At 62.5% G+C, this 57,671-nt stretch carries 44 protein-coding genes (1 of these 44 running past the window's edge); 19 read left to right on the top strand and 25 right to left on the bottom strand.

Annotated elements, in window-relative coordinates; all coding sequences use genetic code 11:
• Nucleotides 1–39: 39 nt before the first annotated feature.
• Complete coding sequence (locus C8K61_RS01450) at nt 40–1,791, top strand: BRCT domain-containing protein (RefSeq protein ID WP_108094402.1); 1,752 nt, start codon at nt 40–42, stop codon at nt 1,789–1,791.
• A gap of 96 nt (nt 1,792–1,887) precedes the next feature.
• On the opposite strand, the gene nfuA is transcribed toward C8K61_RS01450, so the two are convergent.
• The 17 genes from nfuA to C8K61_RS01360 all read right to left on the bottom strand — a co-directional run bounded on the left by nfuA (nt 1,888) and on the right by C8K61_RS01360 (nt 30,322).
• Entirely contained in the window at nt 1,888–2,472 is a 585-nt protein-coding gene (gene nfuA / locus C8K61_RS01445) for a Fe-S biogenesis protein NfuA (RefSeq protein ID WP_108094401.1), read from the bottom strand.
• 65 nt (nt 2,473–2,537) lie between these two features.
• Nucleotides 2,538–3,563, bottom strand: coding sequence for an acyltransferase (locus C8K61_RS01440; protein ID WP_108094400.1), 1,026 nt, complete (start codon nt 3,561–3,563; stop codon nt 2,538–2,540).
• 244 nt (nt 3,564–3,807) lie between these two features.
• A complete protein-coding gene (locus C8K61_RS01435; protein WP_108094399.1) occupies nt 3,808–6,087 on the bottom strand; it encodes a fatty acid cis/trans isomerase in 2,280 nt (759 codons plus the stop codon).
• A gap of 78 nt (nt 6,088–6,165) precedes the next feature.
• Entirely contained in the window at nt 6,166–6,489 is a 324-nt protein-coding gene (locus C8K61_RS01430) for a hypothetical protein (RefSeq protein WP_108094398.1), read from the bottom strand.
• Nucleotides 6,486–8,108: a hypothetical protein gene (locus C8K61_RS01425; protein ID WP_108094397.1), complete on the bottom strand. Its 1,623-nt coding sequence runs from the start codon at nt 8,106–8,108 to the stop codon at nt 6,486–6,488. The genes C8K61_RS01430 and C8K61_RS01425 overlap by 4 nt, the downstream gene beginning before the upstream one ends.
• Nucleotides 8,105–9,232 carry a VWA domain-containing protein gene (locus C8K61_RS01420; protein WP_158272490.1) on the bottom strand — a complete coding sequence of 376 codons (1,128 nt, stop codon included), beginning with the start codon at nt 9,230–9,232 and terminating at the stop codon, nt 8,105–8,107. The genes C8K61_RS01425 and C8K61_RS01420 overlap by 4 nt, the downstream gene beginning before the upstream one ends.
• Nucleotides 9,225–11,591 (bottom strand): DUF5682 family protein, encoded by a 2,367-nt coding sequence (locus C8K61_RS26605; RefSeq protein ID WP_146174262.1) that lies wholly within the window; start codon nt 11,589–11,591, stop codon nt 9,225–9,227. Before C8K61_RS26605 ends, C8K61_RS01420 begins: the two co-directional genes overlap by 8 nt.
• The gene (locus C8K61_RS01405) at nt 11,584–12,696 is read right to left on the bottom strand and encodes an AAA family ATPase (RefSeq protein ID WP_108094393.1); all 1,113 of its coding nucleotides are present in this window, start codon (nt 12,694–12,696) and stop codon (nt 11,584–11,586) included. Before C8K61_RS01405 ends, C8K61_RS26605 begins: the two co-directional genes overlap by 8 nt.
• A complete protein-coding gene (locus tag C8K61_RS01400) occupies nt 12,693–16,334 on the bottom strand; it encodes a DUF4132 domain-containing protein (protein WP_108094392.1) in 3,642 nt (1,213 codons plus the stop codon). Before C8K61_RS01400 ends, C8K61_RS01405 begins: the two co-directional genes overlap by 4 nt.
• A gap of 52 nt (nt 16,335–16,386) precedes the next feature.
• The gene (locus tag C8K61_RS01395) at nt 16,387–20,073 is read right to left on the bottom strand and encodes a DUF4132 domain-containing protein (RefSeq protein ID WP_108094391.1); all 3,687 of its coding nucleotides are present in this window, start codon (nt 20,071–20,073) and stop codon (nt 16,387–16,389) included.
• A gap of 48 nt (nt 20,074–20,121) precedes the next feature.
• A complete protein-coding gene (locus C8K61_RS01390; RefSeq protein WP_108094390.1) occupies nt 20,122–23,781 on the bottom strand; it encodes a DUF4132 domain-containing protein in 3,660 nt (1,219 codons plus the stop codon).
• Between the two features lie 45 nt (nt 23,782–23,826).
• Nucleotides 23,827–25,983, bottom strand: a complete 2,157-nt coding sequence (locus tag C8K61_RS01385; RefSeq protein ID WP_108094389.1) for an ATP-binding protein — start codon at nt 25,981–25,983, stop codon at nt 23,827–23,829.
• Complete coding sequence (locus tag C8K61_RS01380; protein WP_108094388.1) at nt 25,980–27,197, bottom strand: hypothetical protein; 1,218 nt, start codon at nt 27,195–27,197, stop codon at nt 25,980–25,982. Before C8K61_RS01380 ends, C8K61_RS01385 begins: the two co-directional genes overlap by 4 nt.
• A 71-nt stretch (nt 27,198–27,268) precedes the next feature.
• The gene (locus tag C8K61_RS01375) at nt 27,269–27,706 is read right to left on the bottom strand and encodes a hypothetical protein (protein WP_108094387.1); all 438 of its coding nucleotides are present in this window, start codon (nt 27,704–27,706) and stop codon (nt 27,269–27,271) included.
• On the bottom strand, nt 27,700–28,524 hold the full coding sequence (locus C8K61_RS01370; RefSeq protein ID WP_108094386.1) for a hypothetical protein: 825 nt from the start codon (nt 28,522–28,524) through the stop codon (nt 27,700–27,702). The genes C8K61_RS01375 and C8K61_RS01370 overlap by 7 nt, the downstream gene beginning before the upstream one ends.
• 146 nt (nt 28,525–28,670) lie before the next feature.
• Nucleotides 28,671–29,606, bottom strand: a complete 936-nt coding sequence (locus C8K61_RS01365) for a hypothetical protein (protein WP_108094385.1) — start codon at nt 29,604–29,606, stop codon at nt 28,671–28,673.
• A 41-nt stretch (nt 29,607–29,647) separates the two neighbouring features.
• Complete coding sequence (locus tag C8K61_RS01360) at nt 29,648–30,322, bottom strand: hypothetical protein (protein ID WP_108094384.1); 675 nt, start codon at nt 30,320–30,322, stop codon at nt 29,648–29,650.
• 320 nt (nt 30,323–30,642) lie between these two features.
• On the opposite strand from C8K61_RS01360, the gene metH reads away from it, so the two are divergent.
• Together metH and C8K61_RS01350 are read left to right on the top strand one after the other, a co-directional pair.
• The gene (gene metH / locus C8K61_RS01355; protein WP_108094383.1) at nt 30,643–34,353 is read left to right on the top strand and encodes a methionine synthase; all 3,711 of its coding nucleotides are present in this window, start codon (nt 30,643–30,645) and stop codon (nt 34,351–34,353) included.
• A 126-nt stretch (nt 34,354–34,479) separates the two neighbouring features.
• Nucleotides 34,480–35,748 carry a leucine-rich repeat-containing protein kinase family protein gene (locus C8K61_RS01350; RefSeq protein WP_108094382.1) on the top strand — a complete coding sequence of 423 codons (1,269 nt, stop codon included), beginning with the start codon at nt 34,480–34,482 and terminating at the stop codon, nt 35,746–35,748.
• An 86-nt stretch (nt 35,749–35,834) separates the two neighbouring features.
• Here C8K61_RS01350 and C8K61_RS01345 read toward each other — a convergent pair whose 3' ends face one another.
• Nucleotides 35,835–36,137, bottom strand: coding sequence for a DUF1883 domain-containing protein (locus C8K61_RS01345; protein WP_108094381.1), 303 nt, complete (start codon nt 36,135–36,137; stop codon nt 35,835–35,837).
• A gap of 139 nt (nt 36,138–36,276) precedes the next feature.
• Here C8K61_RS01345 and C8K61_RS01340 point away from each other — a divergent pair, with 139 nt between their 5' ends.
• Entirely contained in the window at nt 36,277–36,498 is a 222-nt protein-coding gene (locus C8K61_RS01340) for a DUF2970 domain-containing protein (protein WP_108094380.1), read from the top strand.
• Between the two features lie 9 nt (nt 36,499–36,507).
• Here C8K61_RS01340 and C8K61_RS01335 read toward each other — a convergent pair whose 3' ends face one another.
• Complete coding sequence (locus C8K61_RS01335) at nt 36,508–37,602, bottom strand: ABC transporter substrate-binding protein (protein ID WP_108094379.1); 1,095 nt, start codon at nt 37,600–37,602, stop codon at nt 36,508–36,510.
• Nucleotides 37,603–37,723: 121 nt separating this feature from the next.
• Complete coding sequence (locus C8K61_RS26900; protein WP_256589340.1) at nt 37,724–37,852, bottom strand: hypothetical protein; 129 nt, start codon at nt 37,850–37,852, stop codon at nt 37,724–37,726.
• 340 nt (nt 37,853–38,192) lie between these two features.
• On the opposite strand from C8K61_RS26900, the gene C8K61_RS01330 reads away from it, so the two are divergent.
• Both C8K61_RS01330 and C8K61_RS01325 read left to right on the top strand, forming a co-directional pair.
• The gene (locus tag C8K61_RS01330) at nt 38,193–39,851 is read left to right on the top strand and encodes a nitrite/sulfite reductase (protein ID WP_108094378.1); all 1,659 of its coding nucleotides are present in this window, start codon (nt 38,193–38,195) and stop codon (nt 39,849–39,851) included.
• Entirely contained in the window at nt 39,835–40,332 is a 498-nt protein-coding gene (locus tag C8K61_RS01325) for a DUF934 domain-containing protein (RefSeq protein ID WP_108094377.1), read from the top strand. The genes C8K61_RS01330 and C8K61_RS01325 overlap by 17 nt, the downstream gene beginning before the upstream one ends.
• 140 nt (nt 40,333–40,472) lie before the next feature.
• Here the strand turns inward: C8K61_RS01325 and C8K61_RS01320 are convergent, their stop codons facing one another.
• A complete protein-coding gene (locus tag C8K61_RS01320) occupies nt 40,473–41,051 on the bottom strand; it encodes a TetR/AcrR family transcriptional regulator (protein WP_108094376.1) in 579 nt (192 codons plus the stop codon).
• Between the two features lie 126 nt (nt 41,052–41,177).
• Between C8K61_RS01320 and C8K61_RS01315 the strand changes: the two genes are divergently transcribed.
• Entirely contained in the window at nt 41,178–41,615 is a 438-nt protein-coding gene (locus C8K61_RS01315; protein ID WP_108094375.1) for a hotdog fold domain-containing protein, read from the top strand.
• Nucleotides 41,616–41,685: 70 nt separating this feature from the next.
• On the opposite strand, the gene C8K61_RS01310 is transcribed toward C8K61_RS01315, so the two are convergent.
• Both C8K61_RS01310 and sohB read right to left on the bottom strand, forming a co-directional pair.
• Nucleotides 41,686–42,672 carry a YhdH/YhfP family quinone oxidoreductase gene (locus C8K61_RS01310; protein ID WP_108094374.1) on the bottom strand — a complete coding sequence of 329 codons (987 nt, stop codon included), beginning with the start codon at nt 42,670–42,672 and terminating at the stop codon, nt 41,686–41,688.
• A gap of 45 nt (nt 42,673–42,717) precedes the next feature.
• Nucleotides 42,718–43,737 (bottom strand): protease SohB, encoded by a 1,020-nt coding sequence (gene sohB, locus C8K61_RS01305; protein WP_108094373.1) that lies wholly within the window; start codon nt 43,735–43,737, stop codon nt 42,718–42,720.
• Between the two features lie 243 nt (nt 43,738–43,980).
• On the opposite strand from sohB, the gene C8K61_RS01300 reads away from it, so the two are divergent.
• The 10 genes from C8K61_RS01300 (at nt 43,981) to C8K61_RS01250 (ending at nt 54,495) form a co-directional block, all read left to right on the top strand.
• The gene (locus C8K61_RS01300; RefSeq protein ID WP_108094372.1) at nt 43,981–44,691 is read left to right on the top strand and encodes a histidine phosphatase family protein; all 711 of its coding nucleotides are present in this window, start codon (nt 43,981–43,983) and stop codon (nt 44,689–44,691) included.
• A gap of 63 nt (nt 44,692–44,754) precedes the next feature.
• Nucleotides 44,755–45,069 (top strand): SCP2 sterol-binding domain-containing protein, encoded by a 315-nt coding sequence (locus C8K61_RS01295; protein ID WP_108094371.1) that lies wholly within the window; start codon nt 44,755–44,757, stop codon nt 45,067–45,069.
• A gap of 208 nt (nt 45,070–45,277) precedes the next feature.
• Nucleotides 45,278–46,345: a phosphotransferase family protein gene (locus C8K61_RS01290; protein ID WP_108094370.1), complete on the top strand. Its 1,068-nt coding sequence runs from the start codon at nt 45,278–45,280 to the stop codon at nt 46,343–46,345.
• 91 nt (nt 46,346–46,436) lie between these two features.
• A complete protein-coding gene (locus C8K61_RS01285) occupies nt 46,437–47,204 on the top strand; it encodes an SDR family oxidoreductase (RefSeq protein WP_108094369.1) in 768 nt (255 codons plus the stop codon).
• Between the two features lie 564 nt (nt 47,205–47,768).
• Nucleotides 47,769–48,683, top strand: a complete 915-nt coding sequence (locus C8K61_RS01275; protein WP_108094367.1) for a glutamate/aspartate ABC transporter substrate-binding protein — start codon at nt 47,769–47,771, stop codon at nt 48,681–48,683.
• A gap of 138 nt (nt 48,684–48,821) precedes the next feature.
• Complete coding sequence (locus tag C8K61_RS01270; RefSeq protein WP_108094366.1) at nt 48,822–49,568, top strand: amino acid ABC transporter permease; 747 nt, start codon at nt 48,822–48,824, stop codon at nt 49,566–49,568.
• Nucleotides 49,568–50,239 (top strand): amino acid ABC transporter permease, encoded by a 672-nt coding sequence (locus C8K61_RS01265; protein WP_108094365.1) that lies wholly within the window; start codon nt 49,568–49,570, stop codon nt 50,237–50,239. Before C8K61_RS01270 ends, C8K61_RS01265 begins: the two co-directional genes overlap by 1 nt.
• The gene (locus tag C8K61_RS01260; RefSeq protein ID WP_108094364.1) at nt 50,236–50,970 is read left to right on the top strand and encodes an amino acid ABC transporter ATP-binding protein; all 735 of its coding nucleotides are present in this window, start codon (nt 50,236–50,238) and stop codon (nt 50,968–50,970) included. The genes C8K61_RS01265 and C8K61_RS01260 overlap by 4 nt, the downstream gene beginning before the upstream one ends.
• Before the next feature lie 298 nt (nt 50,971–51,268).
• Entirely contained in the window at nt 51,269–53,170 is a 1,902-nt protein-coding gene (locus C8K61_RS01255; protein ID WP_108094363.1) for a sensor histidine kinase, read from the top strand.
• Nucleotides 53,167–54,495, top strand: a complete 1,329-nt coding sequence (locus tag C8K61_RS01250) for a sigma-54 dependent transcriptional regulator (protein WP_108094362.1) — start codon at nt 53,167–53,169, stop codon at nt 54,493–54,495. Before C8K61_RS01255 ends, C8K61_RS01250 begins: the two co-directional genes overlap by 4 nt.
• Here C8K61_RS01250 and C8K61_RS01245 read toward each other — a convergent pair.
• Nucleotides 54,485–56,092, bottom strand: coding sequence for an EAL domain-containing protein (locus C8K61_RS01245; protein WP_108094361.1), 1,608 nt, complete (start codon nt 56,090–56,092; stop codon nt 54,485–54,487). The genes C8K61_RS01250 and C8K61_RS01245 overlap by 11 nt on opposite strands.
• Before the next feature lie 232 nt (nt 56,093–56,324).
• Here C8K61_RS01245 and C8K61_RS01240 point away from each other — a divergent pair, with 232 nt between their 5' ends.
• Nucleotides 56,325–56,822 carry a hypothetical protein gene (locus C8K61_RS01240; RefSeq protein WP_108094360.1) on the top strand — a complete coding sequence of 166 codons (498 nt, stop codon included), beginning with the start codon at nt 56,325–56,327 and terminating at the stop codon, nt 56,820–56,822.
• A 60-nt stretch (nt 56,823–56,882) separates the two neighbouring features.
• On the opposite strand, the gene C8K61_RS01235 is transcribed toward C8K61_RS01240, so the two are convergent.
• Nucleotides 56,883–57,143 carry a DUF3077 domain-containing protein gene (locus C8K61_RS01235; RefSeq protein ID WP_108094359.1) on the bottom strand — a complete coding sequence of 87 codons (261 nt, stop codon included), beginning with the start codon at nt 57,141–57,143 and terminating at the stop codon, nt 56,883–56,885.
• 406 nt (nt 57,144–57,549) lie between these two features.
• Here C8K61_RS01235 and C8K61_RS01225 point away from each other — a divergent pair, with 406 nt between their 5' ends.
• On the top strand, nt 57,550–57,671 hold the start of the coding sequence (locus C8K61_RS01225; protein WP_108094357.1) for a GFA family protein. The gene runs 265 nt beyond the window's last position; the window shows 122 of its 387 coding nt (coding positions 1–122); it begins with the start codon at nt 57,550–57,552; the stop codon falls past the right edge of the window.

Genomic DNA, 57,671 nt, shown 5'->3' with positions numbered 1-57,671 from the left:
GCGCTATGATCCCCGCTCTTTCTTCAAGGATGAATCGTTATGCCTACGGATCGGTCTTCGGGTTTTGTTGATCAGTATGTGGTGGTGACCGGCACGTTCAACGGCTACACCCGCCCGCAGTTGGAAGAGCTGATCAGCGAGCAAGGCGGCACAATTCAGAAATCCGTAAACGGTAAAACCACCTTGCTGGTATCGGGCAGCAAGCCTGGCGCCGACAAGACCAGCAAGGCCGCCGCCCTTGGCGTTCAGGTGATGGAAGAGGCCGAAGCACTCGCACGTTTGGCCGGTGGCGAGGCCGTGGCAGATGCCACAGTTGCCGTCGACGCCGAAGCGGCGCCCGATGCCGGCACCGAGTTAGCCAAGACCAACCGCGCCATGCTCAAGCGCGCAGCAGCGTTGGCCGAGCAATATCAGTTGCCCATCGATGGCCAATGGCTCGCCACGCCGGACCTTGAGCAAACCGCGTCGCACCATGTTCACCAGCTATTTGGCCCGCGCAGTTGCAACCACAACATGGAGCAAGGCAGTTCGCCGTCGTGGTACTACCCGCACTTGCTGATGGGATATGCGGCCGCCAGTGGCGGTGATCTTCAGATCAGCGACGTTGAGTCCGACTCCGACGACGGTTGGGATTCGGCGCTGCTGCTGTTCAAGCTCGGCGGCAAAAAGCAGCGTATCCGCGTCAAGGGCGTAGAGGACTCGGACTGGTTTTCGCCGGAGTTCGTCAAAGCCCTGAATCGCGCCGCCAAGCGCTGGGAGTTGCCGGGTCGCTGGGTGGATTTCTACGACCGCGACGATGGCTGCACCTCGGTGTATGTGCCGGTCGAAGCCGAGGCGGCTTTTATAAAGCTGCGCAAGGCGTGGTTAGCCCATTCCGGCGCTGAAGAAGAGAAGAAAATGTCGGCCGCAGAAGAGAAGGCGTTTATGGCGCCTCATCTGGCCGAGATCCAGAAAATGGACCGCATACCGCCACTGCCCAGCTATGTGCAAACCGCCGCCGGCCTGGCCGCGCGTAAAGCCAGTTGGCCTTCGCGGGTGCAGCGCATCCAGTACATGGGGTTCTACACCAAACGCGAGATGAAGGCGTTCGAGCAGTACTACCTGAGCGCCAAAGAGCCCAAATGGGATAACGATCAGCTGGATGACCCGATCCCGCTCGTGCTGCGCCTGTGGCTGCACCCCGACAACAGCGATGAAAACTGGTGTGCCATCACCGAGCATCTGCTTTCGTATCCGGGGCGCAATGTGCCGATGTACAGCCTGAGCGACTCCAGCAAATTGATGTACCACGCCGAACGCTCGACCTTTACCTATTTTTCGGACGATGCCGCGATTGACGCGTTTGATGGCGACGAAAAACGCCTGTACCAGTTTTTGACCGGGCAAACCGAATGCAGCCGCAGGTTCCGTTTCGACGACAAGCCGCTTTACAGCGCCAGCGGTTCGCACAACGGCTACATGTACAACGAACTGACCAAGTGGCTCGACCACGAACCGCAGATCAATCCCCACTCCGTTCTGTATTACGCCCTGGATGCGTGGGCCGTGTATCTGGACTCCCCGAAGCGGGAGCGCACGTTTGCGGAAATGGACAAAGAAGATTCGCAATGGCTGCGCAAGTACCTGCTCAAGGTGGCGCATTACGCGGCTCCAATACCCGGAGGTAACGATCTTGAGCGGCAACAGTATTGCCAGCAGGTGCGCGAGATTCTGGATAGCCGTGAGTTGGTGCCGCGATTGGCTGAGTGGTGGTTGCAGGCGAAACAGGGGGATGTGGTGCTGGAAGACTGAGATCAACCGGTTCAGCCTCGATTCCTGGAAAAGGTATTCCTGCGCAGGCACAAAAAAGGCGACCCGAAGGTCGCCTTTTTCCCACCTGGAACGCGCTTAGTAGTAAGCGTTTTCCTTGTTGGTGTGGTCAGTCACGTCACGCACGCCTTTGAGTTCCGGGATGCGCTCGAGCAGGGTTTTCTCGATGCCTTCTTTCAAGGTCAGGTCGACCTGACCACAGCCCTGGCAACCGCCACCGAACTTGAGCACGGCGATGCCGTCTTCCACCACGTCGATCAGGCTCACTTCGCCGCCGTGGCTGGCCAGCCCCGGGTTGATCTCGGTTTGCAGGTAGTAGCTGATGCGTTCGTTGATCGGGCTGTCTTCGTTGACCATCGGCACTTTGGCGTTCGGCGCCTTGATGGTCAGTTGGCCGCCCATGCGGTCGGTGGCGTAGTCGACCACGGCGTCTTCCAGGAAAGCTTCGCTGAAGGCGTCGATGTACGCGGTAAAGCTTTTCAGCCCGACGGCGTGGTCTTCTGGTTTTTCTTCGCCTGGCTTGCAGTAGGCGATGCAGGTTTCGGCGTATTGCGTACCCGGCTGGGTAATGAAGACGCGGATGCCGATGCCGGGGGTGCTCTGCTTGCTCAGCAGGTCGGCTAGATAATCGTGGGCAGCTTCAGTAATGGTGATGGCGCTCATGGCAACTCCTCGCAAACATGGGCGCAGTTTACGCCCATGGGGCTTGTGAATAAAGCCCTAGTAAATCAGTCGGGAATAGCCGATCTGTTCGTGACCGCGTTTGGCGTGTCCAGCCAGACCTTGGCCTGCTGGAAAAAGCGCTTCTCGATCAGTTCGTAGCTGCCCCAAGAGGCGAGCACGATAGCCGGAATACAGGCGCCGATCATCCAATAAATGTTCAGGTCGTAGCGCTGGGTCAGGTACCAGCCGAGCGACAGCACCAGCACATGCACCAGGTACACCGAGTAAGAGCAGTCGCCCAGCGACTTCAGCACCCGGTTACCGCGGAATTGGTCTTCCAGGGAAATGCAGCTGGCCACGATCAGCAAGCTCGGCACGCCCCACTGCAGCACACGCATGGCGCTGTCCAGGTGGTAGATGGTCAGCAGCGACAGCGCGATCACCAGCACCGGCAACCAGCGCCCCGGCTTGATCCAGCCGCGTTGATAGGCCATGCCCAGCATGATGCCAAAGAGGAATTCGTAAACGATGCTGTTGCGGTAGAAGTCGCTCACCCAGTCTTCCCGCGTGGCCACGGTACCGACCAGAAACAGCGCGCCGGCGATCAGCCACAGGCGATAACGCTCCGGCACGCTGAAGCCGAGGGCGAACAGCAGGTAGAAGAACATCTCGTAATTGAGGGTCCAGCCCACCGCCAGGGTCGGGTACAGGCCGTAACCCGCCGGGTTGTCCGCCGGAATGAACAGCAGCGACAGGAGGAAGTGTTGCAGCTCGAAACTCTGCCCCGGCATCACCGGTTGGGCGTAGACGATCAGCAGCGCCGCCAGCAGGGAAAACAGCCAGTAGGCCGGCACGATGCGCAGCACCCGGTTCAGCAGAAAACGCCCGGCGGCGATGTCCTTGCCCTGGGTGGACAGGTAGATCACAAAGCCGCTGATGATAAAAAAGATGTCGACGCCGACGGCGCCCTTGTCGATAAAAAATTGCCCCAGGGGGCTCTCTGCCTTGAAGTCAAAAAACACCTGCATGATGTGGTGTCCAACCACCAGCCACGCCGCCAACGCCCTTAGCGCCTGCAGTGAAATCAGCATAGAACCTTGCTCCCAACCGTCGCGCCCAACAGCGCCAAATCCAGCGCACCCGTGGCAAACCGACACCACGGCACGCCACCTCGCGTTACAGGGTTGACCCTGGCGGGGTTGGAAAAGGTCCATAAATCAAACAGGAAGTTGAGCGGAAAACGGCACTCATTGTGGGAGGGGCTTCAGCCGCGAGCCTTTAAAAATCAAAAGCATCGCGGCTGAAGCCCCTCCCACAAAAGCACCGGGCTAGGGATCAGAGGTTTTCGTAGCGGTTCATATCGAGAACACCTGCTTCCACCGGCTCGGTACGTTGGATATAGCGGTCCAGATCATGGAAGTAGCGCCAGAAATCCGGGTGGCTGCGGCGCACACCCCAGCGCTGCACCAGCGCCTCGAAGGCCGGCGCATCCTTGGCTTGTTCCATGGCCGCAACAAACTCGGGCACCTGCGCCACTGGCATGCTGAACATAAAGTTGGGGTAGCTGCTCATCACCCCCGGGTACACGGTCAAGGTGTCCAGCCCTGGTTGGTAACGCAGGCTTTCGCCCATCATGAACGCCACGTTGCTGTGGGCACGGTTACGCAGCAGGCTGTAGACATCCACGCTGCCGTCGCCCTCTTCCACCCGCAGCAGGGTCGCTTCCGGCAATTGCTGAATCACCTTGAGGCCGGCCGCCGGCTTGTTGGTCAGACGGCTTAGGGCCTGCTCGGCATCTTGCTGCGGTTTGGGGAAGTTGCGCCGGTAGCAGTTGCCACTCACGCAGCGGTTGATCGGGTCCGGGCGCATGTTGAAGCCGGCATAGCGCTCCAGCAGTTGCTGGGCAAATACGCTCTTGGCCGCCGCGTCCGGCAGTTTGAGGCCGGTGGGGCTGTCGTCGTCGATGTCCTGGTAGTCCATCCACATCTTCAGCTTGCCGCTGTTCTGGTACCAATCATCAAGGATCGCGGCGCGGGCATCCGGTGGCATCAGGCGCAAAAAGTTCTGCTCGGCGCCGTTACGGATCAAGTCGAAATACAGCCGCGTCTGCGCCTGATGGGAGACGTTGCCGAACACGTCGAAGTTGACCACCAGTTGGTAGTAGGTGCGCTCCAGCAGCGGATAGTCCATCCACCACAGGGTTTGCGGCACCTCACCGATCAGGCCCTTCTTCACCGTGGCGCTGTCGAAGTGGCGGAAGATCGACAGCACCGCGTTGTCGTTGCCGGCCCAGATATGCGACCAGCTCGGCGCTGGCGCATCGGCGTAGGCATCCTGGCGCGCCTCTTCGTATTCGTTGCGCTTGTCGCGGTAGGTGCGCCACAGACCCAGGGTGGCGCCGAGGTCGTCGAGCTGCCCAGGCAACGCCAATTGCTCGGCGACCTGGCCGCGGTAGTTGGGGTCGGTGATGTACAGGTCGTGATCGGGGTCCTGGAACATCACCCAGAAGTTGTCGCGAATCACGTCGGTGGCGATCTGCCCGCGGCACACCGGGCCACGGATAAAGGTCTGCACAAAGTATTCGGCGTTCTCCAGCATGAACTGGTAACGCGCCCGCGCCGGAATCGCCGCGAAGGTTTCAAACGGATTGGCGCGGCGCTGCGGCCCATAACCGGGCGAGGCCGTCACCTGCCAGTCGTTGGCATAAAACAGTTCTTTGACCCGCGCCAGCTTCTGCGCGCTCAGCGGGTAAGTAATGTGGGTCTTGTGCACGATCACGCCCTGCACCGGCAGCAGGCGGTAGTAGAACAGCGTGCCGGGGTCGTCATTCGGGCGGCGGCTGGCGATCGGGTCGACCGCCTGGCCGCTCGGCGAGCGCGAACGCACCACTTGGAAGAAGTGGCGGTTGTCGCCGTTCTGGAAATACAGGTGGGCCAGGAACAGGTGCTCATACAGCCAGCGCGCCACCAGGCTTTCCCGCGCGCCCGGGGCATTGAGCAGGTCTTCCCACTGCTGGATCTGCGCCAGTTCAATGTCATTGGCCTGCAGTGGCTGCTGGTCCAGCGGTGCGCCTGCGGCCAGCCAGCGTTGCAAGGTGCTCAGCTCGGTCGGCGTCAGGCCGGTCACGCCCATCGGCATGCCTTCCAGCGCATGGGCCTTGGCATAGGTATCGAACTCGCCTGGCAGCGGGCAGGAGTTGGGCCGCTCAACCCCGAGCTTGATGCTCTCCGGCAGCTTGGCATTGGGCTGCAGCGGCTGCTGTTGACCCAGCTCGAGCATGCGCGACATCAGCGCGGCCTGGCCGCCCTGGGCATCCAGCACCGAGTAGAAACCCTTTTGCCGCCAGCCCAACGGGTTATGGGCGTCGAGGAACAAACGGGTGGTGTCCACCGCCCCGGTACGTCCGCCGTCATACACCGGGGTCTTGCTCGCCCCGCGAGCCACCCCCTCGGCGCTGCCCAGGTTCAACTGGCACGGTGCGTCGTAGCAGGCATGACAGGCCACGCACTTCTCAGTGAGGATCGGCTGCACATCGCGGGTATAGGAGATGGTTTCAGCGCCGGCACCTGTGAAAACAAACCACAGGACTGCTGCGACGTAAAAGCGGTAGGACATTGGCACTTCCTTGCATCATTAGCGGGCCAGTTTACCGACCTGACCACCGTTACGCAGCCAATGGCGACTGCTCAAGCGTCACTCTGACTGTTGCTCTATAGCAGCAGTTGCAACTGTTTTGCCACTGGCCAACAGGCGGTTGGTGGCATCCAGGCGCACCAGCATGTCCTGCTCCAGCAGCAAGTCAGTGAAGGCCTGGTGGCGCTGCTGCGCGCTCAGGTTGCCCTGCAACAGACACAGCGCCTGGGCCGCCTGGGCGCTGAAGCCGAGCAGCTCGGCGTCGGCGCACCAGGCCTGAATACGTCCACGGGTGTCCTGGCTCAGGCTACCGAGGCCGGTCGCCAATGCTGCGTCCAGCCACTCGCCCCAGGCCTGCAACCAACTGTGCAATGGCTCGCTCATGACACCTCACAGAACAACAGATGTTGGCCATGTTCATCGATAACGGCGACGGCAAACAACGTCGGCTGCTCGCCCTCCAGCGTCCAACGCCCGAGCAGCAACGACGGCCCCGCACTGGCTTGACCCAGACGCTGAGCCGCCTTGGCGTTGGCCGCGCCGCCGGCCAGCACCACCCGCAGCACCTGGCCGCAGGCGTCCAGCGCTGCGCCCAGCCAGCGCTGGGAGAAACGCTCGAACTGCGGCGCTGCAGTCATCTGCGCGGCGATCAGCGCCAACGGCTGCGGGTCGTTACGGTACAGCCAGCGCTGGCGCAGCGCGGCGTACTGCTGCACACGGGCGGCGGCCGATTGGGCATGGCCCTGCAGTTCGGCAAAGGCAAACGCTTCGCCGACCTGCAATTGGCTGCCGTCCCGATCAGACAAGCGCCCTTCGGCACTGGCCCAGCCCTTCAGCAGCAGGCACCGTTTGCCTAACAAACTGGCCAACGGTCGTCCGCAAAAACTGCCTTGAGCGAACGCCTGTTGCGCTCGCCAGCCAGGATTGAGCGCCTGATTGCGACTTTCGCCATGGCTGAAAAACTGGCCGCTTTCCGGTTGCAGAAAGTACAGGCTGTAGCCGGCAAAACCGCTGACGGTCGTCCAAACCTCGGCACCAACACATAACAGCGGCCAGTTCTGAGCAGGCTGGTAGGCACGTCGATGCACCCCGGCCAACTGCCCCAACGGCTGCGGCAAGGGTGTACGCGCCAAGGCCCGGCGGTAAGCCAGCAGCTCGGCCAGCTGCAGCCGCGTCTGGCGCACAGTGCTGCCGGCCAGGCTGCGGCGCTCATCGTCCAGCGCCCGCGCCAGGCGCGCGAGCAGGCGGCCTGGCAGCGGCAGGTCGGCTTGTTGCAAGGCGGTGGCCAGGGCATCGCCACGGGCCACCAGCAGTCCCGAGGCACCGGCCAGGCCGAGCGTGGTCAGCTCCAGCAGCCATTGATCAAGCTCACGCAAGGCTTGCTGCTGGCTGTCGTCCAGGGCGTCGGCTTGCTCCGGCACGGTGTCGGGGTCGGCCAGCCGGGTCAGTTGCAACACCACCAGGGCGCGGTGCGCACAGCGCTGTTCGCCGCACGAGCAGACCGAGCCGGGCAAGCCAACTGCCCGCGGAATGCTCAGGGTTGCCACGCCGTTGATATCCAAGCGGGCCTGCAAGCGTTGCTCATCCACCTCGCACTCGGCATTGAAACCTTGCGCCAGCCAGCGCTGCGCCTTGTTCAGGGACGCCCGGCCCAGCTCGGTTTTGCGCTGTTCGGCATCGCGGATCAACCAGGGTTCTTCCAACACGCCAGTCGCGACCGGCACTGGCTGCTCGGCCAAGCGCGCGCGCAATCCCAGCAGCAGGGCCAACTGGTGATGGCAGGTACCCAGAGCCGAACAGCTGCACAACACCTGGGCAAAGCCGACACCCTCGACGCGCTGGGTGAAACCATCCAACTGCGCCTGCGCACGGTCGCCCTCCAGCAGCCACTCAGCCGCCGTCTGCCCGTCCAACATTTTGTAGGCGCGGCGCAGCAGGCCCTTGTTGGCCCAGGCTTCGAGGCTTTCATCGCTGAGATCCGCCAACCACAGCTGCAGGCTCATGGTTGCCGCCCCGCCATGCAGCCGGCCACCCAGTCGGCGAGGTGGTCCGGGGTCATCGCCGCCACCTGCATGCCACGGGCGCTAAGTTCCAGGGCGGTGTCGCGGTCATAGTCGGGCTGTGCTTCCTGATCCAGCGCCGCCAGGCCGAGCAGGCTGACGCCGGCCTCAGCCAGACGAGTGATAGTGCCGAACAGGTTGACAGGCGGGCCGCCGTCATAGAAGTCGCTGAGCAGCACCAGCATGCTGCGCCGTGGCTGGCTGATCAGGCTTTCCGCGTGCATCAGCGCCTGGCCGATATCGGTACCGCCGCCCAGCTGTACCGCCAGCAGGGTTTCCACCGGGTCGTCGAGCTGGCCGCTGACATCCACCACCTGGGTATCGAACAGCAGCACCCGGGTGTTGAGGCTGCGTAGCTGGCTGAAGATGCTGGCGATCACCGCGGCGTAGATGATCGACGGCGCCATCGAGCCGCTCTGGTCCACCAGCACGATGATGTCCCAGGGCATCTGCCGTTGGCGCGCCGGGTTGTAATACAGACGCTGCAAGGCCAGCACCTCGCCTTCCAGGTCGTAATGCTTGAGGTTGCGGCGAATGCTCAGCTGCCAGTCGAGCGCCGCCAGGCTCGGGCGCCCGCCGCGGGCGTTGCGGTTGCGCCGGCCTTCGACACGGCTATGGATGTTGCGCGCCAGACGCCGCTCCAGCTCCTGGCAGACCGTGCGAATCACCTGGCGCACTTCGGCCATCAGGCTGTCCGGCAAGTGGCTGCGAAAGCTCAACAGGGTTTGCACCAGGGTGAGGGTTGGCTGGCTTTGCCGCAGCACCTGCGGGTCGGTGAGCAAGCTGGTCAGTTGGTAGCGCTCGATGGCCTGGCGTTGCAGCACTTCGACCGTGCTGACTGGGAAAAGCTTGCGCACTTGCGCCAGCCAGCGCGCCGGGGTCAGACGCGAGGCTTCGCTGCCGCCGCTGCGGCTGTTTTCGCTGCGCTGCTGGTACTCACGTTGGTAGAGAAAATCCAGCGCCGCGTCGCGCTCGCCATCGGCACCACTCAGCATCGGCAGCTGCTCGCCCTCGGCATCTCGGCCGAGGGCCAGGCGCCAGCGGCGGCGCAGTTCGGCGTCAGTCATGGCCACCTCCATCCCAGGGTTGGCGTGCCGTGGCCAATTGCGCGCGCAGGCTGGCTGCATATTGCAGATCGGCAACCGACCAGCTCGGCCCGGCCATCACCACGGGCGCCTCGCCCTGCCCCATCAGCTGACCGCCCAACTCGCGCAATTGCCGCGGCGACAGGCGGGTAAAAGCCAAGCGTAAGCCCGGCAGCGCCTGCAAAAAAGTCTCCTCGTCCCAGCGCTGCAACGACGCGCTGACGCACGCCTGCAAGCTCGGCTCTTGGAGGAAACGGTGGCGGGCGACCCGCAGCAGCCCGGCGATAAACTGCCCCGGCGCATTGCCATCGCGCTCGGCATAGCCGGCCGCTTCGCCGTAGGCCAGCGCCACCTCGGCGCAGCTCAGGTGCCCGGCCTCCAACAACACGCCGTTGGCCAGCCCAGCCAACACCGGCGGTGGCTGCGTGGCCAGGAGCAACTGCAGTGCCTCGAAAAACACCTCGGCGTCGCAGCCCGGCGTGTCCAGCGCCAGCAGATTGAGCATGCCGACCAAGGCGTCGGCCAAGGCCTCCTGATTCTCCTCAGCCACCAGGCCGACCCACGGCAGGCACAGGCAGATGCGCTGAAAACACTGCGCCAGCAGCGCATCGAGTGCCTCCAGTCCGTGGCCGCCGAGCACTACCTTGGCGTGCCGCGCCGCGTCCAGGCGCACCAGGCCCAGGCACAGGCTGGCGAGGTCACTTTCCTGCTCCAGCCAGCGCCGCACCTGGCTGAGGATGGTGCCGAGCAAGTCGTGCAGGCCCATGGCCAACGCGTCGATCAGAATCGCCACCGGCGCCGAGCCTTGTTGCCGGCATTGGCGCAGGCGTTCCAGGCAGCGGGCCGTGGCGGCATCCAGCAGACGCGCGCCGTAGTGGCTCTTTTCGGTCAGCATGGCCTCGGTCTCCGGTTGCCAGCGGATCACCCACACCTCGCGCACCCGCGCCAGGTCTTCGCCGTGGGCAAACCTGGGCCCCGCTACACACTGGCCATACGCGGCATCCAGGCTCGCCAGGCGATGGAGAAAACGCGACTGTTCGCGGTGCAACGGGCTGCGGTAGATGTCCAGCGCACGCTCCAGCGCGGGACCTGCGGCACGCGGCAAGCGCATGCGCCGGCAGTGCTGGCGAAAATCTTCCACCAGCGGCGGCACCGGCAAGCCGGCGGGCAGACGGCCGCTCTCGGCACCGGCAAAAAAACCATCAAGCTCGGCGACAAAAGCCCGCTCGCTACCATCCAGGCTGTTTTTGTACAGGCTGCTGAGCAACGCCTCACGCAGCTCCAGGCGGCCCACCCGGTGGCCGCGTAACGCCGCCAGGCGCTGCGCCAGGGTTACCGCTTCGATGGCATCCGGCAGGCTGGCGGCGTACTTGCGCTCGCGCAGGTAATTGACCAATTCCACCACCATGCTGGCCTGGGTTGACGCATGCACCTCGCCGGTGGTTTCCCGCCGCCGCGCCAGGGCGCTCCATACCCGCGCCTGATAAGCGCAATCGGGAATTCCGGCGGCGTAGTGACGGGTGGCATTCAGGCGGTTCAAGGAGTAGCTGATCAGGTGCACGCCAGTGCCTTCGTCGCAGGCCGCAGGTTCCGCCCCGGGCTGACCCAGGAGCTGCAAAATGCCGGCGCAATGAAACGCCCCGCACACCACCAGGCAACGCTGGCCCTGGCGCCGCGCCTGCTCGATGCGGGCGGCCATATGCGCTTCGCGGGCCAGGGTCTGGGCATCCAGTGGGCTGCCAGCACGCAGGTACTCGCCAAAATTCAGCAGACGGGCAAAAAACAGCTCGGCGCTGGCGTATTCCACGCCGCTCTCGAAATGCCGCTCCCACCAGCTGTCGAAATCGGCGCAACCGCTGGCGGCCAATAAAATCGCCATGGGGTTGGCGTGGGCCAGCAACTGGTCATCGTTGAGCGGCGGTTCCAACACCGGGTCATCGACGCCCGCAGCAGGTTGCTGGCGGGCCAGAAACGGCAGGTCGATAAACCGAGCGGCAATGCCCAGGCGCTGAGCTTCGCGCAGCGCGACCCACTCCGGCGACATGGCGGCCAACGGCACAAAACAACGCGGCTGCACGCCATGCTGAGGGGCCTGACCATGAATAAAAAACGCCACTGGCGGGCGCGTTTGCTCATCCAGCAAAAACGGCAGCAGCGCATTGCCCTCTTCCGGGCCTTCGACCAACACCACATCCGGCCGCGTGCGGTCGATCAGCTTGCGCAACTGCCAGGCGCAGTGCGGGCTGTGGTGGCGCACGGGGGCCCAGAGCACGTCCGGAAATTGCCCATAAGCGGCCGGCAGGCGGTCCATGGCCGCCGAGTCGAGAACCTGCTCAGTCATTCTGGCTATCGGCGAAGTCCTGCCACTGCGGGTTGCCGGCACGCACCCGGCGCACCACTCGCAGGTAATCCCGGAAACGCCGGCTGTCCTGCTCGTCGTCCTTGATCACCGTGCCGACCATAAAGCGCGCCAGGTGTTGTGGGCGCACTTGCGGCTCGCCGAAGTAATGGCACTGCACCGCCGCGCTGAAGGCCACGGCAATCGCCTCGGCACTCGACAGCACCGTCGACGGCGGCTCGAACGCCACCCCCTCGGCACTGCCGGCACGCAGTTCCTGAAAGGCGCTGACCAGCAGCTCGGCGACATCCGCCGTCAGCCGGGTGTCGATCTGCTGCTCGGCCAGTTGCCGATTGACCTCACGCAGCAGCAACTCCTTCTGGTCCTGCAAACGGGCCAGCGGGCGCATGGTTTCGAAGTTGAAGCGGCGCTTGAGCGCCGAGGACATATCGTTGACCCCACGATCGCGCAGGTTAGCGGTGGCGATCACGTTGAAGCCCGGCTTGGCCAACAGGCAGTTGCCAGCGTTTTCCTGCATCTCCGGAATATGCAGCAGGCGCTCGGAGAGAATCGGGATCAGGTTGTCCTGCACCTCGATGGCACAGCGGGTAATTTCCTCGAAACGCAGCAACGCGCCACGGCTCATCGCCCGGTGTAACGGCCCCGGCACCAGCGCTTCCGGCCCGGGCCCGGAACGCAGCAGCAGGGCGTAGTTCCAACCGTAGCGAATGCTCTCCTCCAGCACTGCGGCACTGCCCTGCACCGCCAGCGTGCTGTCGGCGCAAATCGCCGCCGCCAGCAGTTCCGACAACAACGATTTCGCCGTACCCGGCTCGCCCACCAGCATCAGCCCGCGCTGGCCGACCAGGGTGACGATGGAGCGCTCGACCACCTCGTCATTGCCAAAGATCTTGCGCAGCACCGGCTCGCCGCCGATGGCCTGACCGTTGCTGCCCAGAATGAAGGTGCGCACCATGGCCGGCGACAAACGCCAGCCCGGCGGCCGCTCGCCTTGGTCGGCGGTACTCAAGCGCGCCAGTTCGGCGACATACAACTGCTCGGCGGGCAGGCGTTGCGCCGGGGGCAGAGCCTGCGTGGTTGCACTCATAAACTTGCCTCGGCCAGCGCCTGCGCCTGGACCAGTACGGTGTTCAACAACGGCGGTGGCAGCTCGCCGAGAACTTGTACTTGCAGCTCCTCGCCAACGCGGCGGTACACCACCAGTTCATCCAGTTCGATCTGCTCATCGGCATTGAAATAGCTCACCGGAATCGGCCCATGGCCCACGCTCACCTGCCAGGTATCGCCATCCAGCGCCCAGTAGTGCGAGGTGAATTCCGACTCGCCATCGGTATCCTTCACATAGCCCCAACGCTCCAGCAGGCCGCTCAGGGTGCCACGGGTCAGCACTTTGCCACGCGCGCGCAGCACCGTGCTGGCCTGCAACTCATCGCTGGAGGGTGGCTGCACCGGGGTGGTCCATTGCTCGATCGGCGAGGTCAGCTCGTAGTCGCTGAAATGCGCCAGCCAGGCCGCACGCTCGCTGGCCTCCACCTCCAGCGGATGGGTAACCCGCACGCTGCTGTCCTCGGGCAAGGCGTAGGCCTCATCGTCGAGGGTAACCACCCCGCCGCTGGCATCCGGGCGCACCCGTTGCAGCGGTTGTTCCTCGGCGTCGATCACCGACCACACCAGGTTCTGCGCAATCAGGTTAAGCAGCGGATGCTCAAGGAACAGCCCCTGCCAGGTGCTGGCTGGCCACAGCTGGCCCAGCTGCATGGCGCGCAACAAACGCTGGGCCTGTTGCTTGAGCACCGGCTTGAGGTTCTTGCTTAGCGCCTTGAACTGGTTGTCGGCCTGGGCGCGCTTTTCCGGGTCTTCTTCGGCGCGCGCCTTGGGCAGGCTTTTGCTGACTTTGCCGGCCGCATCGAGCACCACCAGGCTCAGGTCCGATCGTACCCGCACCGTGTAGCTATAAGGACCAACGTCCAGCACCAGACCCTGCGGGCCCATGCCGAAATCGGGCGCCAGCACTTCGAGAAACTCGTCCAGACTCAAGCCGCGCAACTCGGCCTGCGCGGTCAGCGCGGTGCTGGCACTGGTCTTGATCGAGTTGCCGACCTTGCCGTTTTCCCACTGCTGGCGCGCCAGGTAGCAGCCGTATTTGCCCGGCAATTCACACAGTACGGCAATCGCCAGGGCGGCCTTCTGTGTGCGGTACTTTTTCCACTCCTGCACGGCCTTGGCCAGGGCATTGGCGGCGCGCTCGTCGCCGTACTCACGCATCGGTTGCAGCAGCCACATAAAGTCGTTGCTGCCACCTTCGACAATCCAGCGCTCGACGCACAGCAAGGCAAAATCACTGCGCTGCGCCGGGGTCAGGTTGGCGAGAATCTGCCGAGCACGACGCGGCAGGCGCTCCACCTTAAGCGTCAAAGCCAGCAGCAAACGCCCCAGCGGCTCGCCCAGGGGTTGCAACTGCGCGGCGAACTCCTCATTCCATATCCCCTCAGGCAGCACAGCGGCTGGCGTCTGTGCTTCTTTCTGCAGGGCGGCAAGGTCCAGGCCATGCCAAGGGTCCAGACCGGCCAGCGGATAACCGGCGCGCTCCAGGGCATCCAGGCTCAGGCCACGGCTTTGCTCGTCATGGGCGGCGTCGTGGAAATACTCGGCAATCAGCGGCGCCATGGCCGGATCGCGGGACTGGGCGATGCCAGTCAGCAGATTGCCACGCGCCTTGGCTGGTCCTGGCAGCAGGCCACTGTGCTGGATGATCTCGGCGTTGCATCTGGCGATCAGCTTGATCAGCGGCTCGCGCATGGCCTTGTTGCTGGAAGCCAGCACCTTGCTCAGGGTATCGGCACAGGCCAGCACCCCGGCGCTGTTGAACAATGGCAGCAACAGCGCCTGCTGCTTGCTGTCCAGCGCCGCGTACACCTGCGGGTGGGCGGCAATGGCGTCGGCGGTTTTCAGGCGCTGGAAACGGCGGATATTGCCGCGTCGCGACGCGGGTTCGGCCTCCAGGCTGTGCGCCGCCAGCTTGATCAACAGCGGGCCCATGCTGATCGGGTAACCCAGCAGGGCATCGACATGGTCGTTGAAATAACGGTCAGCCAGTTGCTCTTCCAGCAGCTCTGGCTCATCGGCATACCAGCGCTCCAGATACGGGAACACCTGCGCGCGCAGGCTCGAATAGGTCAGCGCCTCGCAGGCCGAACGCAGCACCCAGCCACGCGCCTCCTGGTCCTCGGTGAGTTCCCACAAGAACTGCCAACGCTCGATCCGGTCGCCACCGCACAACAGATCACCGGCGCGCACCGTGCTGGAAATGATCCGCTCAGGATGATCCACCGACGCCGCCATAACCGCGTCCCAGCCCTGCGGGTCGATTTTCATGTCGCCCGGTGCGGGAAACTGAAAGTGATAACCGGGCTGCGCCACCGCCGTCAGTTGCCAGAGTTGATGGCCGGCCATCGTCGCCAGGCGCTTGGCCTTGCCACCGAGGTAACGGCTTAGCAATTGAAGGTTTTTGCAGGTGTAGAGCGAACCGGGAAACTCGCTGTCGGCATCGTGGAAATAGTGGGCTTCGATCAGCGCATCCACCTCGTCATCGCTGCTTTGTTCGAGCAAGCGACTGAAGCAGGTCTGGAAGGTCAGGCCAGCCTTTTTCTCTTGGCTGAGCAGCTGCCGGTACCACTGCAACGCCACAGGGCTGGACAGGCTGGCATTGATTCCGCGAAGGCGAGCATGTTGCACCTGTTCCAGTTCCAACGCAGCGACTGGGCAGGCGGCGTCCAGCGCTTTGCTCGCCGGCAGCGCCGCCAGCACGCTGTCGGGCACTTGCTCGGCAATGGCGAGGAGGCGCCCCGGCTGCTCGCCCAGTACACAATCGAGCCCCTGCTTTCTGAACAGTTTCACAAAGACGCTGTTGCGGTCAGCCGCTTCGCTGACCAGGCGGGCCAGCACCTCGCTGTCGACCAAGGCGTGCAGCAACGGCTTGGCGATCTGCCGTTGCAGGGTGTCGTGCAGTTGGGTGTCCACGCTGCGCCAGTCGTAGCGGTTGGTGTCGTCATTAAAAAAGCGCAACGCCAGATCAGCCCAGGTCTGCTTCGATTGATCGCTGCGCTGCAATTGCTCGCGCACCACCAACAGCAAGGTATACAAGGCCTGCAACCCCGGCAGCGTGCTCTCCTGGTCAGAACGATCGTTCACGGTTTTTAGCACCGCGCTCAAGGCCTGCAGGTGGGCACCGGCGGCCAGATACCAGCGCTGCACCGGCAACCAGTCGCCCTGGCCCTCGGCAAGCGCGTCGGCGCGCTGTTGCAGAACACGGTACTGCACAGCCAGCCACTGCCGATCGTCACGCAGACGAACCTGCTTATTGTCCCGGAAGATGAAAGTCGGCAGCAGCCAATGCGACAGCTCAACCACCTCCAGCACAGGCGTCAGCAACACCACCGCGCGCTCACTGATATCCAGGTGCTGCTCAGGCGGCACCTGGTCAAACGCCCAACTGTAAAACGCGCTGTTGCTCGGGCCGAAGTGGCGGGAATAGGCGTCACCTTCGCGTACCAGCTTGATGCCCTTGGCCAAGGCCTGACGCCAGGCGTTCGGCAGCGCCGCTTCGCCGCGCCAGTAGGCCAGCACCTGGGCAAAATCCAAGTCATTGCCCACGCCGGCGTCACGGTAGGCCTGTTGCAGGCTGTCGAAAAACGCGGCTTCGCTGTTGGTGTCGATCACGGTCATGCCCTGCTCCTTAATCAAGTCAGTCCCGACGCGTAGCGCCGGGCTCGCTGTCCTATACCGCGTGCTCGGCCAGGGTCTGCGCCTGCACCAGCAACGTATTGAGAAACGCCGGCGGCAAGTCGCCCAGGCGTTGACGTTCGAAGCCTTCGCCGCTGCGTTGGTGCACCTGGATATCCTCCAGCGTCACCTTGGCATCGGCGTCAAAGTACACATCGATATCGCCGTGGTTAAGGGTCACCAGCCAGCGGCCGCCGTCGATCATCCAGGTGTGCTCGCTCACCTGCGCGCCATCGCCGGCACCGCCTTTGATATAGCCCCACTTGTCCACCAGGCTGCCGAACTTGCCGCGGTTGAGCGCCTTGTTTTCCGCCAGTTTCAAGCGCTCGGCCGCCAGCACCTCGGCACTGGGCACCAGCACCGGGGTGCTCCACTGCTCGATGAGCGATTCCAGCTTGTAGTCGGCGAAATGCTCCGCCCAGGCGGTGCATTCGCCCTCCTCCAACTCCAGCGGATGGGTGGCATGCACCACGGCATCGGAAGGCAGGTTGTACGGCTCGTCGTTAAGGTCGATCAACTCGCCGCCTTCGGCCGGGCGGAAGCGTTTTAGCGGCTGGCCGGCGGCATCCTCGGCCGACCACACCACCGACTGGGCCAGCACGGCCATCAGCGGATGCTCGACAAACAACTTCTGCCAGGTAGCGGTCGGCCAGGCATTGCCCAGCTGGAACAGACGGCTCAGGCGTTTGCTCTGCTGCTTGAACACCGGCTTGAGGTTTTTGCTCAGTAGCTTGAACTGGTTTTCCGCCAGGCTGCGTTTGTCCGCGTCTTCGCCGGCCTTGGCTTTGGGCAGGCTTTTGCTGGCTTTGCCCTTTTCATCGAGCACCGTCAGGCTCAGGTCCGGACGCATACGCACGGTGTAGCTGTAGGGGCCAACGTCCAGCAGCAGGCCTTGATGGGTGAGGCCGAAGTCCGGCACCAGTTGCTCAAGGAACTCCGCCAGGCTCATGCCACGCTGCTCGGCAGCCTCGGTCAGTGCGACCTCAGCAGCGGCCTCGATGGACTCGGAAAACTTGCCGCTTTCCCACAAATCGCGGGCCTGCGACACACCCAGGTTGCCCGGCAATTGGCAGAGCAGGCGCATGGCGGCGCTGGCTTTCTGTTTGCGGGCTTTCTTCCAGTCCTTGATCGCCTTGGCCAGCTCGCCGGCGATGCGTTCGTCGCCGTACTGCGGCAAGGTCAGCAGCATCCAGTCGACTTCAACCGCGCCATTGGCGGCCACCCACTGCTGGGCGCCGAGCAAGGCCAGATCGGCGCGGCGGCCGGCCGGCACATGCTGCAGCAACTGACGGGCGCGACGTGGCAGCGCTTCAGTGCCTTCAAAGAGGATATGCAGCAACTGCAGCCCCAGGGCATCGCCCAGTGGCGCCAGCACGGCGGCAAACTCATCGTTCCAGTACTTGCTCACTGCGGCGGGAATCTTCAGCCCCACGGCCTGCTCCTGCAGGGTGGCCAGGCTGATGTCCGCCCATGGGTCCAGGCCCTCAAGCGACTGCCCCTCGCGCTCCAGCGCATCCAGGCTAAGGCCGCGGCTGTAGTCGTCGTGCGCCTTGTCTTTGAAGGCGCCACTGATCAACTCGACAAACGCCGAGTGCGGCGCCAGCGCCAGGCCGATCAACACCAGCTTGCGCGCCTTCGGTACGGCGGCGAGCCAACCTGCGGCCTCGATGGTGGCCGGACTCAGCCGAGCGATCAGCGCCACCACCGGCTCACGGAGCAATTTCGAGCTGCTGGCGAACAGCTTGGCCAGGGCCTCGGCGCAAGCCAGTACGGTGGCGTCATCGAACACTTGCAGCAGCTTGATACGGGCCTTTTCTTCCAGCTCGGCGTAGGCATCGGGGTGGGTTTGCAGGGCCCGGCGCACGCCGGCACTGGCGCTGTCATCCAGCCGCGCCTTGCTGCCACCGCCGCCGATCCAGCCGCTGCTATCGGACAGGTAACGCGCGGCCACCAACGGCAGCAGACGCAGCAGCGGTGTGTCGCGCTCGCCAATGGCCCGAATCGGACCGCTCAGGTAGCGGCCATATTCGCCGTCGATATAGTCCAGCCACGGCTGCGGGTCGCGGGCGTACAAGCGCTCGACCATCTCGAACAGGGGGTCATTATTGAGCTTGCTCCCCATCGATTGCATAAAGGCCTCGGCCACCCGCACACGCTCATCGGCCTCGACGCCATTCCAGATCAGCTCCCAGCGCGCCAGATCATCGCGCAAATGCCCGTACGAGCGCAGCGTGCGGATAAACAGCGACGGGTAGGCCGCCGAGGCCTTGAACAACACCGGCCAATTTTGCGGATGCTTGGCGTAGACCACGGGGTGTTCATCTTCATCCTCATCGTCAACATCGTCCGCCTGGTTGTCGGCCACCTGGCGCACCGTGGCCAGGTCATAAAGGCGGCGGGCGACTTCTTTAGAGAAACTTTCGTTGACGCCACCCAGGTAGCTGTAAAGGTATTCGGCGTTATCCAGCTGCTCGAGCAAATCATCCGGATAGCTTTGACTCTCGCGGCTGCACAGGTGGGTGAGGATCACCTCGTGCAACTGCTGCGCATCACAGCTCAATTGCAGTTGTTTGAGCAGAAACGAGAACTCCCACGTGCGAACGCTGCCGATGATCGACAGGTACCAGTCACGGCTCTGCGGGTTGTTCAACCGCGCCCAGACCGTACCGGTGCGCTGGTACTGCTGCTGTTCGAATTGCAGGGCGTAGTCGGGATACAACGCCGAAAAACTGGCCGATACGCGCAGCTCTTTCAGCACGTCGTCGGCAATACCGTCGAGCAACTGCGTGAACTGGGCCGGTGTGTCGACAAACAGCGCGGCCATGCCCAAATCGTCGAACAGTCTCGCCACGTAATAATTCTGCTCACCGCTGCGCAGCAGGTTGGTAAAACGCCGGTTGCTTTTCAGCACCTTGAGCAGCGGCAAGGCACAGTGATGCACCACGCTCAGTGGCGCCGGCAGGCGGCGCATGTGCCAGCTGTTTTCCAGCTTGTTCAGGTGCACCCAGAGCAGGTCGATCCAAGTACTTTCGCTGGCGGTTCCCAGCAGTAGTTGTTCACGCACCATCAGCAGCAATTGGCGCGCACCACTGAACTCCATCACCGTGTCCGCCGAAAGCGGCCCAGGCCCGGCATCCAGTTCGCGCAGCAGAATATCGGGCTCGCTACCGCCTTCGCGCAGCCATTGCGTCAGGGGCGCCCACTCGCCGCTGCCCTCGGCAATCTGCTGTGCCCACTGGCGCAGGCCGGCACCCAGGGTGCCGTCACAGGCCGCCTCGTGCGCCGCCACCCGCCAGCCATCCGGCAGGCGCAACAACTGATTGAGCTGATGGGCCGGCAACAAGGGCGCAGTGAGCACCAGCAGGCGCTCGCCCCGTGCAATCCACTCGGCGCTGCCCTCGCCCTGGAACAGAGTTTTGTGCAAACGCGTCACGAGCTTGTCGGTGTGCCACGTGTGGTACGGATGCAGGTCAAATGGCGTCTGTTTGGCCAGCTCACGTCGCCACTCCAACGGAAATTCGCCGCCCTGCTGCCAGGTCTGTTCGATGCCGGCGAAATCCAGCCCGGCAGCGATGCCAAGGCTGTCGTACACCGCCTTGAGGCGCGCGAGGAAATCGTGGTCGTCAGTACTCTCGCTGAGCTGGGTAAAGGCCTGATAACGCTGTTCGTCATGCTTGCTCATGGATGCTGCGCTCCTTGCAAAAATCAATTCGGTGTTCGCGCTACCGGCCTATTTGGCCAGCGCCGCCAATTGCTGTGCCTGACTGAGCAACGTATTGAGAAACGCCGCCGGCAACTCGCTCATACGTTGGCGTTTATAGACATCGCCCACGCGCCGGTGCACGTCGATGCTGTCCAGCTCCACCTTGTCGTTGGCGGCGAAGTACACGTCGATATCGCCATGGTTAAGGGTCACCAGCCAGTTGCCGCCGTCCACGCGCCAGGTGTGCTCGATAATCTGCGCACCATCGCCGGCGGCGCCTTTGTTGTAGCCCCACTTCTCCACCAGGCTGCCGAACTTGCCGCGGTTCAGCGTTTTGCCGGTGGCCAGCTTGACGCTGTCGCTGGCCAGAATTTCAGCGCTGGCCGCCACCACCGGGGTGCTCCACTGCTCGATGGGCGACTCCAGTTTGTAGTCCGCAAAGTGGCTGACCCAGGCCGCACGTTCCGCCTTGTCCAGTTCCAGCGGGTGAGTGACATGCAGGCGCGCAGCATCGGGCAGGTTGTACGGTTCATCATTGAGGTCGATCAGTTGCGCGCCATCGGTGGGACGCACGCGGGCCACTGGCTGGCCTTTGGCATCGGTGACCGACCACACCACGGACTGGGCAATCACCGCCATCAGCGGGTGCTCGATAAACAGTTTCTGCCACACCGCCACCGACCAGCTGCTGCCGGTTTGCAGCAGACGGCTCAGGCGTTTGTGCTGCTGGCTGACCACCGGCTTGAGGTTTTTGCTCAGCACCTTGAACTGGTTTTCCGCCAGGCTGCGTTTGTCCGCGTCTTCACCGGGCTTGGCCTTGGGGAGGGTTTTCAGCGCTTTGCCGCTGTCGTCGAACACCGCCAGGCTGAAGTCCGGACGGATGCGCGCCAGGTACTGATATGGGCCCATATCCAGCACCAGGCCCTGCGGGCCGAGACCGAAGTCCGGCACCAGCTGTTCGAGGAACTCGCCAAGGCCGAGGCCACGGCGCGTGGCGGCTTCGGTCAAGGCCTCGCGAGCGGCGATGACGATGGCGGGCGAGAACTTGCCGCTTTCCCACAACTCCCGTGCCTGGGCTACGCCGAAGTTGCCCGGCAACTGGCAGAGCAACTGCAGGGCGGCACTGGCTTTCTGTTTGCGCAACTTGGCCCAGGCCTTGACCGCCGCCACCAGTTCGTTGGCAATACGGTCGTCACCGTATACGGGCAGGGTCAGCAGTAACCAGTCAAGCTCGACCGCACCATTGCCGGCCACCCATTGGCGCACGCCGAGCCAGGCGAAATCGGCGCGACGGCCAGCAGGGACGTACTCCAGCAATTGCTCGGCACGCCGGGGCAATTGCTTACCCGCTTCGAACAGACTGACCAGCAATTGCAACGCCAACGGTTCGCCCAACGGCGCCAGCGCAGCGGCGAACTCGTCATTCCAATACTTCTTCACCGCAGCGGGTATTTTCAGCCCGACGGCCTGGGCTTGCAGCGTGGCGAGGTCGACGCTGGCCACCGGGTCGGCGGCGCTCACTACCACACCGCCCTGCTCCAGGGCATTGCGGCTCAGGCCCCGGCTGTGTTCGTCGTGGGCCTCGTCGTCGAAGTGGCGGCTGACCATCGCCAGCATCGCCGGCTCAGTGGCCATCGCCATGCCGGCGAGCACCAGCTTGCGCGCCTTGGCCGGAGCGGCGAGCAGACCCGAGCCTTCCAGGGTGGCCGGGCTGCTGCGGGCGATCAGTGCCAGCGCCGGTTCGCGCAGGGTTTTCGACTTGCTCTCGAACAGCGTGGCCAAACCTGCAGCGCAGGCCAGCACAGTGCTGTCATCAAACAGCGCGAGCAGTTTGATCCGTGCTTTCTCCTCGAGCATGGCGAAGGCCTGCGGGTAGCTGAGCAGCGCCGCACGCACCGCTGCCTGACTGGCCTGGGCGGCTTTGCTGCGGCCCTTGAATGCGCTGTTGCTGTCACTCAGGCAACGTGCGGCCATGGCCGGCAGCAGTTGCAACAACGGCCCGCCGTGTTTGCTGAGCACGCTGAACTGCTGGTCCAGGTAATAACCGTGACCTTTGCCGATATAGGCCAGCAACGGCGCCGGGCTTTGGCTGTAGAGCTGCTCGAGCAGCGCCAGCACCTGGGCGCTGAAGGGCTTGTTGGTGCTGGCGTGGAAAATCTGCTCGACCAGCCCGACTTGCTGCTCGGCGTCGATCAGGTTCCATAACAACTGCCAGCGGGCCGGGTCGTCACGGTTGACGAAGTAGGCATTCACTTCGCGAGCAAACAGCGCCGGGAAATGCTCGCTGGCGCGCAGCAGCACCGCCCAGTTCTGCGGATGTTTTTCGTAGGCACCGGGCTTCTCGTCGTTGGCACCGGCGCGCACCTTGCGCACACTCGCCACCTCGAACAGACGCTGGGCCACGCTTGCCACAAACTCGGCGTTGTTGGCCGTCAGGTAGCTGTACAGGTGCTCGGCATTGTCGATTTGCTGCAGCAGGTCGCTGGGATATCGCTCGTCTTCACGGGTGCAGAAATGCTCAGTGAGCACCTGGTGCAACAGGGCTTTGTCAGCGCCCTCTTGGAGGACTTTGAGCACCGCCTGAAACTCGTAACCACGGCACTGACCAATCACCGACAGGTACCAGGCGCGCGCCTCAGCGCTATGCAAGCGCGGGTACAGGGTTTGGTTACGGCGGAACTGCTCCTGCTCGAAGAGTAACGCGCAGTCTGGCGACGCGGCCACGAAGCCGTCGGCCAAGCGGATGGCGCTCAGTGCTTCATTGCTGGCCCGCGCCAGCAATTGGCCGAACGCCCGCGGCTCGCGGGGCAGCGCCAGGGACAGGTGCAGGTCATGAAACAGCGTGCGCAGCAGGCGGTAGTAGCGGTCGCTGGGCTCGGCCAGCAGCTCGGCAAACCGCGGGCTGGCCGCCAACGCCTGCAGCAGCGGCAAGGCGTAATGATGATGCAGGCCCGGCGCCGGGACGCGCTGCAGCAACTGCCAGTTGTCGTTGAAATCGCGCTGGGTCACCAGAAGCAGATCCGCCCAGGTGTCGTTGCCGCGCTCAGGCAGCAGCAGTTGCTCACGCACCAGCAGCAACATCACCCGCAGACCGGCGAGCGCCATCAGCGTCGGCAACGCCAGCGGCCCCTGTTCACTCGCCAAGGCCTTGGCCAGCAGCGCCGGATCGCTGCCGGCGTCCCGCAACCACTGGCTGACCGCCTCCCACTCCCCTGTGCCCTTGGCCAGCTGTTGCGCCCAGCTGCGCAGGCCTTCGCCGAGGGTCGCGTCGTAGTCCTGATCCAGGTCGCCCGTCAGTCCCTCTTCGTTGACCTTGAGCAGATGCAGCAAGGTGCGCGACCGAATCAGCGGCGCACAGAGCACAGCCAGGCGCTGCCCGCGCTCGATCCACTCGGCCGTGGGCGCGCCGTGAAACAGGCAACCGAGCAATTGGTACACCGGCTTGTAGCTGTCGAAATACTCGTAGGCATCCAGCTCGAACGGGGTGGCAACGGCCAGGGCCATGCGCCAGGCCAGCGGCGGCTCCACACCCTGCTGCCAGGCCTGCGCGAGCGCAGCGAAATCGAGCTCGGCGCCAATCCCCATGCGATTGTATGTGGCCTGCAGACGGGCGAGAAAATCAGCCTCGTCGGTACTGCTCGCCAGGGCAATAAAGGCCTCAAAGCGGCTTTTATCGTGTGTACTCATGGTCGATGCTCCCTGCAAAAAAAACGCTGGATTACGGCGTGCCGGCTATACCGCCGCACTCATTTCCTGACGCAAAAACAGCTGCAGTTCAGCCGGTTCAAACTGCAGGCTGAACAGCGGAATGGCGAAGCGGTAAATGGCCTGATCACGGCGTAACACAAAGGCCAGCACCAGACGCGACAAGGCGCGATTAAGGGCATCGACATCGACGCTCTGCTGCCGGCTGGCAAACAGCTCCAGCAGTTCCTGCAGGCTGGTCTGCCCGTGGCAGGCGGTGTGATAAACCACGATGCGGTCAAGGCGGCAGGCCTCGTCGTCATGACTCAGGCGGCCCCAACCGGCCAGCGCGTCTTGCACGGCCGGCGAGCTCAAGGCCTGTTGCAGGTGTTCGCGCTGAATGGCTCGCTCGCCGGGTTGCAGGGCGTCGAGACACTCCTGGCAGATGATCGCCACCAGGTTGGCGCGCTGGCCGCTGGCTTCCACCACTTCGTCGACCAAGGCATTGCTGGCAAAGCCCAGGCGCAGGTGTTTGAGCGGCACGCTGGCCAGTTCGCGGCAAGCGTCGGGTTCCAGGCCGCCGATGGTCAGCACTTCGCCGAAGTTGCGCAGCGGCGATTGGTAGTCGAGCACGGCGGTGGCGTACAGGTCCCAGAAGCCGGCGAGCATAAACCAGCAGCGGCCCTCTTCACTCAGGGCGCGCAGGGTGGAGAGTTGGCGGTAGCCGTGTTGCGCCTCGTCGCGAAAGAACAGGTCGGCTTCGTCGATCAGCAGAAACAGGCGTTTGCCCGCCTGGTTGGCGACGATGTGTTCGATCACCTGCTCCAGCGCGGTTTCGGCCGGCAAGCCGAATTGCAGGGCAAGGCGCGGCGCCAGGCGGTGGTCGCGCAGGGAAATGTAGTGGCAGGCGATCTGCGGGTGTTCCAGCAATCGCCGCTGCACTGCCTTGAGCAAACTGCTTTTGCCCAGTTGCCGACCACCCACCACCAGGTAGTTGGCCGGTTCTCGGTTGAGCACCCGCGCCAGCAGTTGCGCACGGCCGAAGAACGAGCCGCTGCGCACCACCCCGCCACGGGTTTGATACGGCGAAATCCGCGTGACTTTAAGGTGCGCGGCCAACAGCCGCAGCAGCACTTCCACCGGACGCGCGCCGAGCAGCCATTCACTCTGACTGGCCTCGTCGACGGCCACATAAAAGTTGGCGGCATCGGCGCAGTAGTCGCTGAGCTCCTGGCTATCGTGCGCAGGTAGCACCAGCATCACGTCGAGGCCGGTTTGCGCGCCGCGCAGGTGCTGCACCAGGGTGTCGTCGGCCAGGCCGTCGGCCTGCGGAATAAACACCAAGCAGCGGTCCAGACTGACTGGCAAGTCGGCGGTGAAACGCCATTCGTAAACCTTGCCCGGCAGCGTCCAGCCACTGCTGGGCTGGCATTGCACACCCAGACGCAAGGCCAGGGCGCGCATACGCTGCTCACCGTCGGCAGCCGCATAGTCCAGTGCGCGTTGCCAGTTCTGCTCAGTGACGCCAGCGGCCAGCAAGGTGGTCTTGCGCCGGCCCATCAAGCGCAGCAGGCGGTCGAGTTTGCTTAGTTGCGCGATGGGCACCCGCAACAGATTGGCCGGGCGCGCTTGCACCGGGCTCAACAACGGATGGCGCAGCAACAGCAATACGGCGCAGATCAACACCACAATGGCGCAGAAGATCGCGATGGAACGCAGGTCACTGATGATCGGTGCTTCCGCCCAGCCACCGTCTTTGGTGCGCTGGCAATTGATCGGCAAATAACGCGCAGGATACGGCGGCTCGCCGGGGCTGCAGGTGAAATCGTCGGTACCTGGCACGTAGTCGAGCACGATCTGGGTGCCGGCCAGGTTGCCCATCTGCTCGCTGTCTTGAACGTTAATCAGCAGGCGATTGACCTGTGGCGACATGACGCTGGTGTGGCTGACGTATTCCGGCGGCGGAGTGAACTCGGCCAGGTCTTGTGGCCAACCGTCGTTGGCGCGGGTCGCTTCCAGGTAAGAGCGCTTCCATTCGATCACTTCTGCCCACACCGTGGAGGTCGCGACCACCCCTAGGCTGGAAGAACGGGTGAACGGGTTGAACTGCGGAGTGAGGACCGCACTGCCAACGCCCAGGGTGAGCACGGTAATCACCACACGGCGCAACCAGGGGTGTTTGCCAATCAGTGCGAGCAGGTTCATGACTCGGTCCCGCTTTGCAGCACCTGCAACCCAGCCTGGCGCACCACCTCACAGCGCCAGTACAAGCGCGCGTTTTCGCCCTGCCCACGCACCGCAATCAGGTTGTTCCAGAACAGCCGACGCAGCTCGCCATCGGCCAGGTACGGCCGCGCCCGACCGAGATCGGTGGCGGCCAGACGCTGGGCCAGACGCTCGCGTGCAGCGGGTTCTTCCACCAGTGGCTGGAACGCCTGCCAGAGCCGGGCGCTGCTGCACAAATGGGTGTGCAGGACCTGGCGCGAGGCCTCGTCCACGGCCGGGTATTCCACCAGCCATTGCATGCCCTCTTCGGCCAGCGCCGGGTGGCCGCCGCAGCTGTCCAGCAGATGTTCGAGCATCGCCTGGGCGAATTGGCGCTCGGGCCAACGACGGGCAGCCAGGCTGGCGAGGTCGGCCAACGCCAGCTCCGGCCAGTGACTGACCTGGGCGATATTGAGCAGCGACAGGTCGCCGCTGCGGTACTTCAAGTCGGCCAGGCCTTCGCCGCCGCAGAGCAGCAGGTGCAGGTTGCCGCTGTGCATTTCGCTGAGGCTGCGCAGGATACCGGCGAGGGTTTCGCGCAGCTCTGGCGTGCCTTGCTCGAAGCGACTGACCAGGCAGAACAAACGCTCACCGGCCAACAGGCGGCGCTCCAGGGCGGCTTCGAATTCGTAGTCGCAGGTCACGCCCTCGAAGCCGCACTGGCGGCCGATGGCGGCAAAGTAGTCGGCACTGGCGGTGCTGACGCTGTACGGCGGCTGGATATGCAGCACCGCGCCGTCGCCGTACAGGGCCTTGGCGCGTGCCAGCAGTTCCAGGCGAAACGGCGGTTGGCCCCAATGTGCTTGCGACAGCAGCATGCAGATCGGGTACGGGGTCAGGCGGCTGAACTGCTCGAACAGCTGCTCGATAAAGGCCGCGAACGGGCTGCCTACGGCGGGCTCACCCTGCAGGGGGAACTCCCGCTCAAAACCCGCTGCGCTAAACAGCCGGTTGGTCTCTGCCTCGGTCAGGCGCAGGTACACGGCACAGGCCAGCAGTCGGTCGCGGGATTTCGGGTTGGGCAACGACAGGCCGTTGCGCCAGTTGTTCACTGCCTCGCGGCTCAGGCCGATCTCGCTGGCCACCCCCGACGCGCTGGCGCGGATGCGGCGCATGTAGAGGGTCAGCAGGGTCGAAAACGAATCAGCGTCCATCGCTGCTTATCCTTTTAAACCGGCCGCCGAGGCGGCGCGGCTACGACTAATGGCAATACTCGCAACGGTGCTTATAGCGCTTGAACCAGTGACCAGGACTTCAACGCCACCAGGCTCAAGGCCACCGCCAGGGGCGAGAGAAACAACACGTGAACCAAGCCCATTACGGCCCAGCCGGGCTCTTCGTCCTCTTCCTCGGTGGCGCTGGTGTCAGCCGCCTCGCTCTCATCCTCATCGGCGCTGTCGTCTTGGCGCAGGTAGGTAAATAGAAACACCAGCGTCGCCACAGCAGCGGCGCCGGCCAAGCCGAGAAAGGCGTAGCGCAACGCCGGTTGGCGTAGCTCATAGAAGTACAAGGCGAACACCAGGCCGACCAAGGGAAAGGTCACCCGCGCCGTGCGACGGAACAGGTCCAGGCCTTCGCCGTGCTCCGATCGGCACAGGTAACGGGCCACCAGGGCGCCCCAGATAATCAGCACACCGCCCCACCACTCGATTTCGGTCAGCATGGCAGTTGCTCCTGTTGGTCGTTGTCATCGGTACTGTCATCAGCACTGTCGTTGCTGTTCGAGTCGAACGGTTTGTTGGCCTGGTTGGCGTGGTACAGCGGCAAGGCCACCGCCAGCAGCAACCCCGCCCCCATCCACAGCCAGAAGCCTTTGAACAGCAACACCGTCACCACGGTGAAAGCCAGCGCCTGCAACAGCCCTTTGGCCAGGCCGCCGATCACCATGACGCCCTGCACGACCTCTAACGGATTGCTGCCGGTTTCGCGGGACAGTTTCGCCAGTTCGACAAATGCCTGGACGGCCTCGTCGCGCTGCTTGGCCTCGCTCTTCTGTTCGGCCAGCAATTGCTTGAGGCTCACGGGCTTGGCCACCGTCACGCAGCAATCGTCTTCGTCTGGCTCGCCCAATTGCGCGTCCACGACTTGGCCGGCTTGCGGCTCGGATTGGTAGAACGGCTCGCGATTGACCTGTTTGCCGGCGAGGTAGTGATAGCGCTGGGTTTCGCCGACCTGGTCATAAAACACCTCGACCACGGCTGCACGCAGGCCGCCCTGGAACAACTGGGCCAACAGCTGCAACGGCAGCGGCGCGCTGGTGGAGGTGTCGAAGGTCAGGCGCAGGAAGTCGGCTTGAGCGCTAAATTCGTGATTGAACCAGGTATCGGTCCACAGGCTGGTCAGGTCGATGCCCAATTGTGCCTGCAGCGCAGCACTGCGCTCCAGGTCACCGCGGCGCAGTTCCAGCACGGCGCGTACCGCTGTTTCATGGCGGGCCTGGTCGGCAAAAAACAACAGCAATTGATGGGTGTTCTGCGACATTTTTCATTCCTTGAGAAGTGAAACCACGACCCTGTGCCTACTGACAGCAGTGCCTGTCAGCCCTGCGCGGGGCCTATTAAATCAGATGCTTAGGGCGCCAGTGCGACATCTTTTTGCCAGTACTGGAGGCGGATAAAAAAGCGTGATCAGACGCACAGTTCGCCAACTCCCAGGCTCACTCGCAAACGCCGCACGGCGGCCTGTTGCGCCGGATTGATGGACGCGGCGAGATCCTCGGCCAGCGCCAGCAATGCCTGGGCAAAGGCCTGGCTCTCAGCCTCGGGTAAATGGGCTTCGAACACCTGGTGGATCACGCGCAACTCGGCACTGGCCTCGGTCGGCGCGACGACCATCGCGGCTATTTGCGTGGGCAGGTCATGGGCCAGCGAACCGACCAGACGGGTCAGCAACGGATTGCGGTAGCTCCCAGCCGCCGCCAGCAAAGCGCTCAGGCGCTGCACCTGTGCGTCAACCAGCGCCGCCTCGGCACCCAACACCAGCAGGTACACCAGCAACGGCGCGCGGCGCAGCAGTTGCAACTCTTCCAGAGTGAACTGGCCGGCCTGGTCGTACTGCTGGTCGAGTTGCGACTGGTAATGGCTGTGCCAGATCGCACTGCCCTGCTCGTGGGCGGCCAGGCCCTTGAAGAAGAACTCGCTGAGAATTTCCACCTGCTCGGCATCAAAACCCTGGCAGTCGCTGAGCACCGGGTTGTGCACGGCAAAGCCCAGTTCATGGTGGCCGCTGCGGTACGGCAGCACGTATTGCAGGCGGCACTGCGGGGCGTGGGCAAAACGCACATCGAGGATCAGGCAATCCTGGTTGGCCGCCGCCAACCTCGACGGCTGGCGTCCGTTCTTGATCAGCACCGCACCTAGCTGGCTGGCGTCCAGGCTCAGCAGTTTGCGCTCGCCTTGCACGAGCGCCGCTAACGGGCCCATGGCCAGGCGTTCCATTGAGCAGCGGTCATCCACCCCCAAATAGCCCACTAGCGGAATCAGGGTTTCGCCGTCACACACACTCCAGATCGAGTGCGCCGCGCAGTAGCCGGCCATTTCCATGACTTTGGCAGTTGCTTGCATCTTCGAGGTCCTTGCTCAACGTGGGGTAACAGGCGCGCGACTCAGGCCGCGCGCCGGGTCTTTTTTGTTTCGCCCTGCACATGCCACTGGGTGGTGGCTGGCAGCATGTCGACGGCCGCGGCCAGATAAACGCTACTGGCGCCATGCAGGCGCACGCCACTGCTGTCCAGTTGCAGCACCACCGGGCGGGCGGTGAACAGCAGCATCAGGCTGTCGTGCCCCTGGGCGTGCTGGCTGGCGAGCAGGCGTTGCTGGTTGCTCGCCGGTGTTTGGCCGATGTCCTGCGGCGCCAGGCTGGCGGCCTGCAGCCGGTGCTGCCAGAGCAGCGCGGACAAGGCCTGCTCATCGGCCAGTTGATAGAAGTCGCTATCCCCGACCACGATCAGTTGGCCGGGCAAGGCCAGGGCGCGGATCAGCGCCAGGTCCTGCTGATGGCGAGCGCGCAGCAGTTGCACGATGCGCTGTTGATGGCGCTGCACCTGGCTGCCAGCGCAGACCAGACGGCGGTAGAAGGTGGCGAGGCGGTCGATCTCTTCATCGTCGATGCGCGCCAGGCGCCAGCTGTGCAAACCCGGGCACTGGCCATTCCAGGCCAGCGCACTCCAGTCGGTGGCGGCATGGTTGCGCACGGCCAAGGGCAGGTGCTGGCCACTGAGCAACGACAATTGGCAATCGCTGAGGGTTTGCTCGGGGGTCACTTCGTGGCGCAGATCCATACTCATCCTCCTTGGCCCGGCGGGCTGAACTGGTCGCCATTGTTGGCCAGGGGCTGGGAATGCGCAGTTCCGGAGTTGTCAGGTGCTGGCGAGTGGCGGTGGACAGAACGTCAAGTGGTGAAGATCAACAGCATCGCGGCTAAAGCCCCTCCCACAGGAGACCGCACATCCGTGCGGGACGGGCTTCAGCCGCGAACCGTGAAAACGCTAGAGCAGCGGCAACATGAGCCAAATTCATGTAAACCTGGGAGGCGCTCCAGGCCCTCGCAGCTTTGCTATTATCGCGCCCACTTTATTTCGCGCTTTTTCAGGTACGCCCCATGTCCGATCGCCACGCTCGCCTCCAGTCCCTTCAGCAAGCCCTTAAAGAGCGCATTCTGATTCTCGACGGCGGCATGGGCACCATGATCCAGAGCTACCGCCTGGAGGAAGAGGACTACCGTGGCAAGCGCTTCGCCGACTGGCCGAGCGATGTAAAGGGCAACAACGACCTGCTGCTGCTCAGCCGCCCGGACGTGATTCAGGCCATCGAGAAGGCCTATCTGGATGCTGGCGCCGACATCCTCGAAACCAACACCTTCAACGCCACCCAGGTGTCCCAGGCCGACTACGGCATGGAAGCGCTGGTGTATGAGCTGAACGTCGAAGGCGCGCGTCTGGCCCGCCAAGTGGCCGATGCCAAGACCCTGGAAACCCCGGACCGCCCACGCTTCGTTGCCGGCGTGCTCGGCCCAACCTCGCGCACCTGTTCGCTGTCGCCGGACGTCAACAACCCGGGCTACCGCAACGTCACCTTTGACGAGTTGGTGGTGAACTACACCGAAGCCACCCGCGGCCTGATCGAAGGCGGCGCGGACATGATTCTGATCGAGACCATCTTCGACACCTTGAACGCCAAGGCGGCAATCTTCGCTGTGCAGGGCGTGTACGAAGAACTCGGTTTCGAGCTGCCGATCATGATCTCCGGCACCATCACCGACGCCTCCGGCCGCACCCTGTCGGGCCAGACCACCGAAGCGTTCTGGAACTCGATCAGCCACGCCAAGCCGATTTCGGTGGGCTTGAACTGCGCCCTCGGTGCCAAAGAGCTGCGCCCGTACCTGGAAGAGCTGGCGGGCAAGGCCAACACCCACGTTTCCGCTCACCCCAACGCCGGCCTGCCGAACGAGTTCGGCGAGTACGACGAAAGCCCGGCAGAAATGGCCGTGGTGGTGGAAGAGTTCGCCGCCTCGGGCTTCCTCAATATCATCGGCGGTTGCTGCGGCACCACGCCTGCGCACATCAAGGCGATTGCCGAAGCCGTGGCCAAACACAAGCCACGCGTGATCCCGGACATTCCCAAGGCCTGCCGCCTGTCAGGGCTGGAGCCGTTCACCATCGACCGCCAGTCGCTGTTTGTGAACGTCGGCGAGCGCACCAACATCACCGGTAGCGCCAAGTTCGCCCGCCTGATCCGTGAAGAGAACTACACCGAAGCCCTGGAAGTCGCCCTGCAGCAGGTGGAAGCCGGCGCCCAGGTGATCGACATCAACATGGACGAGGGCATGCTGGATTCGCAGAAGGCGATGGTCACCTTCCTCAATCTGATTGCCGGCGAGCCGGATATCTCCCGCGTGCCGATCATGATCGACTCCTCCAAGTGGGAAGTGATCGAGGCCGGCCTCAAGTGCATTCAGGGCAAGGGCATCGTCAACTCGATTTCCATGAAGGAAGGCGTCGAGCAATTCATTCACCACGCCAAACTGTGCAAGCGCTACGGCGCCGCCGTGGTGGTGATGGCCTTCGACGAAGCCGGCCAGGCCGACACCGAAGCGCGCAAGAAAGAGATCTGCAAACGCTCCTACGACATCCTGGTGGACCAGGTCGGCTTCCCGCCGGAAGACATCATTTTCGACCCGAACATCTTTGCCGTGGCCACCGGTATCGAAGAGCACAACAACTACGCCGTCGACTTCATCAACGCCTGTGCCTACATCCGCGATGAGCTGCCCTATGCCCTGACCTCGGGCGGCGTGTCCAACGTGTCGTTCTCGTTCCGCGGCAACAACCCGGTGCGCGAGGCGATTCACTCGGTGTTCCTGCTGTATGCGATCCGCAACGGCCTGACCATGGGTATCGTCAACGCCGGCCAGCTGGAGATCTACGACCAGATCCCGGCCGAACTGCGTGACGCAGTGGAAGACGTTGTGCTCAACCGCACCCCGGAAGGCACTGACGCCCTCCTCGCCATTGCCGACAAGTACAAGGGCGACGGCAGCGTCAAGGAAGCCGAGACCGAAGAATGGCGCGGCTGGCCCGTCAACAAGCGTCTGGAGCATGCACTGGTTAAAGGCATCACCACGCACATTGTTGAAGACACTGAAGAATCCCGGCAGTCGTTCGCGCGCCCGATCGAGGTGATCGAGGGCCCACTGATGTCGGGCATGAACATCGTCGGCGACCTGTTCGGCGCCGGCAAAATGTTCCTGCCTCAGGTGGTGAAATCCGCCCGTGTGATGAAGCAGGCGGTGGCCCACCTGATTCCGTTTATCGAGCTGGAAAAAGGCGACAAGCCCGAAGCCAAAGGCAAGATTCTGATGGCCACGGTGAAAGGCGACGTGCATGACATCGGCAAGAACATTGTCGGCGTGGTACTCGGTTGCAATGGCTACGACATCGTCGACCTCGGCGTAATGGTGCCGGCGGAGAAGATTCTGCAAACCGCGATTGCCGAGAAGTGCGACATCATCGGTTTGTCTGGCCTGATCACGCCGTCGCTGGATGAGATGGTTCACGTTGCCCGCGAAATGCAGCGCCAGGGCTTCACCCTGCCGCTGATGATCGGCGGCGCCACCACCTCGAAAGCGCACACCGCGGTGAAGATCGAGCCCAAGTACCAGAACGATGCCGTGGTTTACGTCACCGACGCCTCGCGCGCCGTGGGCGTGGCCACCCAGTTGCTGTCCAAGGAACTGAAAGCCGGTTTCGTCGAGAGCACCCGCAAGGACTACGTGGAAGTGCGCGAGCGCACCGCCAACCGCAGCGCCCGCACCGAGCGCCTGCCGTATGCGGCGGCCGTGGCGAAAAAGCCGCAGTTCGATTGGGCGACCTACCAGCCGACCGTGCCGACTTTCACCGGTGTGAAGGTGCTGGAAGACATCGACCTCAACGTGCTGGCCGAGTACATCGACTGGACGCCGTTCTTTATCTCCTGGGACCTGGCCGGCAAATTCCCGCGCATTCTCACCGACGAAGTCGTCGGCGAAGCGGCTACCGCGCTGTACAAAGACGCTCGCGAAATGCTCAGTAAGCTGATCGACGGCAAGCTGATCAAAGCCCGCGCGGTGTTCGGTTTCTGGCCGGCCAACCAGGTGCAGGACGATGACATCGAACTGTACGGCGAAGACGGCAAGCCGTTGGCCAAGCTGCACCACCTGCGCCAGCAGATCATCAAAACCGACGGCAAGCCGAACTTCTGCCTGGCCGACTTCGTGGCGCCGAAAAGCAGCGGCGTGACCGACTATGTCGGCGGCTTTATCACCACCGCCGGCATCGGCGCCGAGGAAGTGGCCAAGGCCTACCAGGACGCTGGCGACGACTACAACTCGATCATGGTCAAAGCCCTGGCCGACCGCCTGGCCGAAGCCTGCGCCGAGTGGCTGCACCAGCAAGTGCGTAAAGACTACTGGGGCTACGACCCGGAAGAAGCGCTGAGCAACGACGACCTGATCAAGGAAGCTTACAAAGGCATCCGCCCTGCCCCTGGCTACCCAGCCTGCCCGGACCACACCGAGAAAGGCACGCTGTTCGAACTGCTGGACCCGGCAGCCGAAGAGCTCAAGGCGGGCGTTAGTGGCGTGTTCCTCACCGAGCACTACGCCATGTTCCCGGCAGCAGCGGTCAGCGGTTGGTACTTCGCCCACCCGCAGGCCCAGTACTTTGCCGTGGGTAAGGTGGACAAGGACCAGATCGACAGCTACACCGCGCGTAAAGGTCAGGACCTGGCCGTGACCGAGCGTTGGTTGGCGCCGAATCTCGGTTACGACAACTGATCCCGCCCAACACGTAGGTTGGGTTGAGCCAACGGCGAAGCCCAACAGGCGGTTCTTAACTATGCACTCGGAGCTCGTTGGGCTTCGCTTCGCTCAACCCAACCTACGACTGCGTACCGCCCGCTTATGCACACCCTTGAACAACTGCGCCGAGGCGAACTGGCCGGGATCAAACGCCTGGACCTGACCTGCGAGCTACGCGAATTCCCGACGGAAATCTTCGACCTGGCCGACAGCCTTGAGGTGCTCAACCTCTCTGGCAACCAGCTCAGTCGTTTGCCCGCCGACCTGCCGCGCCTGCATCGGCTCAAGGTGCTGTTCTGCTCGGACAACCCCTTTACCGAAATGCCGGAAGTACTGGGTGACTGCGCGCAGTTGGAGATGGTCGGCTTCAAAGCCAACCAGATTCGCCATGTGCCGGCCGCCGCGCTGCCAGCCCAACTGCGCTGGCTGATTCTCAGCGACAACCAGGTCAGCGAGTTGCCAAGCGAACTGAGCCAACGCCCGCGCTTGCAAAAGCTGATGCTGGCCGGCAACCGGCTTGAAGCGCTGCCGGAAAGCCTCGGCGCCTGCGCCAACCTGCAGTTGCTGCGCATCGCGGCCAACCGCTTCGAGCGCTTGCCGGACTGGTTGATGGAGTTGCCGCAACTGGCCTGGCTGGCGTACGCCGGCAACCCGGTCAGCGATGTGGCAGAGCGCGAGGTGCTGGCCAGTCACCCGATGGAGGCGATTGCGCTGGAGCAGATTCAACTCGGCGAGGTGCTGGGCCAGGGCGCGTCGGGGATCATCCACGCCGCGCAGTGGAACAACCGCAGCATGGCCGCCAAGCTGTTTCGCGGCGAAGTCACCAGCGATGGCCTGCCCCACAGTGAAATGGCAGCGTGCATCGCCGCCGGCAATCATCCGCACCTGATCGGCGTCGCCGGCCCGCTGCAGAGCACGCCACCTGGTCTGCTGCTGGAGCGCATCAGTGCGGACTACCACGTGCTGGCCGGACCGCCGTCGCTGGCCAGTTGCACGCGCGATGTGTATGCCCAAGGTCGGCGCTTTGCACTGGAAGAAGCGCTGGCTATCGCCCGCGCCGTCGCTTCGGCGGCAGCCCACTTGCACAGCAACGGCATTCTGCATGGCGACCTGTACGGCCATAACCTGCTGGTGAACGGCGCCGGCCATTGCCTGCTCGGCGACTTCGGCGCGGCGTCGTTCTTCGACCCAGCAAGCGCACAGGGGCAAGCGCTGCAACGCATCGAGGCGCGGGCGTTTGGCTGTTTGCTGGAAGAGTTGCTGGAGCGCTGCGACGAGGTGCCGGAGCGGTTATGGCAGGTGCAGCGGGCGTGTGTGGCGCCGACCGTGAGCGACCGCCCGGATTTCAACGCGATAATCGCAGCCTTGTAACCCATAAAAGCATCGCGGCTGAAGCCCCTCCCACAATGGAACGAGGTCACCTGTGGGAGGGGCTTCAACCGCGATGCTGTTGATCGTTAGCGCAACTGCGAGGGCGATTTGCGCACGATCTTGATCGAGTGGGTGAGCGTCGGTTTACGCGTAACGCTGACGGCTTTGCGGGTCACGGTGTCGATGGTGATGTTCCAGAAACCGCTGCTGGGCACCACGATTTTTGCCGGGAAGTCGACAAACGCCCCGCCGTGGTAGGTGTGCCGGCCGCCATTTTTGAAGCTGCGGAAGTTCGCGTCGTTCATCAGGCGGATGTTGCAGGCTTGCGAGCACTGAATCACGACGATGTCGTCTTCATTGAGGTGTTCGCGCTGGTGGATGTATTTCATAAAAACTCCGCACGGCGTTGCAAGAACGAGCGTATTGGCAAATAAGGGGGTGTAACGAAGGCCGCTAGTATGGCTGAGCACGGGCCCGGTGGCGATCTTCGGCTATGGTTGCAGCACGGGAAGCAATCTGGAGTGCGCAATGGACAACTCAAACAATAACGACCAGCCCCCTACCCTTTGGCAGGTACTGCACAGCGTGATGGCCGCGGCCTTCGGCGTGCAAAGCGGCAAGAACCGCGCCCGCGATTTCCGCCATGGCAAACCCGGTCAGTTCATTTTTATTGGCGTGCTGTTCACCGGAATTTTCGTTCTGGTGCTGTTCGCCCTGGTCAAACTGGTCCTGCATCTGGCCGGTGTGTAAGCGCCTGGCTCAGTCAATCAGCGGGCGCAAGGAGAAGTTGTACTCACGCAATTTGGATTGCTTGTGCAGCAGGTAACGGCGGAAATCCAGGCCGTAGTTGTCCTTGCCCGCTATTCGTTTGGCCAGCCGCGCCGACTGTTTTTCATCAAGTGTCACGTAGATCGGCAGGGTGCGGTCCTTGCCGCCGTGCTTGGCGAAGTCCAGGCCCTTGTCGTAGTCCTGCAGCATCACCAGCGCCCAGCCGCCGATGGTGAACTGGCCACTGACCAGCACCTCGATACGCCCGTCAATCTTGGCCTGCAGCGCCTCGGCGCTGGAGTTGATGGTGGCGAAGTGGATGTCCTGCCCAGGCTTGTGGCCCAACTCCTCGGCAGCCTGCATGGCGCCCAGGGCCATCTCGTCACTGGCAGTCCAGACCATATTGATGCCGGGGTAACGCGGAAACAGCGTGCGCGCCTGGTCGTAGGAACGCTGCCGCTGCCAACCGCCATAGGTCATCACACGCAGACGCACGTCGGGGTTTTCCGCCAGGGCTTTTTTCAGCCCCTGCTCGCGCTCCTGGCTGGAGGGGGTTTGCTTCACGCCACTGAAGGCGAGCATCTCCAACGGCTGGTCGGGGTGCGACTCCCGGGCGTGCTTGATCAAGCCGGTCGCCAGCATGTAGCCGGCGTCGACATCGTTGGGCACCAGGCTGCCGATCCAGTTGGGGTAGGTTTCCCGGCTGCTGCCGATCACCCGCTGCTGGTCGGTGGTCAGCGTGTTGCTGACCGCGAACAGCTTCACCCCCGAGTCTTTGGCCAGACGCAGGATTTCCGGGGCGGCGTATTGTTCGTTGATGAATAACAGGTAGTCGGGCTTCTGCGCGCCCTGCAACACGGTGCGGGCCTGCGCGAGCATCAGGTCGCGGTCGCGCTGGGAGTCGAGCACGCGCAACTGCATGCCCAGATCGCTGGCAGCGGCCTGCATGAACTTGACATAGCCGTCCCAGAATTCCTCGCCGGTACGACCCGGGTTGAGGAACACTACGTTAGCTGCATTGACGCAATTCCATGCGAGTAAACCCACTACCGCGACTACGGTGCGCAATGACCCCTTCAACTTCATGCACTCACGCTTGACTCAGCCGCGCAGTATACGCGGATGAGTAATGGCAATCTGTCACCATCTGTCAGTGAATGCTTACAAGAAGCGCCGCTTTCGTACCTAAAAGCGGCGTGGTGTCGGTCTATTGATGGCTGACCCAGAACACCGCAGTGGAAACGGCCAGGGCAATCAGAATAAGAATGGCCCAGGCGTCGACAACGCTGTCACGGTTGTCTTCGACTGCTTCGCTGGTATGGGAATGGTCGGTCATGGCTGCCCCTGTTGTTGTGCTTATGGGATGGTCCGTTTTGCAGTTAAGACCACAGCAGGCGAGCCGACAAATACCTCTGTTTCTCGCCCCCGTAGGAGCGGCTTCAGCCGCGATGTTTTTGAGCCCCGGAAAGCTATCGCGGCTACAGCCGCTCCTACGGTTGGTGGGGGTCAGATGAGAATGACTTATAGCCAGCCGTTCTTATGACCATAAGTTTCGTTCTTATACTAAAACATCACTTTTGCGCATAAACCTGAACTGGTATCTTCCCCCGGCTCCGCGAGGAGTGCGCGGCCGTGCGCGCTGATTTGGCAGTAAGTAGCCTGAAAACAGGACCCGTATGTACGTCTACGACAGTTACGATCAAGACATCATCGAGAGCCGCGTCAAGCAGTTCCGTGATCAGACCCGCCGCTATCTGGCTGGCGAACTTTCTGGCGAAGAATTTCGCCCGTTGCGCCTGCAGAATGGTCTTTATATCCAGCGTTTCGCGCCGATGCTGCGCGTGGCCGTGCCGTATGGCCTGATGTCTTCGGCGCAAGTGCGCATGATGGCCAAGATCGCCCGCGACTACGACAAAGGCTACGCGCACATCAGTACCCGCCAGAACGTGCAGTTCAACTGGCCGGAACTGGAAGACGTACCGGAAATTCTTGCTGAGCTGGCCACCGTGCAAATGCACGCGATCCAGACCAGCGGCAACTGCATCCGTAACACCACCACCGACCAGTTCGCTGGCGTGGCCAAAGACGAAATCGTCGACCCCCGTCAGTGGTGCGAAATCATTCGCCAATGGTCGACCTTCCACCCTGAGTTCTCGCACCTGCCGCGCAAGTTCAAGATCGCCGTCAACGGCGCCGTGAGCGACCGTGCGGCCATCGAAGTGCACGACATCGGTCTGGAAGCGGTGAACAACGAAGCCGGCGAACTGGGCTTCCGCGTATCCGTCGGCGGCGGCCTGGGCCGTACCCCGATCGTGGGCAGCTTCATTAATGAATTCCTGCCGTGGCAGCACCTGATCAGTTACCTCGACGCCATCCTGCGTGTGTACAACCGCTATGGCCGTCGCGATAACAAGTACAAGGCGCGGATCAAGATTCTGGTCAAGGCGCTGACCCCCGAAGTGTTCGCCGAGCGCGTGAATGCTGAATGGGCACACCTGAAGGATGGCCCGACCACCCTGACCGAAGCTGAAGTAGCGCGGGTTGCCGCGCACTTTATCGACCCGAGCTACAAAGCTCTGGAAGACCAGGCCGATGCCCTCGCCGCCCTGCGCGCCGAGCACGCCGGTTTTGATCGCTGGGCCAGCCGCAACGTATTCGCCCACAAGAAGCCCGGTTATGCCGCCGTCACCCTGTCGCTGAAACCGACCGGCGTGGCCCCAGGCGACGTCACCGACAAGCAACTGGACGCCATCGCCGACCTGGCCGATCGCTACAGCTTCGGCGAAGTGCGCAACAGCCATAACCAGAACATCATTCTGGCCGACGTGGAGCAAAGCCAGCTGTTCACCCTGTGGGGCGAGCTGCGCGAACTGGGTTTTGCCACCCCGAACGTGGGCTTGCTGACCGACATCATCTGCTGCCCGGGCGGCGACTTCTGCTCGCTGGCCAACGCCAAGTCGATTCCGATTGCCGAAGCTATCCAGCGTCGTTTCGACGACCTCGATTATCTGTTCGACATCGGCAATATCGACCTGAACATTTCCGGTTGCATGAACGCCTGCGGTCACCACCACGTCGGCCACATCGGCATTCTCGGCGTGGACAAGAAAGGCCAGGAGTTCTACCAGGTATCGCTTGGCGGCAGCTCTGGCCGCGACGCCAGCCTGGCGCAGATCCTCGGCCCGTCGTTCGCCGAGAAAGACATGGCCGACGTAGTCAGCAAGATCATCAACGTCTACGTGGAAAGCCGTACCGACGAAGAAAGCTTCCTCGATACCTTCCGCCGTGTCGGCATCGACCCGTTCAAGGAGCGCGTATATGCAGCGAATCATTAAGAACGGTCAGCTGGTCGACGAGACCTGGCACCTGCTGCCCAAGGACGCGACCCTGGAAGGCGTGTCCAACTGCGACGACCTGATCGTGCCGCTGGGTTTGTACGTGGAACACAGCAGCGCCCTCAAAGCCCGCGACGGCGGCCTGGGCGTGTGGCTGGAAGCCGGTGAAGAGATCGAAGAAATCGCAGGTGATCTGGACAACTTCCAGGTTATCGCGCTGAACTTCCCCGCCTTCACCGACGGCCGCCATAGCTCCACCGCTTACATGCTGCGCACCCGCTACGGCTACAAAGGCGAAGTGCGCGCCATTGGCGACGTGCTACGCGACCAGCTGTGGGCATTGCACCGTGTCGGTTTCGATGCCTTCGCCCTGCGCGAAGACAAAGACCCGGATGATGCGTTGAAAGCGTTCAGCGAGTTCAACGAGGTGTACCAGGCTTCGGCTGATCAGCCACAGCCGCTGTTCCGCCGCCGGGCTTGATAAGCCGGTGATAAAAAGCCCCGCCTAGTGCGGGGCTTTTTGTTTTCGGATTTACGTTTGCAGGAGTCGCGGCTAAAGCCCCTCCCACAAGAGATCGCCTATCCATGTGGAAGGGGCTTCAGCCGCAAGGCTTTTGATTGTCAGGCGCGCACACTTTCCCAGGCCACTTGCGCTAATAATTCCCGGCAATCGACGAACTCGGTCTGCGCCCTGCCCGCCAGCCAATTACGGGCAAAGTCATGGGTCGGGCCGATGATCACCGAGGCAAAACAGTCCGCCGGCATCTCGCGGAACAGGCCCTGCTCGCGGTAGCCGGCCAGCGCTTCGAATATCCGCGCGAAGTGTTCGCGGTTGGCCTCCTTCAACTGATCACCCATCTCTCCCGCCTCCACCCGCCCCCGGCTGTGCAGTACGAAGCGCGCCCAGTCCGGGTTGGCGGTTACCCAATCGATGTAGCTGGTCACCAGCAGCTTCACGCAGTCCTTCGCGCTTTTCGCCTCGCTAAACCCTTGCTCGAGCATCGCCGCGTATTCGCCGGTGCCGGCCAGGTACAGGGCGCCGATGATGCGTTCCTTGTTGCCGAAGTGGTGGTACAGGCTGCCGATGCTGGCGCCGGAACGGTCGCGGATCATCTCGATGGTGGTGGCGTCCACGCCGATCTCGGTGAACAGCGCCAGGGCGGCTTGCAGGATGTCGTCTTTACGCGATGGGCGCGCCATTAAATCGCTTCTCTGGTCGGGGGCTGAGAAAAACTAGAATATTTTTCTAGAATTAATTTCTAATGCTGGTAATACTGACTCGGCGCGCACTACTGTTCAACCAAAAAATCACGTTCTGGAGTTGCCATGAGTCAGATGATGCAGATGTTTCAACAAGCCGGCGCTGCCCAATTCAGCGGCATGATCGGCCAGGTCGCGCCCTACTTCGCCAGCATCGCCCCGCAGTTTGTCGACCTGCGCCCAGGTTATGCCGAAGTGACCTTCGCCAAACGCCGTGAAGTGCTTAACCACATTGGCACCGTGCATGCGATTGCCCTGTGTAACTCGGCAGAATTGGCAGCGGGCACCATGACCGATGTGTCGATTCCCGCTGGTTGCCGCTGGATTCCCAAAGGCATGACCGTGGAATACCTGGCCAAAGCAGACGGCGACGTTCGCACCGTCGCCGATGGCAGCGCGGTGGATTGGGAGGCATTGGGGGATGTGAAGGTGCCAGTGATGGCGTATGTCGGGGATAAGGCAGTGTTTCGGGCTGAGATCACCATGTACGTGAGTAAGGCCTAAAAGCATCGCGGCTGAAGCGCCTGCAAGGGACCACGTCCACCTGTAGGAGCGGCTTCAGCCGCGATATATCTCAGCCGAGATTGAGCAACACCCGCCCAACCATCTTGCCCGCCAGAATGCGCTTCAGCGCTTCCGGCAACTGCTGCAGGTTCACCTCTTCCACCAGCGGTTCCAGGTCGAGCTTCCATTGCAGCGACAGGCGATCCCACATCGACGCCTTGACCACCATCGGCAACTCCACCGAGTCCACGCCGAGCAGGTTCACGCCGCGCAGAATGAAGGGCATCACGCTGCCTTTGAAACCAACGCCGGCGGTCAACCCGCAGCACGCCACGCTGCCGCCGTATTGCAGAGCTTTGACCACGTTGAAGAGGATGTCGCCACCGACGGTATCCACCGCACCGGCCCATTGTTCTTTGAGCATGGCTTTCTCGGTGCCGGCTTGTAGGTCTTCACGGCTGACAATCTGGCTGGCGCCCAACCCCTTGAGAAACTCGGCCTGTTCGGCCTTGCCGGTGGACGCTGCCACGCTGTAGCCCAGACGCTTCAACAGCACCACCGCGATGCTGCCGACGCCGCCGGTGGCGCCAGTGACCAGCACCGTGCCGCTGTCCGGGCGCAGGCCGGCCTGTTCGAGTTTGTCGACGCACAGCGCCGCAGTTAGGCCCGCAGTACCCAGCACCATCGATTCACGCAGCGACAGGCCCTGTGGGCGCTTGATTGCCCAGGCGGCTGGAATACGGATGTACTGGCCAAAACCACCGGCGGTGTTCATGCCCAGGTCGTAGCCGGTAACGATCACTTCATCACCGGCGGCAAACTCGCTGACGCTGGATTGCTCCACCACCCCGGCGGCATCAATGCCGGGGGTGTGCGGATAATTACGGGTCACGCCACGGTTGCCGCTGGCCGACAGGGCGTCCTTATAGTTGAGCGACGAGTAGCGCACACGAATCAGCAACTCGCCGGCTGGAAGGTCCGCAGTGTCACGCTCGATCACCTGCGGCTCGAACACGCCAGCCACTTCACTGACCTGTAGTGCGTTGAACTTGCTCATATCGCTCTCCTGCTTTCAGCTTTTATCAGTCGCCCTGCCAGACCCTTACCAGAAACGCTGTTGCTGCAGGCGGCTCAGCCAGGTCAGCAGCAGGCGGTCTACGGACAGGCTGGCCGCCAGGCCAACCCGCTCCGGCAGGCTTTTCTTGTGCGCATAGTGCAGTTGGAACACGTCTGCGGTTTTCGCCTTGGTGGCGATGTATTCGTCACTGGTCATCAGCTCATCCACCAGCTTCTTGCCCAGCGCCTGCTGGCCCAGCCAGACCTCACCGGTAGCAATTTCGTCCATCTGCAGCTGTGGGCGGTAGCTGGCGACGAAGTCCTTGAACAGCTCATGGGTGATCTCCAGGTCTTGCTGGAATTTCTCCCGGCCCTTGTCGGTGTTCTCGCCAAATACCGTCAGCGTGCGTTTGTATTCACCGGCGGTGAGCACTTCAAAATCGATTTCGTGTTTCTTCAGCAAACGGTGCACGTTGGGCAACTGCGCCACTACGCCGATGGAGCCGAGAATGGCGAACGGCGCGGAAATGATCTTCTCGCCGATGCACGCCATCATGTAGCCGCCGCTGGCCGCCACCTTGTCGACACACACGGTCAGCGGCACGCCGGCCTGGCGGATACGCGCGAGTTGCGACGAGGCCAGACCATAACTGTGGACCATGCCGCCGCCACTCTCCAGGCGCAGCACCACTTCGTCCTTGGGCGTGGCCAGGCTCAGCAACGCTGTCACTTCATGGCGCAGGGCATCGGTGGCCGAGGCTTTGATGTCGCCATCGAAATCCAGCACGAATACCCGGGGTTTATCCTGCGGGTTCTTCTTCGCCAGTTTGTCGGCCTTGGCCTGCGCCTTGTTCAGAACTTTAAGCTGGTCCTTGGTCGACAAGGCGCCTTGCAGGCGTTCGTGCAGGGCCTTGTAGAAGTCGTTAAGTTTATGGACCTCCAATTGCCCACTACGTTTACGTCCTCTGCCACGCAGTACGGCGATGGTCAGCAGAACCACCAGAATGGCCACCAGCACAGTGAATGTCTTGGCCAGAAAGCCAGCGTAATCGGCTAGAAACTCCACGCGTTTTCCCTCGAGATGGCAGATAGGCGCCCGGCACCGGGCGGCAGATGTGGGGCCCAAGCATACCGACGCGACCAGGGCCCGACCAGCGGCGTAGACCGACTTATCATTACCTGGCACGTCAGCCGATGGCCTTATAGAGCAGCGTGATATCGATTCAAACAAGCGTATGTTTTTTCGTTGACAGGGCTACCCTATCCTCATACCCTCGCGAAACTTTCACCGTAGCGGGATGACGCTCACGTGGGCAGCATTTACATGATTCGCCATGGCCAGGCTTCGTTCGGCGCCGACGATTACGACGTGCTCTCCGAGCGTGGCGTGCGCCAGGCCGAAATCCTCGGCCAGCACCTGGCGCAACTCGATGTGCGCTTCGACCGCGCCGTAGCGGGCAGCCTGTTGCGTCAGCAGCACACCGGTAAATCCGCCCTCGCCCAACTCCAGGCTGCTGGCATCGCCACGCCGGAGCTGGACACCGATGAAGCCTTCAACGAATTCGACGCCGACGCGGTCATCCGCGCCCTGCTGCCGGACATCCTGCCGCAAGAACCGCACGCCCTCGACACCCTGCGCAACGCCGCCAACAACCGCGCCGAATTCCAGCGCCTGTTCGCCCTGCTGATCGGCCGCTGGATTTCCGGCGAGCACCCGAAACCGGGTTTGCAGAGTTGGCAGGAATTCGTCGAGCAAGTGGAAGGCGGCCTGGCGCGCATTCTTGAGCGCGCCTCGAGCAAAGACAACATCGCGGTATTCACATCCGGCGGCACCATTACCGCCATGCTGCATCTTATTACTGCAATACCGGCGGCTCAGGCTTTCGAGCTGAACTGGCAAATCGTCAACACCTCGCTCAACCGCTTCAAGTTCCGCGGTCGCGAGGTGGCACTGGCTTCCTTCAACAGTCACGCGCATTTGGAACTGTTGAAGGCGCCGGAACTCATCACTTTCCGCTGAGTTCCGGTCTACTGTGGCCCGCAAGGCCGCGCGTAACCGAAGAAAACTATAAAGGATCGAATCATGACCACAGTTGCTGACATCGCTCAAACCATGAAATCCAAGTTCAACCCTGCCGCTGCTGCCGGCCTGGACCTGGTATTCGGCTTCAAAATCGAAGACGGCGAAGATTTCTACCTGACCGTTAAAGACGGCACCGTCGACCTGGCCACCGGTGAATCGGCCAACGCCAACGTTACCCTGATCATGAACACCGAAACCCTGGCCGGCATCACCTCCGGTGAAACCGACGGCATGCAAGCGTTCATGGGCGGCAAACTGCGCGCTGAAGGCGACATGATGCTGGCGATGAAATTGGGCGAGCTGTTCCCGGTTTAAGGGATTTAGCGTCTACGCTTGATGAAAAACCGGAGTCTTTGGACTCCGGTTTTTTTTCGACTGCAGGCTTTCAAACGCGGCTAATCAGGCCGGCTGATTATCCAAAAACACGCTCACCAATAAGGGCCCGCGCGGCTTGTAGGGCCTCGGCCACGGCATTAGATTAGCCAATAATCTAAGGCCCTCATTATAAGTAGAAGGGATAAGTATGGCGCTTACCGACCAGTCCACCCGTATCCGTAATGGCGAAGAACTCGACGCCGCCATTATCGACCCGTACCTCAAAGCCCACATTCCAGGCCTGACTGGCACGCCTACCATCAGCCAGTTCCCCGGCGGCGCCTCCAACCTCACCTACCTGCTGGAATACCCCGAGCAAGAGTTCGTGCTGCGTCGCCCGCCGTTTGGCCACAAGGCCAAATCTGCCCATGACATGGGCCGCGAATTCCGCATTCTCAACCAGCTCAACGACGGCTTCCCCTACTGCCCGAAAGCCTACGTGCACTGCACCGATGAGAGCGTGATTGGCGCCGAGTTCTACGTAATGGAACGCGTCAACGGCATCATCCTGCGCACCGACATGCCGGCCGAAATGAACTTCAGCGTCGAGCAGACCCGCGCCCTGTGCAAAAACTTCGTCGACAAATTCGTCGAGCTGCACAACGTCGACTACAACGCCTGCGGCCTGGGTGACCTGGGCAAGCCCGAAGGTTATGTCGAGCGCCAGATCGGCGGCTGGACCGACCGTTACGAAAAGGCCATGACCCCCGACGCCCCGAGCTGGGAAGTAGCCAAGGCCTGGCTGCGCGACAAGATGCCCGCCGACCACCACAAGCCGGCCATCGTGCACAACGACTACCGCCTGGACAACGTGATTCTCGACCCGAAGAACCCGACGCAGATCATCGGCGTGCTGGACTGGGAACTGACCACCATCGGCGACCCGCTGATGGACTTGGGCAACACCCTGGCCTACTGGATCGACGCCACCGACTCGGCGCCGATGCAAATGATGCGTCGCCAACCGAGCAACGCGCCGGGCATGTTCACCCGCCAGGAATTCGCCGACTACTACGGCGAGCGCGCCGGCATCGAAGTGAAGAATCTGGACTTCTACTACACCTACGGCCTGTTCCGTCTGGCCGGCATCGTGCAGCAGATTTACTACCGCTACTTCCATGGCCAGACCCAGGACAAACGCTTCGCTTCGTTCATTCAACTGAACAAGCTGCTGGAGCAAACCAGCCTGCAGGTCATCAACAAATCCACGCTGTAACGCGCCTTGTAATCCGCCGCCCTGCCCGCTAAGTGGCGGTGGATTCAGCCCTTCATCTCCATCATCTACAAAACAGACTCAGGGGAACCCCATGTCCAAGACCAATCTGTTCGACCTCGACGGCAAAGTGGCTTTCGTTTCCGGCGCCAGCCGCGGTATCGGCGAAGCCATCGCCAAGCTCCTGGCCCAGCAAGGCGCCCACGTGATCGTCTCCAGCCGCAAGATCGAAGGCTGCCAGGCCGTGGCCGACGCCATCATCGCTGACGGCGGCAAAGCCACCGCCATCGCCTGCCACATCGGCGAGATGGAACAGATTCAGAACGTGTTCGCGCAGATTCGCGAGCAGTTCGGCCAACTGGATATCCTGGTGAACAACGCCGCCACCAACCCACAGTTCTGCAACGTGCTGGACACCGACCTGTCGGCCTTCCAGAAAACCGTCGACGTGAACATCCGTGGCTACTTCTTCATGTCCATCGAAGCCGGCAAGCTGATGCGTGAAAAAGGCAAAGGCAGCATCATCAACGTCGCCTCCATCAACGGCGTTTCCCCAGGCGTGTTCCAGGGCATCTACTCGGTGACCAAAGCCGCCGTGATCAACATGACCAAAGTGTTCGCCAAGGAATGCGCCCAGTTCGGCATCCGCTGCAACGCCCTGCTGCCAGGCCTGACCGACACCAAGTTTGCCTCGGCCCTGGTGAAGAACGACGCAATCCTCAACACCGCCCTGCAGCAGATCCCGCTGAAGCGTGTGGCGGATCCGAGCGAAATGGCCGGTACCGTTCTGTATCTGGCTAGCGATGCCTCCAGCTACACCACGGGTGTGGCCCTGAACGTCGACGGCGGCTTCCTCTCGTAACTGAACGATCGGCTGCGCGTCGGCGTGGCTGCGTTGAAATCGGTTTTTGAATGCTCATTGGCTACAGCCAACTGCGCTTCAAAAACCGATTTCGCCTTGCCACACCTAGCTCGCTCGATCTTGATTTGTGGGGCGGCTAAAAGCTAAAGATCACAAGCATCGAGGCTTCGGCCTCGATTCCTGCAAACATTAATTCCCCTGCCGCCTGCAAATCTGCCCCCTCTCCCGCCTGCGGGAGAGGGCTGGGGTGAGGGCAGCGATTGTCATCACCGCCAAGATTCTGGGCCCCAGCCTTCGCTGGGGATACGGGGCTATCCCTCATCCGGTTTTCCGAACACAACCCACCAGGCAATTCGGATTACCGGATATTCCGCGTGCAAATCCTCGCCCCACAAAAACAAATAACCATTTTAAATCAGTAACTTAATAATCACAACAGCCCCTGGCACGACTCCTGCTCTCTTCCTCTCTGCGAATGCCCCGCTGCCACCGCGCAGTTGCCGTTCGACACGCAAAGGGCCGAACACCTGGCCCCATAAAAAAAACAAAATTGAGGAAAGTTTGATGCGCATCGTCCCCCACATTCTGGGTGCAGCCATTGCCGCTGCTCTGATCTCTACTCCCGTTTTCGCCGCTGAACTCACCGGCACCCTGAAAAAAATCAAAGAGTCTGGCGTCATCACGCTTGGCCACCGCGACGCCTCCATTCCGTTCTCCTACATCGCCGACGCCAGCGGCAAGCCGATTGGCTATTCCCACGATCTGCAGCTGAAGATCGTTGAAGCGATCAAGAAAGACCTCGACCTGCCCAACCTGCAGGTCAAATACAACCTGGTGACCTCGCAAACCCGTATCCCCCTGGTGCAGAACGGCACCGTGGACGTTGAGTGCGGTTCCACCACCAACAACGTCGAGCGTCAGCAGCAGGTCGACTTCTCCGTAGGTATTTTCGAAATCGGCACCCGTCTGCTGTCGAAGAAAACCTCCACCTACAAAGACTTCGCCGACCTCAAAGGCAAGAACGTGGTGACCACCGCCGGCACCACCTCCGAGCGCTTGCTCAAGTCGATGAATGCCGACAAACAAATGGGCATGAACGTGATCTCCGCCAAAGACCACGGCGAGTCCTTCCAGATGCTGGAATCGGGCCGCGCGGTGGCGTTCATGATGGACGACGCCCTGCTCGCCGGCGAAGCCGCCAAGGCCAAGAAGGCCGACGACTGGGCCGTTACCGGTACGCCACAGTCTTACGAGATCTACGGCTGCATGGTGCGCAAGGGTGATGCGCCGTTCAAAAAGGCCGTGGATGACGCCATCGTCGCCGTGTACAAATCGGGCGAGATCAACGCCATCTACGACAAGTGGTTTATGCAGCCAATCCCGCCAAAAGGCCTGAACCTCAACTTCCCCATGAGCGACGAGCTCAAGGCACTGCAAGCCAACCCGACCGACAAAGCGGCTGACGACAAACAGTCCTGAGTCATGCCCACGCGCTGCTGCTGAAAGGGCTCTAGCCCTTCCAGCAGTGGCCGCACCTGCTGGCACTTTTTGCACACCCTGCGCACCCGGGCTTGCCCCGCCGTTGCCGTGTGCCTTGGTTATTGAGGGGAGACCCGCATGAATTACAACTGGGACTGGAGCGTATTCTTCAGATCCACCGGCGTGGGCAGCGAGACCTATCTCGACTGGTACATCTCCGGGTTGGGCTGGACTATCGCCATTGCCGTCATAGCCTGGCTCATCGCCCTGCTGCTGGGCTCGGTGCTGGGCGTGATGCGCACCGTACCGAATCGCCTGGTGGCCGGCATCGCCACCTGCTACGTCGAACTGTTTCGCAACGTGCCGCTGCTGGTGCAGCTGTTTATCTGGTACTTCCTGGTGCCCGATCTGCTACCACAGAACCTGCAGGACTGGTACAAGCAAGACCTCAACCCCACCACCTCGGCCTACCTGAGCGTGGTCGTGTGCCTGGGCCTGTTCACCGCCGCACGGGTGTGCGAACAGGTGCGTACCGGTATCCAGGCGCTGCCCCGTGGCCAGGAATCGGCGGCACGGGCCATGGGCTTCACCCTGGCGCAAATCTACTCGAACGTGCTGCTGCCGCAGGCCTACCGCATCATCATTCCGCCGCTTACCTCGGAATTTCTCAACGTGTTCAAGAACTCCTCAGTGGCCTCATTGATCGGCCTGATGGAGCTGTTGGCGCAGACCAAACAGACCGCCGAGTTTTCCGCCAACCTGTTCGAAGCCTTCACCCTGGCCACCCTTATCTACTTCACCCTGAACATGAGCCTGATGCTGCTGATGCGCCTGGTGGAGAAAAAAGTCGCCGTGCCCGGCCTGATCGCCGTAGGGGGTAAATGATGGAACTCGACTTCTCGGGCATCATCCCGTCGCTGCCAGGCTTGTGGAACGGCATGGTCATGACCCTGCAACTGATGGCCTTGGGTGTAGTGGGCGGCATTGCCCTGGGCACCGTGCTGGCACTGATGCGCTTGTCGTCCAGCAAGCTGCTGGCCAATCTGGCCGGCGCCTACGTCAACTACTTCCGCTCCATTCCGCTGCTGCTGGTGATCACCTGGTTCTACCTGGCGGTGCCCTTCGTACTGCGCTGGATCACCGGCGAAGACACCCCCATCGGCGCCTTCGCCTCGTGCATCGTGGCGTTCATGATGTTTGAAGCGGCGTACTTCTGCGAAATCGTCCGCGCCGGCGTGCAGTCGATTCCCAAGGGCCAGATGGGCGCTGCCAAAGCGCTGGGCATGACCTACGGGCAAATGATGCGCCTGATCATCCTGCCGCAAGCCTTCCGCAAGATGACCCCACTGCTGCTGCAGCAAAGCATCATCCTGTTCCAGGACACCTCGCTGGTTTATGCCGTCGGCCTGGTCGACTTCCTCAATGCCTCGCGCGCCAGTGGCGACATCATCGGTCGCTCCAACGAGTTCCTGATTTTTGCCGGACTCACCTACTTCACAATCAGCTTTGCCGCCTCGCTGCTGGTCAAGCGTCTGCAAAAAAGGTTCGCCGTATGATTTCCATCAAGAACGTCAACAAGTGGTATGGCGACTTCCAGGTGCTGACTGACTGCAGCACCGAAGTCCAGAAAGGTGAAGTGATTGTGGTGTGCGGGCCGTCTGGCTCGGGTAAGTCCACCCTGATCAAATGCGTCAACGCCCTGGAGCCGTTCCAGGAAGGCGACATCGTGGTCGACGGCACCTCGATCGCCAACCCGAAAACCGACCTGCCAAAACTGCGCTCGCGGGTCGGCATGGTGTTCCAGCACTTCGAACTGTTCCCGCACCTGTCCATCACCGAAAACCTGACCATCGCGCAGATCAAAGTGCTTGGCCGCAGCAAGGAAGAGGCGACGAAAAAAGGCCTGCAACTGCTCGAACGCGTCGGCCTCTCCGCCCACGCCCACAAGCACCCCGGGCAGCTCTCCGGCGGCCAGCAACAGCGGGTGGCCATTGCCCGGGCGCTGGCCATGGACCCGATCGTCATGCTGTTCGACGAACCCACCTCGGCGCTCGACCCGGAAATGGTCAACGAAGTGCTGGACGTGATGGTGCAACTGGCCCAGGAAGGCATGACCATGATGTGCGTGACCCACGAAATGGGCTTCGCCCGCAAAGTGGCGGACCGGGTGATTTTCATGGACGCCGGCACCATCATCGAAGACTGCAAAAAAGAGGAATTCTTCGGCGACATCAGCCAACGCGCCGAACGCACCCAGCAGTTCCTCAACAAGATTTTGCAGCACTAAGCAGACCCATCTCGGTGCATGTGGGGCTGTAGGTTGGGTTGAGCCGTAGGCGAAGCCCAACAGTGATGTCGAAACCCGCTGTTGGGCTTCGCTACGCTCAACCCAACCTACGCACTGTGAGCGTTGATCGTGGGTTGCCCGCCAACCCACGTAATAGGCATAGCGAGCGGACGCCAGCCGTACCCGGCCAGCGCGCAGGAACCGCAGCGTACTCCAGTACGTGAGGCTTCCGAGCACTGCCCGGGTGCCGATGGCGTTCGCGCAGTAGCCGGCGCTAGTTCAAATAAAGGCTTCTGTGATGAAATGCGACCCCACTGTATACCGCGCCGCGTTGCCATCACTCGCCGTGAAACCCCGTCTGATCCGCCAGCTGTTCCTGCCGCCCCTGGTCATCGCGCTGATGGTCGGCCTGGGTTACCTCGGCTTCTGGATCAGCGAATACCAAGGCATCCGCAGCCTCAGCGAGAACGGCCAGCGCCAGCTCGAACTGCACGCCCGTGCGGTAGAAAGCGAGATCAGCAAATACACCTACCTGCCCAGCCTGCTGGAGCTGGAAACCAGCGTCTCCAAGCTGCTGGGCGAGCCAACCCCGGAACACCGCCAGGCCGTTAACGATTACCTCGAAGGCCTGAACCGTCGCAGCCGCAGCCGCGCCATTTACGTGATGGACACCACCGGCCGGGTGCTGGCCACCAGCAACTGGCGCGACGTGGACAGCTACCTCGGTGAAGACCTGTCCTTCCGCGCCTATTTTCAGAGCGCCATTCGCAGCCAGCCGGGGCGTTTCTACGGCATTGGCAGCACCAACGGCGAACCCGGTTACTACCTCGCCCATGGCCTGGAAGAACACGGCAAGATCATCGGCGTGGCGGTGGTCAAAGTACGCCTGGAAAGCCTCGAAGAACGCTGGCAACGGGCGCGCCTGGAAGCCTTCGTCAGCGACGAAAACGGCATCATCATTCTCTCCAGCGATCCGGCGCGGCGGCTGAAATCGGTGCTGCCGCTCAGCGAAGAGATCAAAGAAAAACTCGCCCGCAGCCTGCAGTACTACTGGTTCCCGCTCAATGAACTGCAACCCCTGGCGCGGGAAACGCTCGCCGAAGGCGAAGAAAAACTCACCTTCCCGGCCAACAGCTCGGTCGAAGCCGGTGGCGACAACATCAGCTACCTGGCGCAAACCCGCCCGCTCAGCGACACGCCGTGGCACTTCACCCTGCTCACGCCCCTGCAGGACCTGCGCCGCGAAGCCATCAACCAGGGCATTCTGGTGGCCGTGGCCTGCGCCCTGGTGGCCTTCCTGCTGATCGCCTGGAACGAGCGGCGCAAGGTGATCGCCACCCGCCTCGCCGCCCGCGAAGCCCTGCAGGAAGCCAACAACCAACTGGAGCGTCGGATTACCGAACGCACCAGCGACCTGCGCGCCAGCAACGAACAACTCAAGGGCCAGATCCGCGAACGGCGCCAGGCCGAAGAAACCCTGCGGCGCTTTCAGGACGAACTGGTGCAGGCCGGCAAGCTCGCCGCCATCGGCCAGATGTCCACCAGCATCGCCCATGAACTGAACCAGCCCCTGGCGGCGCTGCGCACGTTATCGGGCAACACCGTGCGCTTCCTTGAGCGCGGCCAGCTGGACGTCGCCAGCACCAACCTGACCACCATCAACGAACTGATCGACCGCATGGGCCGCATCACCGCCAGCCTGCGCTCCTTCGCCCGCCGCGGCGACGACAAAGGCCCGGCACGCCTGGGCAAAGCCCTGGACGCCGCCCTGCAACTGCTCGGCGCGCGCATCGACAGCAGCCGCCTGCAGGTGCACCGCGACTGCGCCGATGTCGAGGTGCACATCAACCAGACCCGCCTCGAACAGATTCTGGTCAACCTGATCGGCAATGCCCTCGACGCCATGCAACACCAAGCGCAGCCCGAACTCTGGCTGAGCGGCGAAGAGCAGCCAGGTAAATACTGCCTGCGGGTGCGCGACAACGGCCACGGCATCGACCCCGAAGCGCGCAAGCACCTGTTCGAACCCTTCTTCACCACCAAACCGGGCGAACAGGGCCTGGGCCTGGGCTTGACCCTCTCGGCCAGCCTGGCCGCCGCCACCGGCGGGCACCTGGGTGTCGAACACCCGGCCAGCGGTGGCACCACCTTTGTTCTCACCCTGGTGTTAGCAAGCCCCCTTACTGGCGAGCCGTTATGACCCACGACCTGAAAGTGCTGATCGTCGAAGACGACCCCCATGTACTGCTCGGTTGCCAACAGGCGCTGGCCCTCGAAGACATTCCCTGCATTGGCGTGGGCAGTGCCGAAGAAGCCCTGGCCCAGGTTGGCGACGACTTTGCCGGCATCGTGATCAGCGACATCCGCCTGCCGGGCATCGATGGCCTGGAGCTGCTCACCCGCCTCAAGGCCCGCGACCGTAGCCTGCCGGTGGTGCTGATCACCGGCCACGGCGACATCGCCATGGCCGTCGGCGCCATGCAGAAAGGCGCCTACGACTTCATGGAAAAACCCTTCGCCCCGGAACGTTTGGTCGACGTGGCGCGCCGCGCCCTGGAACAACGTGGCCTGGCCCGCGAAGTGTTTGCCCTGCGCCGGCAGCTGGCCGAACGCGATTCGCTGGAAGGCCGCATCATCGGCCGCTCGCCGGCCATGCAACAGCTGCGTGAACTGATCGCCAACGTCGCCGACACCGCCGCCAACGTGCTGATCGAAGGCGAAACCGGCACCGGCAAAGAGTTAGTCGCCCGCTGCCTGCACGACTTCAGCCGGCGCCACAGCAAAGCCTTCGTCGCCCTCAACTGCGGCGGCCTGCCGGAGAACCTGTTCGAAAGCGAAATTTTCGGCCACGAAGCCAACGCCTTCACCGGCGCCGGCAAACGGCGCATCGGCAAAATCGAACACGCCCACGAAGGCACGCTGTTTCTCGATGAAGTGGAAAGCATGCCGTTGGCGCTGCAAATCAAACTGCTGCGCGTATTGCAGGAACGCACCCTCGAACGCCTGGGCTCAAACCAGAGCGTGGCCGTGGACTGCCGGGTGATTGCCGCGACCAAAGCCGACCTCGACGCCGCCAGCAAAGCCGGCGAATTTCGCAGCGACTTCTACTACCGCCTGAACGTGGTCACCCTGGAACTGCCGCCACTGCGCGAACGCCGTGAAGACATCCTGCAGCTGTTCGAACACTTCCTGCAGCAGTCCTCCCTGCGCTTCGACCGCGTGGCGCCGGAGCTCGACAACCACACCCTCTCGAGCCTGATGAGCCACGACTGGCCCGGCAACGTGCGCGAACTGCGCAACGTCGCCGAACGTTTCGCCCTCGGCCTGCCCGCCTTCAAAAAAACCGGCAGCAGCGGCACACCGCAAGGCCTGGCCTTCGCCGAAGCGGTAGAAGCCTTCGAACGCACCCTGCTCGGCGACGCCCTGCAACGCAGCAGCGGCAACCTCAGCCAAGCCAGCCAGGAACTGGGCATGGCGAAAACCACCCTGTTCGACAAAGTGAAAAAGTACGGCCTCAGCCACTGACCGGCAGCAGCGCTGGCAGGCCAGCCGGCACCTCGTCTGCGCCGAGCAGCGCCGCCCGCTCATCCAGGCAGAAACGCTTGAAACCCTCGGCCGGCAACGCCTTGGCGAACAGCCAGCCCTGGGCAAACTGCACATGGTGCGCGCGCAGGTAATCCAGCTGCTGCGCCGTTTCCACGCCCTCGGCCACCAGCTCCAGCTTGAGGGTATTGGCCATCTCGATCACATGGCCGATCAGCGGCGTCATGCTCGCGTCCAGGCCGATGCTGCTGACAAACGCCTTGTCGATTTTCAGCGCATCCAGCGGCAACTGCTGCAGGTACTGCAAGCTCGAATAGCCGGTGCCAAAATCATCCACCGCCGCGCGAAAGCCCAGGGCACGGGCCTTGGCGATGGTCAGCTTGGCCGACTCCAAATGCATGAAGCCGCGCTCGGTGGCCTCCAGCCACACCTGGCAAGGCAGCACATCCGCCGCCTGCATATGCCCCAGCAGAATCGGCAGGAAACGGCCGCTGCACACATCGTTAGCGGCCAGGTTCAGCGCCACGTGCAGGCTGCGGTCGGCCGCCAGCATCGGCCCCAGGTCGCGCATTACCGCCTCCATCACCTGGTCGGTAATCGGCAGAATCAAGCCGCTCTCTTCAGCCAGCGGAATAAACAGGTCCGGGCGCACCATGCTGCCGTCGGCCCGACGCCAGCGCACCAACGCCTCGGCGCCGATACATCGCCCCGAACACAGCTCGATGATCGGTTGGTAATGCACAATAAATTCGCGGTGGCGTACCGCACTTTCCAGCTCAGCCAGCGGCGACAGGCGCCGCCCGGCATCACGCACCACCCGCCGCAGCAACACCCCGGCCACCACCAGGCCGATGCTCAGGGTCAGCAGCTGGGTTTCCAACAGAATCGCCCACAGGTCGCTTCGCGGAATGGCCGCCACCGACAGCCAGTTGCCGTTGCGCACCACGGTGTACAGAAAGCCCTCGTTCATGCCGCTCAGCGGGCCGGTGTGCACCAGCGTCAGCAGGCTGCCAACCGCCGGGTTGGAGGCATTCAGCAGTTGCCCATCCAGCGCGCCAACCGCCACGCCAAACCGGCCATCTACCACCACCTCAAGAAACTGCTGGGCATCCACCAGCACGTGGAATGCCGAGTGCTGCAGGGCCAGCATCGGCTTGGCCGTGCCCAGCCAGGGCACCGCCTGCAGCGAGGCCAGCACCCCATCGGCGGCAACAAAATGGCCCACCCAGGGCTCGGCCTTGGCGCCCATCAGCCCCTGCGAGCCACAGGTAAAAATGTCTTCCTCCACATAGCCGACGGTCTTCACCGAAAAGGTGTTCATCGCCAGCAAGCGCATCTGGTCGAGCCCCTCCGGGCTGCACGGTGGAATCGGGCTATTGGCAATCAGCCGCAGCGCCGACGATGCCTCCTCGACCGTGGCGTCGGTGTGCTGCGCCACCACCTGCGCCATGCCGTCCAGCCGCTGCTGCACACTGGTCAGGGTCAACAGCCAACCGACATACGCCGCCAATAGCAAAGGCAGCACCACCGCGCACACCCCCACCAGGGTTGCACGAGTCAGAACAGACGAGCGTTTCATCACTAGGCCTTGGTCGCGACGACCTTACTGGCCGCACCTCAACGCCTTCGTTGAGCGAGAGCCAGATGCCGTCAGTATGAGCTGACTTTCCAGTCAGCTTTTGCTGCAAGTCAACGATTGCGCTGCACTCGCGCCCTGAAAATGGCCGACTTCCCCGGCAAGACTGCCTACAATGGTCGCCCGAATATCCTGGGCCATGAACATGGCTGCGCCTACAAAGGAACTCGCCACCATGGCCTCTCCAGACAAACAGCAAAAACGTGCCCAGCGGGCCAAAGCCAAGGCCAAACAGAACCGCGTGGGCAAAGCCAAAGGCAGCGTGATTCACCCGCTGCTGGCCAACCCGCTGATCAACGAACCCTTCGATGACGTCGAAATCGACCTAAGCACCTTCGACTTCAAAGACATCGAAGAAAACGGCTTCGACCCCGCCCACTTCGACGACCTGTTCCAAACCATGAAAGCGGCTGAAGGCATCAGCCTGCTCGCCCTGTGCCTGGTATTCCTGCAATACCCCGTACTGGAACTGGTGGTAGCCGAAGAAGCCGAAGAACCCGCCACCGACTTTATGATGGGCCTGCTGATCGTCTACCGCGGCCTGTTCCACAACGAAGAAGAAGACGCCGCCGTGAACTGGGTCAGCAGCGACGTGTTTCAGGCAGCCCTCTACGAAGCCTCCCAGATCCTGCAGAAAAAGAACGCCCGCAGCACCCCAGCCGCCCGCGACTGAGGCAACTGGCAGGCAGCAAAAAGGGGAGCCAATCGCTCCCCTTTTTTTCACTCGCCCTTTTTACGACTGGGCTTCCCCTACTGCTGCCTTGGTGGCCGTGACCAACGCCTTGGCCATTTCGCTGAGGGTCTGGATAACCGCACTCTCAAGCGCCTTGTCGGTGAAAGCGTCGGCCGCCGCCAAGGCTTCGGCATAACCCATCAGGTCGGCGGCGCGCTCGAGTGCGTCGGCAATGGGTACACCGGGGTTAACGGAAAACAGCGGGAGGCTGTCCATGTGGTCGAAGGGTTCGAGGGTGGTTACAGCGGATGAGTCGTTCATAAAGGTAAGTCTCTAGATGGTTACGGGACTTCCTCCCTAAGCGACCAAGCAAAAAGGAGGCAGCTGTACGCAGGTTGGTCGACCGGCCACCTAGATTCCCGGCACACCCGAAGGTGTCCTGCGCACAACCGCCATAGAGCAGCGGTAAAACGCCCACTTCTTATAGCAGGCGCGTGCGCATCATAGGTGGGCCGGCGACCAAACCGGCTTCGCTGAAGATTCAGCGATGGGGGACTGTAGGTCGGGGGAATGGGGGAAATATGTCGGCTCCTGCGGTTAGGCGCGAAAGATGGGAGCTACGACTGGGGCTAGAAACATGCACTAAAACTGAGGCATTACGCGGGCAGATCGACGATCCACAGACTTGTGGTTACCCTGCGTTCTCCCCCCGTTTGGCTGCGCCGATATGCCTGAGACTTTTTGCGGTAGCTGTTTGTGCGGCGCCGTCAGATACGAACTTCGTTCAACCCCCAAAGCGGTCTCACACTGCCATTGCAGCATGTGCCGTAAAAGCCATGGGGCGGCGTT

This window comes from Pseudomonas sp. GV071 (assembly GCF_003050835.1).
Taxonomy (GTDB): Bacteria; Pseudomonadota; Gammaproteobacteria; order Pseudomonadales; family Pseudomonadaceae; genus Aquipseudomonas.
The sequence above is the reverse complement of the archived record's forward strand: the minus strand, read 5'-3'. Positions and strand labels throughout refer to the sequence as shown.

Bases quoted from the DNA above. Each gene is read 5' to 3' on its own strand.
- C8K61_RS01235 (WP_108094359.1), bottom strand. From the start codon at position 57,143: ATGAACGACTCATCCGCTGTAACCACCCTCGAACCCTTCGACCACATG.
- C8K61_RS01330 (WP_108094378.1), top strand. From the start codon at position 38,193: ATGTACGTCTACGACAGTTACGATCAAGACATCATCGAGAGCCGCGTC.
- C8K61_RS01435 (WP_108094399.1), bottom strand. From the start codon at position 6,087: ATGTCCTACCGCTTTTACGTCGCAGCAGTCCTGTGGTTTGTTTTCACA.
- C8K61_RS26900 (WP_256589340.1), bottom strand. From the start codon at position 37,852: ATGACCGACCATTCCCATACCAGCGAAGCAGTCGAAGACAACCGTGAC.
- C8K61_RS01325 (WP_108094377.1), top strand. From the start codon at position 39,835: ATGCAGCGAATCATTAAGAACGGTCAGCTGGTCGACGAGACCTGGCAC.
- C8K61_RS01315 (WP_108094375.1), top strand. From the start codon at position 41,178: ATGAGTCAGATGATGCAGATGTTTCAACAAGCCGGCGCTGCCCAATTC.
- C8K61_RS01440 (WP_108094400.1), bottom strand. From the start codon at position 3,563: ATGCTGATTTCACTGCAGGCGCTAAGGGCGTTGGCGGCGTGGCTGGTG.
- C8K61_RS01335 (WP_108094379.1), bottom strand. From the start codon at position 37,602: ATGAAGTTGAAGGGGTCATTGCGCACCGTAGTCGCGGTAGTGGGTTTA.
- C8K61_RS01255 (WP_108094363.1), top strand. From the start codon at position 51,269: ATGAAATGCGACCCCACTGTATACCGCGCCGCGTTGCCATCACTCGCC.
- C8K61_RS01265 (WP_108094365.1), top strand. From the start codon at position 49,568: ATGGAACTCGACTTCTCGGGCATCATCCCGTCGCTGCCAGGCTTGTGG.
- C8K61_RS01250 (WP_108094362.1), top strand. From the start codon at position 53,167: ATGACCCACGACCTGAAAGTGCTGATCGTCGAAGACGACCCCCATGTA.
- C8K61_RS01420 (WP_158272490.1), bottom strand. From the start codon at position 9,232: ATGACTGACGCCGAACTGCGCCGCCGCTGGCGCCTGGCCCTCGGCCGA.
- C8K61_RS01360 (WP_108094384.1), bottom strand. From the start codon at position 30,322: ATGGATCTGCGCCACGAAGTGACCCCCGAGCAAACCCTCAGCGATTGC.
- C8K61_RS01260 (WP_108094364.1), top strand. From the start codon at position 50,236: ATGATTTCCATCAAGAACGTCAACAAGTGGTATGGCGACTTCCAGGTG.
- C8K61_RS01375 (WP_108094387.1), bottom strand. From the start codon at position 27,706: ATGCTGACCGAAATCGAGTGGTGGGGCGGTGTGCTGATTATCTGGGGC.
- C8K61_RS01405 (WP_108094393.1), bottom strand. From the start codon at position 12,696: ATGAGTGCAACCACGCAGGCTCTGCCCCCGGCGCAACGCCTGCCCGCC.
- C8K61_RS01275 (WP_108094367.1), top strand. From the start codon at position 47,769: ATGCGCATCGTCCCCCACATTCTGGGTGCAGCCATTGCCGCTGCTCTG.
- C8K61_RS01295 (WP_108094371.1), top strand. From the start codon at position 44,755: ATGACCACAGTTGCTGACATCGCTCAAACCATGAAATCCAAGTTCAAC.
- C8K61_RS01285 (WP_108094369.1), top strand. From the start codon at position 46,437: ATGTCCAAGACCAATCTGTTCGACCTCGACGGCAAAGTGGCTTTCGTT.
- C8K61_RS01395 (WP_108094391.1), bottom strand. From the start codon at position 20,073: ATGAGCAAGCATGACGAACAGCGTTATCAGGCCTTTACCCAGCTCAGC.
- C8K61_RS01245 (WP_108094361.1), bottom strand. From the start codon at position 56,092: ATGAAACGCTCGTCTGTTCTGACTCGTGCAACCCTGGTGGGGGTGTGC.
- C8K61_RS26605 (WP_146174262.1), bottom strand. From the start codon at position 11,591: ATGACTGAGCAGGTTCTCGACTCGGCGGCCATGGACCGCCTGCCGGCC.
- C8K61_RS01320 (WP_108094376.1), bottom strand. From the start codon at position 41,051: ATGGCGCGCCCATCGCGTAAAGACGACATCCTGCAAGCCGCCCTGGCG.
- C8K61_RS01340 (WP_108094380.1), top strand. From the start codon at position 36,277: ATGGACAACTCAAACAATAACGACCAGCCCCCTACCCTTTGGCAGGTA.
- C8K61_RS01380 (WP_108094388.1), bottom strand. From the start codon at position 27,197: ATGGACGCTGATTCGTTTTCGACCCTGCTGACCCTCTACATGCGCCGC.
- C8K61_RS01430 (WP_108094398.1), bottom strand. From the start codon at position 6,489: ATGAGCGAGCCATTGCACAGTTGGTTGCAGGCCTGGGGCGAGTGGCTG.
- C8K61_RS01450 (WP_108094402.1), top strand. From the start codon at position 40: ATGCCTACGGATCGGTCTTCGGGTTTTGTTGATCAGTATGTGGTGGTG.
- C8K61_RS01350 (WP_108094382.1), top strand. From the start codon at position 34,480: ATGCACACCCTTGAACAACTGCGCCGAGGCGAACTGGCCGGGATCAAA.
- C8K61_RS01240 (WP_108094360.1), top strand. From the start codon at position 56,325: ATGGCCTCTCCAGACAAACAGCAAAAACGTGCCCAGCGGGCCAAAGCC.
- C8K61_RS01390 (WP_108094390.1), bottom strand. From the start codon at position 23,781: ATGAGTACACACGATAAAAGCCGCTTTGAGGCCTTTATTGCCCTGGCG.
- C8K61_RS01270 (WP_108094366.1), top strand. From the start codon at position 48,822: ATGAATTACAACTGGGACTGGAGCGTATTCTTCAGATCCACCGGCGTG.
- C8K61_RS01365 (WP_108094385.1), bottom strand. From the start codon at position 29,606: ATGCAAGCAACTGCCAAAGTCATGGAAATGGCCGGCTACTGCGCGGCG.
- metH (WP_108094383.1), top strand. From the start codon at position 30,643: ATGTCCGATCGCCACGCTCGCCTCCAGTCCCTTCAGCAAGCCCTTAAA.
- C8K61_RS01385 (WP_108094389.1), bottom strand. From the start codon at position 25,983: ATGAACCTGCTCGCACTGATTGGCAAACACCCCTGGTTGCGCCGTGTG.
- C8K61_RS01425 (WP_108094397.1), bottom strand. From the start codon at position 8,108: ATGAGCCTGCAGCTGTGGTTGGCGGATCTCAGCGATGAAAGCCTCGAA.
- C8K61_RS01345 (WP_108094381.1), bottom strand. From the start codon at position 36,137: ATGAAATACATCCACCAGCGCGAACACCTCAATGAAGACGACATCGTC.
- C8K61_RS01290 (WP_108094370.1), top strand. From the start codon at position 45,278: ATGGCGCTTACCGACCAGTCCACCCGTATCCGTAATGGCGAAGAACTC.
- C8K61_RS01400 (WP_108094392.1), bottom strand. From the start codon at position 16,334: ATGACCGTGATCGACACCAACAGCGAAGCCGCGTTTTTCGACAGCCTG.
- C8K61_RS01370 (WP_108094386.1), bottom strand. From the start codon at position 28,524: ATGTCGCAGAACACCCATCAATTGCTGTTGTTTTTTGCCGACCAGGCC.
- nfuA (WP_108094401.1), bottom strand. From the start codon at position 2,472: ATGAGCGCCATCACCATTACTGAAGCTGCCCACGATTATCTAGCCGAC.
- C8K61_RS01310 (WP_108094374.1), bottom strand. From the start codon at position 42,672: ATGAGCAAGTTCAACGCACTACAGGTCAGTGAAGTGGCTGGCGTGTTC.